Source organism: Kitasatospora sp. NPDC018058 (assembly GCF_044327205.1).
Lineage (GTDB): Bacteria > Actinomycetota > Actinomycetes > Streptomycetales > Streptomycetaceae > Kitasatospora.
In genome coordinates this window covers 166,933-219,327 of sequence record NZ_JBIRFA010000016.1, presented here as the reverse complement: position 1 = coordinate 219,327, position 52,395 = coordinate 166,933, and the positions used below count along the sequence as shown (strand labels likewise).

Genomic DNA, 52,395 nt, shown 5'->3' with positions numbered 1-52,395 from the left:
ACCTGGTCGGGGCAGAAGGCGGCGTGCTCGGCAGCCAGCGGGAGCGCCTCGGCAAGGGTCGCGGGCGGCACTGCCACGCTCAACTGCAGGGTGTCGAAGCCGACTTCGACCACCTGGGCGCCGAATCGGCACTCCCAGTCGGCGAGCACAGCGGCGATCTTGGCGATGTCGTTCTCGTGGTTGAGCGGGCCGCTCCACCCGCACGCCACCAGCGCCTCGGCCCCGCTGCCCGCCCGCACCAGGCCGAGTCGCACGTCCTTGACGGACTGCAGCACCCCGGCCAGCCCCCGCGCCTCGGCGTCGGCCGCCCCGTCGGGGACGGTGGCGGCGGGCGCCAGCCCGGGCCAGGCGGCACCGTAGGGGGCGAGGGCCTCGGCCTCCTCCTCGAAGTCCTCGGGGTCGAAGTCCTCAGGGTCGAAGTCCTCGCCCGGCTCCCACCACTCGCGCAGCACCGCCGCCGGGTCGTGCTCGGCGGGGTCGGAGGCGTGCTCCGGGTAGAGCTCGCCGGACAGCCAGGGGCGGAAGTCGGGGCCGTCGTCCAACGGGCTGAGCAGCAACGGCCACAGCCCGCTCTGCGGGTGGGCGCGGTGCAGCTGCTCCCAGAGCCCGTCGGGGGCGGGGGCGTCGCTGATCCACAGCGGGAGCCGCTGCCCGTCGCCCTCGCCTGCGACGACGGAACGGCCGGGCGGCAGCGGAACGGGCGGGGCGACATCGAAAGGCCAGGTCATGCGCCCACTGTAAGGATGGGGACCGACAGGGCCGTCAGGCGGCGCGCTGTCCGTGGAGGAGGATGGGCAGGGTGCGGTTGGCGAGGGCCTCGGTGATGCGGGCGGCCTGGGAGGGGGCCGTGACGTCGGGGAGTTCGCGGACGCGGACGAAGCGGGCGCCGAGCAGATCGCTGCGGTGTTGGGGCGGGACGGCGAGGGGGGTGTCGTCGCAGACGGTGCCGCCGTCGAAGACGAGGTTGAGGCGTTCCAGGTAGCGGTCGGCGGGGGTGAAGTCGACCGCGAGGAGGTCGGTCAGGCGCAGGCGCAGGCCGGTCTCGGTGTGCAGGTGGCGGGCGGCGGCCAGGTGCCGGAGCTCGTTGGGCTTGGCGGCGCCACCGGGCAGGATCATCCCGTCCATGTAGTCGGGGTCGACCAACAGGACGTCGCCACGCCGGTTGCGCACGAGGACGAGGCAACCGAGCCGGGCCACGGGCGGCTTGGCGAGCAGGCGGGGGTCACACACGGGGAAGTTCACTTTCTCAAAGCGAAGAAGAGCACGAGGGGGAAGCCCGCCCACCACAGCAGGCGGGCCAGGAGGTCAGTCGTCATGGGCGAGGCGCTCGTAGCGCAGCCCCTTGCGCAGCAGGTCGACGATCCGCGGGAGGTCGACCGGGCGGGCGGTGATGTGGAGGAGGTACTCGCACGTCAGGCGCCCGTTGGCCCAGTCGACTTCCAGGGTGGGGAGCCGGACCCTGCCGAGGGCGAGGACGGTGGTCAGGTCGTCCAGACGGCGGCGGCCTGCCGACGCTGCTCGGCGGTCGCACGGGAGAGGGTCGAACCCATCACTGCTCCCCCGGACGCTTGTGCACCTCGAAGACCTTCCAGGCGCCCCAGGCGGCGTCGAAGGAGCTGAAGGCGGCCAACTCGCCGGTGGCGGCGGTGCGCAGCCACTCCCTGGTCATCTCGTTGCGCACCCGGTAGCACTGGGCTCCGGTGTCCCAGAGAACCCCGTACCCGTGGAGCTTGGCAGGCTCCGGCGACTTCATGATCACGACTAATCGCCTTCCATGTGAATCTGCAGTCACGCGAGTCGATCCACGATCGACTTCACTTTCCGTGCTTCAAGCGTTGCTCACTGCAGCTAGGCTGACCAGTGTGGACGTGTGCCACATCGCGGTTGGACACACTGGAGGGGTGCCATGGCCTTCAAGCCCAACAAGTTGGACCCGGGGCGTTCGGCCCGCGACCTCTTCGGCTGGGAGATGCGCAATCACCGAGAGCTCGCCGACTCCATGTCGCTTGATCAACTGACCGAGATCCTCGGCTGCTTCTCGAAGGGGCACCTGGCCAGGATCGAGCGCGCCGAGTCGATGCCGCCGCCGGAACTTCCGGCCAAGCTCGATGCCGCGTTCGGCACCGACGGACGCTTCGGCCGCATCTACCGGCTCGCCAAGAAGGAAAAGTTCCCCGGCAAATATCGCCAATGGTCCGAGATCGAGGCCAAGGCGGAGGCCATCGAGGAGTTCTCGGCTGCCACCATTCCGGGGCTCCTCCAGACGCCCGAGGTCGCGCGCTGCTCACTCCTCGCGGGTCATCCACATGCAACCCCGCAAGAGCTCGAAGCGCTGGTATCAACGCGTCTCGACCGCCAGAAGCGGTTGGTTTCGTCGACCCCTCCACATTGCTGGTTCATTCTTGACGAGTCGACTCTCCGAAGGCCGGTCGGGAACACCACGGTGATGAGGCAACAACTCGACGCCATCGTGTCGGACCGGAGATCGCACATCACCGTGCAGGTCTTGCCATTCGTCGCAGGAGTTCACGCCGAGATGGGAGGGTCACTCTTTCTCTATTCGGTGCCGGGCCGTCCGATGGTGGCCTGGGAAGAAGGTGCTCGCAGTGGCGAACTCATCGAAGATGCCGGGGGCGTAGCCGCCCGCCGGAGGTCATACGATCTGCTCAGGGCCATGGCCCTATCGCCCAGAGACTCTCTGGCGATGATCAGGCGCATCTCGAAGGAGTACGGCCGTGCGAGTGAACCAGCACGAGAGCTGGCGAAAGAGCAGCCATAGCAACAACGACGGCGGCGCCTGTATCGAAGTGGATGACGCGCACCCAGGCCGCGTGAGGGATAGCAAGGACCCCGATGGTCCCCGTCTCAGCTTCTCCCTGACTGCCTGGCAGTCCTTCGTCACCGCCGTCCGGGCAGGCGAGTTCGGCACCAACTGACGTCTCATGTGGCGCCGTCGCCCTCCGCGAGGGCGACGGCGCACAACACGCTCAGAGGCCTTGGAGGCACCTCATGGCCGATGAGAACCTCTCCGGGGTGTTGCTGAGCCGCTGGCTGTGACCAGCACCTTCACAACAGATCCTGGGCGAGGTTGTCGGTGACGCGCTGGAGCACGGAGACCGCAGTCGCGTACTCCTCCTCGGTGATGTCGCCGAGGAGGTCCGCGCGCACCCGGTCCATCTGTTCCTTCGCCGTCGCCAAGCCCCCGCGGCCCTGTTCCGTGAGGGTCAGCCGGCCGTCCGCGCCGATGCCGAGCCAGCCCCGGTGTACGAGCGCGTCGACGGCGTGGACCATCACCTGGGTGCCCATGCCGTAGGGTACGGCCACGGCGCGGATCTGCTCCCTGGTGAGGCCCTGCTCGGCCCGGACGATGTTGTTGAGCGCCCACCACTGGGGCTGGGTCACGTCGATGCGTGCCAGGGCGGCCTGCGAGTGCCGCAGGATCGCCTCGGTGGCGCCCCAGGCGACCAGGGCGATGGGCCGCTGGCCGAGCGTGGCGGTGTCGTTCTGCGGGGTGCTTACGGTCGTCATGATCGCCAAGCTAGGACCTCAAGTGCGGTTGAGGTCAAGGCCGTGGCGCTGCCGCCGCGAGATTCGAGGAACTTGCCGTGCACCAAGTGGCAACCATGCTGGTCGCAGTCCTCAACGAGCGGCTTTGACGTCCTCCCGGCCCCACTCCGATCGACTGCCCGTCAGGCCCAGGGCAGGGCCGAGCGGGTGCGCCAGTAGGTCTCGGCGGGCTCGGCCATGGCGGCGAGGGCGGCGAGGTCCTCGGGGGTGAGGGACACCTCGGCCGCCGTGAGGTTGGAGGTGAGCTGGTCGGGGGTGGCGGCGCCGGACAGGACGATGTCGGCCCAGGGTTGGGCGGCGGCCGCGGCCAGCGCGAGGGCGTCGGGGGTGGTGGCGGTGCGGGCGGCGAGGGTGCGCAGCGGGGCGGTGTCGGGGCCGGTGGCGTTGCGGCCGGCCAGGCGGCCGTTGGCCATGGCCTCCTTGACCACGACCAGCCAGCCGGCCCGGTGGGCGTCGGCGAGGGCGGGGGCGGCGGAGGTCTCCAGCGGGTTCCAGGTGGCCTGGACGGCGGTGAACAGCGGGTGGCCGGCCACGGTGACGTCGAGGGCGCGGCGGACGGTGTCGGCCTGGGCGGGGCCGCTGGTGGACAGGCCCACCCGCACGCCTTCGGCGGCGAGGGCGGCCAGGCGCTCGTGCAGGGCGGGGTCGGTGAGGGCGGGGCTGTCGGTGGTGACGGAGTGGATGAGGTAGACGTCCAGGTGGGAGCCGAGCAGGGCGCGGGTCTCGCGGATCTGGCGGTCGAACACCTCCGTGGAGTGCTCCTTGACCTCGTGGGCCGCGACGCCGCTGGTGCGCCAGTCGGCGGTGTAGGTGTAGCCCCACTTGCTGCCGACGGTCACCTCGGCCGCCGCCTCGGGGTGTTCGGTGAGCCACTGGGCGAGGAACTCCTCGGCGCGGCCGTAGGAGCGGGCGGTGTCGAGGTAGCGCACGCCGGCCGCGTAGGCGGCGTCGAGCAGGGCGTGGGTGCGCCCGCGCAGCGCCTCGACGGTGCGCTCGGCGGGCAGGTCGGCCTCGCGCCCGAGGTTGATGTAGCCGGGCCGGCCGACGGCTGCGGTGCCCAGGCCCAGGCGCGCGGTGTGCGGGCGGGCGGCGGGGGCGGTGGTGGGCTCGGTCGGCACGGCGGGGTCTCCTCGGGCGGGCTCGGGGGCTGTCCACCTTATGTTCTTCCGGGGTGCCCCGGCCTTCGGGCCGGGGGGTCGGGGCCCCGGTCCTGAGCTCGGGTTCGAGCGGGCAGGGCATCGCTGTCACCGGGGGTGCGGGTGATGCGTGCGAGGGATAGCCTCGAAATCAGACCATATTCAGGAAATTTTGCAGAGGTCAGTCATCCGATTCGCGGTGATCGATTATTTCTGCGGAGACCCGGCGAACGCGGTGCGCCCCTCGCGCTTGGCAGGGTGCGCAGGGGGCTCGTTCCCTCTGTAGGTCCATCCCCCGTGAGGCCTCTTGCGTTGTGCGCGCCGGAGCTGCATCGGCTTCAGGGTCCGTAGCTTGCAGTCCCTGTGGGAGGTCGGGATGAGAGTTGTCGTTGATCTTTCCCGGTGTCAGGGGTATGCGCAGTGCGCGTTCCTGGCTCCGGACGCGTTCCGGATGCACGGCGAGGAAGCGCTGATGTACGACCCGAAGCCCGACGACGCCCAGCGCGACCGGGTGCTGCGCGCCGCGGCGGCATGCCCGGTCCAGGCGATTCTGGTCGACCAGTTGGAGGGACGGGACGTACCGGTTGAGGCGTCGACATGATGACCAGCGCTGACACCCTGCAAGCGTTCAAACGCGCCGGACGCGTCGTGGTCGTCGGGGCGTCCCTGGCGGGACTGCGGGCCGCCGAGGCTTTGCGTGGCGAGGGTTTCACCGGCTCATTGACCATGATCGGTGACGAGTCGGCCGAGCCCTACGACCGGCCTCCGCTGTCCAAGCAGGTACTGACCGGCTGGGTCCCGGCGGGGAACACCACTCTGCCGCGCCGTCGTGACATCGACGCGGAGTGGCTGCTGGGCGTGCCCGCGAGCGGGCTGGACCTGGCGGCCAACCGTGTACGGCTGGCCGACGGGCGCGAGGTCCCCTTCGACCGGGTGTTGATCTCCACTGGGGTGCGGGCCCGGCCTTGGTTCGTCGAGTCCGAGGCGGCCCTGGACGGCGTGTTCGTCGTGCGTACCCGCGAGCATGCCGAGAGCCTGCAGCGCGCCCTCGCCGCCGGACCCTCCCGCGTCCTGGTGATCGGGGCGGGATTCACCGGCTCCGAGATCGCCTCCATCTGCCGGGAACGGGACATCCCGGTGACCGTGGCCGAACTCGCGCCGGCCCCGCTGGTCGGAGCGCTCGGTGCCATGATCGGCGAGGTCGCGGCGGACATGCAGCGCGCTCACGGCGTCGACCTGCGCTGCGGAGTCAAGGTCACCCGGCTCGAGGGCGACGCACAGGGGCACTTCCGCCGCGCGCACTTCGACGACGGCAGCACGATCGACGCCGACGTGGCGGTGGTGGCACTCGGGGGCATCCGCAACACCGAGTGGCTCCAGGGCTCGGGACTGGCGGCAGGCCCGTGGGGAATCGCCTGCGACACGGGCTGTCGTGCCCTCACCCTCGACGGCCTGATCACCGACGACATCTTCGCCGCCGGAGACGTGGCCCGCTGCCCGAATCCGGTCTACGAGTACCGGCTCATCTCGCTGGAGCACTGGGCCAACGCCGTGGAGCAGGCCGAGGTCGCGGCGCACAACATGGTCAGTGGTCAGGCCGAGCGCTGGCCCCACCTGTCCCTCCCGGTGTTCTGGTCGATCCAGTTCGGCGTCAACATCAAGTCGGTCGGCGTGCCGACCTTCGCCGACGAGGTGGTCGTCGTCCAGGGGTCGGTGTCCGACCGCCGTTTCGTCGCCGCCTACGGCTACCGGGGCCGTGTCACCGCGGCCGTGAGCTTCGACAACGCGAAGTGGCTGGACCACTACCGGCAGCTGATCGAGACGGCCGCCCCCTTCCCGCCGCCCAGCCCCACGCCCGACCGGCCCGTCGACGCGAAACCGGTGCCCGTCGACTTCCCCGGCCCCGACCTGCTCGCCCAGGGGGCCACCGTGGTCGTCACCGGCAACGACCCGGGCGAGCGGCGGGTCACGGCCGCGCAGCAGCACCACCGGTAGGAGGGAGAACGCGATGACCACGACCGAGACACCCGACACCCTGCGCCGGATCCTCGACTATTCCTCCCGGGCCGACCCGTACCCGCTGTACGCCGAACTGCGTGAGACACCGGTGGCCCGGCAGGAGGACGGCACCTATGTCGTCAGCACCTATCGCGAGATCACGGACCTCCTGCACAATCCGCACCTGAGTTCGGACGTCCGCAATCTGTCGCATCCGATGGAGGTGACCGAGGGACAGACCACGCCGGCGTTCATCAACCTCGACCCGCCCGAGCACGACCGCCTGCGGCGCATGGCGATGCGCCACTTCGGCCCCCCGCACACCCCGGGGCTGGTGACGGGCGTGGAAGGCGACCTGACCGCCACGGTCAGCGCCCTGATCGACGGCTTCGCGGGCAAGGAGCAGATCGACATCGTCGACGACTTCGCCTATCCGTTCCCCGTCACGGTGATCTGCCACCTGCTCGGCGTGCCGCGCGAGGACGAACCGAGGTTCCACGTGTGGGTGGACGCCATCGTCAACTCGATCGACTACAACCCCAAGACCGACCCGAAGGAGAAACTGGAGAGCGGCGTGCAGGCCCGCAAGGACCTGCAGCAGTACCTCGGCGGGCTGCTGGAACAACGTCACGGCCGGCCGGGCGAAGACCTGTTGACACGGATGGCCAACGATGACGGGCCCGACGGGCGCATGACCGACGACGAGATCGTCGCCACCGCCCACCTGCTGCTGATCGCCGGCCACGAGACCACTGTCAACCTCATCACCAACGGCATGCTGACACTGCTCCGCCACCCACAGGTGCTGCACCGACTGCGCGACGAACCGGACCTCGTCGTCCCGCTGGTCGAGGAACTCCTGCGCTACGAGCCTCCCGTGCACCTCATTCCCTGGCGGGCGGCGTACAGCGACATCACCGTCGCCGACACCGTCATCCCCAAGGGCTCGCGGATCATCCTCATGCTGGCCTCGGGCAGCCGCGACCCGAAGCGCTTCCACGATCCGGACCGTTTCGATCCCGATCGGCGCGACATCCAGCATCTGGGGTTCGGCAGCGGCATCCACCTGTGCTTCGGCGGCCCCCTGGCACGACGGGAAACCCAGATCGCCCTGACCGAGCTGGTACGCCGCCTCGACCGCCCCAGGCTGGTCGCCGACCCGCCACCGTACCGGCGAAGCCCCGTTCTCCGCGGTCCGATCCATCTGCACATCGAGCAGGGTGACGGCGGAGGGGACAACCGAGGGCATTAGCAAGGATGCCGGGGCCAGGAGCGGCGCGATCGGATCGGGGAGATCCGGCGGAAACGTCAAGTGCCTTCGAAGCGAGCCGATGTGAATGAATGTCAGCTCACCCGGGCCGCGCCTGTCGGCGTGCCCGTCCAGGAGGTCGGCCGACGCCACGCGGGCCAACCGGCGTTGATCGCGGGTATCTTTCGATCCACGCCAGCTGATGCCGTTCGGCTATCGTGACCTGGCCGGCCCTGCCCCGTCCGTCGGGATCGCGACGCGGAGGGCCCGGGGTGAGGAAGGTGGGGCATGGCGGAGTCGACGGGGGACGTCGTTCAGGTACGGCCGGAGGATCCGGAGGACGTGTCCGGGGAGCCGGGCAGACCCGGGGAGTCGAACGGACCCGGGGAGTCGAACGGACCCGGGGAGTCGAGCGGGCTCGCGACACGGATCGAGGCGCTGTTCCACACCGTCCGCCGCCCCGACCGCGACCAGTACACCAACGAGGAAGTGGCCCGGGCCTGCCGCGAGGCGACCGGGGAGTCCTTCTCCACCACCTACCTGTGGCAGCTGCGCACCGGACGCCGGGACAACCCGACCAAGCGCCACCTGGAGGCGCTGGCCCAGTTCTTCCAGGTCCCGCCCGCCTACTTCTTCGACGAGCGGCAGGGCGCCGAGATCGCCAGGGAGCTCGCGCTGCTGGGCGCGCTGCGCGACGCGGGCGTGCGCAGCCTGGCGCTGCGGGCGGTGGGCCTGTCGCCGGAGGGCCTGGACACCGTCAGCGAGCTGGTCGACGTCATCGCCCGCCGGGACGCGGCGCGCAAACGCCCCTGAGGCCGGACGGGCCCTGGCCCGGGAAGGGTGCGGGCGGAAGCTGGGAGAGGGGCTCGGCTTGTGGGGTTGCTCGCCGATCCGGACGTTTCCGTGATCGTGGTCGAGCACCGTGACCGGCTGGCCCGGTTCGGCGTGGAGTACATCGAGGCCGCACTGTCGGCGCAGGGCCGTACCGTGCGGGTCGTGGATGACGGTGAGATCGAGGACGATCTGGTGCGCGACATGACCGATGTCCTCACCTCGTTCTGCGCGCGCCTGTACGGCCGGCGTGCCGCCCGCAACCGGGCGAAGAAGGCCCTCGCCGCAGCGGCGGAGGACGCCGGGTGAGCCACAAGCAGGGCCTGCGGTACGAACTCGCGCCCGATGCCGGGCAGGCCGTCCTGATGGGTCGGCACTGCGGGCTGTCACGGGTGGTGGAGAACTTCTGCCTGGAGACCGTCCGCAAGAAGTGGGCGCAGCGCAAAGCGGAGGAGACCTACGGCATCACCGGCGACGACCTGACCAAGGTTCCCTGGTCGGCCCCGGCGCTGGAGAAGGAGTGGCGTGCCAAGCACCCGGATCTGTTCCCGTGGTTCGGCGAGGGCAAGCTGTCCTCCCGGATACCGAAGGAAGCGTGTCGGGTGCGGGCGGCCGGATTCTCCAACTATCTGAAGTCCAGGCAGGGCAAGCGCAAAGGGCAGCGGATGGGCTTCCCGACGTGGCGCAGACGCAAGGACGGCTCCCGGTTCCGCTACGACGCCGACCGGGCCAGGCCGCTCGACGCCCGCACGGTCCGGCTACCGGCGATCGGCGACGTGGCGGTCCGTGAGGACATGTCCTGGCTCACCGGCCGCATGACCACCGGGCAGGCCCGCATCCTTGGCGCGACCATCCGCGAGCAGGCCGGGCGGTGGTGGGTCTCCTTCCAGGTCGAGGTGGACCGCGACGAGATCAACGAACGCCACCGGGTTGCGGCCGATGCCCCGAAGTGCGGCATCGACCTGGGCCTGAAGACGTTCGCCGTCATCCGCAACTGCGACGGCACCCGGGAGGAGATCCACGCACCCAAGCCGCTCAAGGCCGCGCTGCGCGCCCTGAAGCGGGCCAACCGGAAGCTGTCCGGGTCCAAGGAGGGCTCGAAGAACCGGGACAAGGCCGTGCGTCGTGTCGGCCGGCTCCACCTGCGCGTCGCCGACCGGCGCAAGGACTTCCTACACAAGACCACCACGAGGCTGACGAGAACCAAGTCCGCCATCGCCGTGGAAACCCTGCACGTCAAGGGCATGGTCAAGAATCGCAGGCTGTCCCGCGCCGTCTCCGACGCCGGATTCGGCGAGTTCGTCCGGCAGTTGGAGTACAAGGCTCGCTGGTACGGCTCCCGTATCTGGAAAGCCGACCGCTGGTTCCCTTCCTCCAAACGGTGCGGGCACTGCCACCGGGTCAACCGGTCCCTGGCCCTCGCCGACCGCACATGGGTGTGCGCCGGGTGCGGCACCGTCCATGACCGGGACGACAATGCGGCCGGGAACCTGCTTGAGGCGATGCTCGCCGATCCGACTGCTTGACATCGAAACCCTCGCCGGGAAGTTCCCCGGAGAGGAGAAACGCCTCGTGGAGACCACGTAAGACCTCACTCCCCGGAGTTGGCTGCGGTCGATGAAGCAGGAAGAGACTCAGCGAGAGAACCGCTGAGAATCACGCAACGGTGACTTGTGGGGTGGCCGTGGCTACCGGTCCACGCTGCGGCGCTGCCGGCGGATGGCCGAACAGCTGGAGCTGCCGCGCCCGTTCGACCCGGCGGTGCTGCTGGAGCGGCTGGCCGCGCGGCGCGGGCGGCCGATCGAGCTGCTGCCGGTGCCGGCCCGCCCGCACGCCCCGTGCGGGCTGCTGGTCTCCACCCTGGAGGCGGACTACATCGTCTACGCGGCGGACGACGGGCTGCGCGGGCCGCAGTGGTAGCCGGTCAGTCCCACCAGAAGCTCCAGGCGTGCCGGCCGACGAGCTCCTCGGCGTAGTCGGCCAGACTCCCTGGGCCCTGGAAGACGTTGTCGGGGCACAGCGCCACGTGCTCGGCCGCCACCGGCAGGGCCTCCGCCACGTCGGCCGGCGGCGCCGCGACACTCAGGTACAGCGAGCTGGCCCCGGCCTGGACGACGCGAGCACCGAAGCGCTCCTGCCAACTGCGCAGGACGGCGGCGACCGCGCCGGTGTCGTCGTGGCCGTTCGTGCCGTACCACCCGCAGGCTGCCAACGCCTCGGCGCCGCCGTCCGCGCGGACCAGCCCGATCCGCAGCCGGCGCTGACCGCGCAGCAGCGAGCGGGCCAGGGCGTCCGCGCAGTCCTCCGGGTCCCGCTGCGGCCGCCCGGCCGGGGCCGCGCCCGGCCAGGCGGTGCCGAAGGGCTCCAGCACCCCCAGGAGGTCCGCCACGTCCTGCGGGTCGCCCGACGGGCACCAGAGCACCGAGTGCTCCCACCACTCGCGCAGCAGGACGGCGGGGTCGTACCGGTCGAGCGCGCACTCCCCGGGTTCTCCCGGCACCACGGGGATCAGGCCGAGGTCCTGGGGGCCGAGGTCCGGGACGTCGTTGCCCGGCGACAGCAGCAGCGGCCACAGCCCCGAGTCCGCGTGCTCCCGGCGCAGCCGCTGCCACAGCCCCGCCGGCGCCGGCCCGTCGCTCACCCACAGCTGCGGCAGGACCTGACGGCCCGGCGGCAGGGACGCCGGGGAGGCGAGGTGCTCGGCGCTGCGGTCGGGGAAGCGTCGGCGCAGGTCGCGGAGCAGCTGAGGATCGATCATGCGCCCACGGTAGGGGCCGACACCGACAGGGCCGGTCCCCGTCGTCGTCGGTGCGACGCCGGGGTGGCGGTGCTCGGTGCCGCCGTAGGTGTCCGTGCCCACGGCCGGTCGCGGTACGGCCGTCAGCTGATCAGGAGGCAGGCGTCCCAGGCCGCATCGGACTGCGGGTGGGTGGCCGTCCGGCGCGCGGGGGTGGAGGCGGCGGATCTAGGCTGGTGGAAGGAGTGCGGCGCGGACGCCGCCTCCCCGGGGGCCCTGGCCACTTTCCCGGAGGTGCACCATGCGTAGCGCATCCCGTCGCAGCCGGGCCGGGATCCTGACCGCGGCGGCCCTGCTCACCGCAGGCGGGCCGCTCGCCGCCGGGACCGTACCCGCGACGGCAGCAGCCACCGCCGTGACGGTGCCCGTGCAGGCCTGCCCGGCGGAGCAGACCGGCCCCGGTCAGCCGCCGCTGGCCGCCGCACCGGCCTCGGTGGCACTGCCGGACGGCGTCACCCCGCCCCCGACGGCGGCGGTGTACGCCGCACGCTACCCGGGCGAGGTGCACTACCTGGTCGCACCGGGCGGCTGGACCTGCGACGTGGCCTTCTTCGGCGCCGACGGTGGCGAACAGGCCTACGTCCACCCCGGCGCCCCGGTCGCCGACCCGGCCAGCGCCCGCTTCACCTCGGTCGTCCGGGCCGTCTTCGTCAGCGGCGGCGTCCAGACCGACATCGACCTGGCCTGCGGCTTCATTCCCCAGGCCGGGGCCGCCCCCAACACCTGCCTCGCCCCGGCCCACCTGCCCGCCGACCAGCTGCACCCGGTCGCCACCCACGCCCCGGGCCTGCTGCTCACCGCCGTCGGCGTCCCGTCCAACACCCGCGAGCCGAACCTGCCCACCACGGGAGGGCCGGACCGCACGGTCGCCCTGGTGGTCTTCCCGCCCCCGGGCGGCCCCGCCCAGGAGATCACCTGCACGATCCCGGCGGCCTCCGCCCCCATCCCCACCTGCCAGGCCGCGCTCGGCCACTTCCTGGCCACCGGCGCCGCCGCCGAGCAGCTCACCCCGGCCGACCTGTCCGCCGCGCTCCACGACCTGAACGCCTTCGTCGCCGCCTACCTCGCCCAGCCCTGACGCCCGGCCCCCGAAACAGGATGGCCGGGCCGGGCCGGTGGCCTGTCGGTTCCTCAGCCGGACTGTGCGACGAGGGCCTTGACCAGCGCGACCGCCTCCTTGAGACCGAGGCCGGGGCGCGCGGAGCGCAGCTCCTTGACCGCCCTGACCTCCGCCGTACGGGGGTCGACACCGGCGAGCTCCAGGACCTTTCGCGCCCATTCCACGCCGATCGGACCGGCGCCGGCGACGAAGCCCTCCACGATGTCGACCGCCCGGCGCAGCCCCGGGCGTTCCTCCTCGTCAGCGGTTTCCAGTGCGGCCCGCAGAGCCGCCCTGAGCGCTTCCAGGTTGGCCGGCTTCTGGCGGCCGGACAGCGGTTGGAACATCTCCGCCCCCTTTCGAATCACATCTCGAATCACAGGGGGCATCGTCACGATCACGCCCCCGGCCTCCATTGAACACGCTGATGGAGCCCCGATACGCGCCGCCCCGCACCTGGCCGGGCAGCGCGTTCGCCGGTACGGCGGCGGCCGGGCGTCGGCACAACGCGCTGGGCCTGACCGGGCCGGTGGAGCCCACCCGGGCCCCGGGCCGTGGGAGGGGAGTGAGCGCTGCGCAGGAAGTCGGTGGGACCGACTTCCTGCGCTTACGGGCGGGTCGCGTGGGCGGCGCGGGTGCGGCAGTGGCTGAGGGCGGGCTTGATGCGGGGGTCGGGCGTGGGGGTTGAGGAGAGGAGTTCGCCGGCGGTGACGAGGGCGGTCCAGTAGTGAGCCGGGTCGCCGGTGCGCGGCAGGGGCTGGGCGGCGGCGTGAACCAGCGGGCCAGGCCGTGCTGGTGGCCGGCCCGGATGCCGCCCATGGCGTCGATCGCGGCGAGGAACAGTTCGACGACGGCGAGGTCGCGGGCGTCGAGGGTCTTGGGGACGTCGAACACCCCGAGGGCTTCGAGGAGTTCGCCGGTGTCGGCCTCGGAACCCGGGCTCGGATTGGCGAGCAGGGCGTCGTAGCAGTCGTTGAGGCGGCGGGTGGCGTCGGCGAGGGGGACGTCGAGGGCGAGGCACACCGCGCGGGCGGCCGGGAGGGGCTTTCCGGTGCGGCGGGCCAGGAGGGTGTAGGCCTCGGCGGGGGTGGATCCCCGGGAGAGGGCGTGCCGGGCGAGGGTGAGGAGCGGGGGCTGCATCGGCGGCACGCTTTCAGACGGTGACGAGGGAGCGGGCGGGGGCGGGCGCGACCAGGGCCCAGACGAACTTGCCGATCCCGCCGGCCCGGGGGCAGCAACCCCAGCGCTCGGCCAGTTCGTTGATGAGGAAGAGGCCTCGGCCGTGCTCGTCGTCGGGGGTGGTCGAGCGGAGGGCGGGGCGGCCGCTGCCCGCGTCGTGGACTTCGAGCCGGAGACGGTCGTTGATGAGGGTGAAGCGGATCTCGATGAGGCGGTCAGCCGGCGCGTCGGAGTGCTGGACGGCGTTGGCGAACAGCTCGCCGAGGAGGAGTTCGGCGATGTCGCAGTAGCGGTCGCCGGTGGGGAGAGCGGCAAGGTAGGCGCGGAGGAGGTGCCGGGCGAGCGGGGTCGAGTCCGCGCGGGAGTTGAGGTGCGCGGCGAACGTGCGGGGCCGGTGGGTTTTGAGCATGGCGAAGTTCCTCAGGGGCGGATGAGGTAGCGCGAAGGTAGTGCGCAATCACGCTATGCATGCAGATGATTGCGTTCCGGTCTCAATGGTCCGGGATGCGGAGGTACGGTGATGGCCGAAATCAGGTGCCAGGGGCACGTGGTGCGTGAGGGGGCCAGCTGTGGCACATCGGCGGTTCAAGCGGGAGTTGACGGCCAGTTCGGCCGAGTTGTTCGGCGAGGAGCTGCGGTTCTACCGGGAGCTGGCCAGCTACACCCAGGAGGAACTGGGCAAGCTGCTGCACTGCAGCCGGACGAACATCACCCGGTACGAGACGGGTCAGCGACGCATGCCGCCGGAACTGGTAGAGAAAGCCGATGAACTGCTCACCACGGGCGGCGCGCTGAAGCGCCTCTGGGACCGGGTGGACTGGAACGCGGGGGTTGAGCACCCCGATTGGTTTCAGACCCATGCGGACATGGAGTCCGAGGCGGTTGGGCTCCAGGCGTTCCAGGCCGACTACATGCATGGGTTGCTGCAGTGCAGGGACTACGCGAGAGCGATGTTCGAGGCGGGCGGGACTGATGAGCGCCCTGAAGTGGTCGAGGAGCGGGTCGCGGCAAGGCTTGCGAGGCAGGAGCGGTTCCTCGCCGAGGGCGGACCGCAGTTGGTCGTTCTCCTGGACGAAAGCGCCCTTCGGTCGGTGGTCGGCGGACCGAGGGTGATGGTGCGGCAGATGCAGCACCTGCTGCGCGTTGCTCAGCGCGGGAACATCGTCATTCAGGTGGTGCCGTTCACGGCTCGGGCGACGATTATCAAGACCTCAATGGTCCTTCTGGAGATGCCGGATGGGCAGCACGTGGTGTACTCGGAGAGCCTTGACAGGGGCAGTCCCAGCGACGATCCGACCATCGTTTCCGGGCATCGGCGGCGCTATGATCGGCTGCGTGGCGATGCGCTCACGGCGGGCGAGTCGCTCGCGCTGATCGCCGAGGCGCTGGAAGGGTTCAGAGATGATGAGCAACGAGCTCGATGCGGCCAGCTGGCGCAAGAGCAGCTACAGCGGCCCGGACGGCGGCGACTGCATCGAGGTGGCCCCCGGATTCCCCGGCCTCGTCCCCGTACGTGACTCCAAGGACCCCCACGGCCCGAGTCTCGTCTTCCCGACCGCTGCGTGGAGCTCCTTCATCGACGCCGTCCGGGCGGGCGACTTCCCTATCGAGGGCTGACCCGGATCTCAACAGCATCGCGGCGGGGCACCGGGTGGTGCCCCGCCGCGATGTTTCTCCGGATTGTCGGCGAGCCGCACGGGCACCTGCCGTTCTGTCCTTCCTGCCTCACCTCAGCGGGAGTTGAGTACGGGAGGCGCGGTGGGGATAACCCCCCGGGGGATCCACCGGTCAGCGGGAGGGCCCCGTCCGAGCCGTGCCCGGAGGATCGGGAGCGTCGAAACGACGAACGCTCCTGACCCCACCTCACGATTCGAGGCCGCGATGTCCCACTCCACCCGGCAGAGTCCGTCCATCAGCCGCCCCTCCCCCTCCGGTACCGCCGGGCCGCTGCCGCCCGCTCCGGTGCGTACGGCATTCGCGTTGTGGGTCACAGCCGTTGCCGCCGGTGCGTTCGAAACGGTCCTGGCGGTCGGCAGGATGCTCGCCGGCGGCTCGGGCTCCGCAGGGGAGGTCGCCGTGGGCCTCGCGGTACGACTGCCCGTCTTCACCGCCGCGCTCCTGGTCGCGCGGCAGATGCGTCGTGGCCGCGGCTGGGCCCGGATCGCTCTCGCGCTCGGCCTCGGCGTCCTGGGGACGGCGTCGATGGTGATCCAGCCGATTCAGGCCCTGGCCCAGGGCCGCTCCCTCAGCTGGGAACTGGCGCAGGCCGGGCCGATGGATCTCGCCTTCGCAGCCAGCCGGATACTGCACGTGTGCTCGGTGCTCACCGCTGTGGTGCTGATGTTCCTCCCCGCTGCCAACGCCTACTTCCGAACCGGCCGTGCCCGCCGAGCGCTCGTCCGGGACACCGCTGATGTGCCGAGTGCGACGGGGAGTTGAGTACGGGAGCGGATTGCGGGCCGGGGCGCGGGCGGGTCAGGGTGTCGGGAGGACACCCGTACTCCCGAGAGGATCCTCGGCCGGTGAACAGCTTCGAGTACGTCCTCGGCGCCCTGCTGGACCTGCCCGCGCGGGGCCTGGAGGCGCTGCGCCGACGGTGGCCGACCGACCGGCGGCCGCGGGCGCTGGCCGGCTCGGCGCAGGCGAAGGCGGAGGCACTGCGGGCGGGCGCGGGCGCGCCTGACCGTACGGCCGCCGACGGCCGTACGGTCAGGCGTTCAGCGGCTCAGCACTGGGGGCGGCGGCCGTGGTTGGCCCCGCGCCTGGCCCGGGCCTTCTTCTTGCGGCGGCGCTTCGACGACATGGCGACTCCTCTCGCGACCGGCCCCCCGGGTCTTCCACCGTTCCACACCCGGCCCGCCCCGGCCCGTCGAGCGGCCCCCGGGCCCCGGGGGCGCCCCCGCTCAGGCGGTGCCGGCCAGGGCGGCGCGCCAGGCGGGACTGTCGACGTAGTGGTTGTCGAAGCGCTCGGCGGAGGCGGCGATCTCCCCCGGGTCACTCTCACCGCGCATGACGCCGCCCAGCAGGCGCAGGTAGTCGAAGCGGTCCATGCCGGAGGTGAACATGCACAGCACGTCGGCCCCCGTGCCGGGGGCGGCGGCGAAGGCGTGCGGGGTGTGCGGAGGTACGGCCAGGAAGTCGCCCGCTTCCAGGACGGTGACCTCCTCGCCGACCAGCACCCGCAGCGAGCCGCTGATCACGAAGAACAGCTCCCACGCCCGGGTGTGGAAGTGCGCGGGTGCCCCGGCTGCGCCCTCGGCGAAGACGGAGCGGTAGACGGTGAAGCCGCCCTCGCCGGGGGCCGATTCGGCGAGCAGGGTCATGGTGGCGCTCGGGTCGGCGCAGGTCTCGGCCTCGGCGCGGCGGGCCAGGACGGGGGCGGCAGCGGGGGCGGTGTTCTTCGTCGTCGTCATGAGACCAGGCTAGGCGCCGAAAGACCCACGATCATGGGGCAATCGATCACCGCTTCGGCGGGTCAATCTGCTTCGCCGGGCCCCTGGCAGACTGGCCCGGTAACGAGCGCCCCACGACGGACGGCGACCTCCTGCGCCGTGAGGCCGAACTGCGGGCCGAGGCCGACGCGGTCCACGCCGACCTGGGCCTGGACGCCCTGCTCGGCGCCCTCGGCACGCCCGTACGGGTGGGCGGTTCGGCGCTGGGACTGATGGTGCGCCGGGACCCGGACCTCACTGGTGTGCCCGCGCCTGGACGCCTCCGTCCACGAGCAGGTCGCCACCCTGGGGGCGCGGCGGGAGGTCCGTTTCCTCCCCCGGCCGAGACCGGGGGTATCCACGGAGGTATCAGATGATCAGCCGGACAACTCCTAATTCGGATGCGGCCGTTCCGACGGGCCGCTAGCCTGGCCCGCATGTCTACGCCCCGAATTTCCTAGCTGACGGACCCGCCTCCACGCCACCCGTGTGTCCGTTCGCTGTTTCGGAGCGTTATCCCATGATCACCACCCGTGGTGTCGACGTGCGCGTCGGCGCCCGTCTGCTGCTGTCCGACGTCACCCTGCACATCGCCCCCGGCGACCGGATCGGCCTGGTCGGCCGCAACGGCGCCGGCAAGACCACCCTGCTCGCCACCCTCGCCGGGCAACTGCCGCCCGCCGCCGGGGCGGTCACCCGCACCGGGCCGGTCGGCTACCTCCCCCAGGACTCCCGCGCCGCCGACCCGGCCGTCACCGTCACCGACCGCATCCTGTCCGCCCGCGCTCTGGACACCGCCGTCCACGCGCTGCGGGCCGCCGAGGAGGCGATGGCCCGGGCCGACTCCCCGACGGAGGAGCGCCGGGCGATGGACGCCTACACCCGGGCCGAGGCCCGGTTCCAGTCCCGGGGCGGCTACGCCGCCGAGGCCGAGGCCGCCCGGGTCGCGGCGGGACTCGGACTGGCCACCCGGGTCATGGACTCCCCCGTCGGCACGCTCTCCGGCGGCCAGCGGCGCCGCGTCGAGCTGGCCCGCATCCTGTTCGCCGAAACCGGCACCCTGCTGCTGGACGAGCCCACCAACCACCTGGACGCCGACTCGGTCGGCTGGCTGCGCGGTTTCCTCGCCACCCACCAGAGCGGGCTGGTACTGATCAGCCACGACCTGGAGCTGGTGGAGGAGACCGTCAACCGGGTCTTCCACCTGGACCCGACCCGCGCCACCATCGACATCCACAACACCGGCTGGCAGGCCTATCTCACTCAGCGCGCGACCGACGAACGCCGCCGCGCCCGCGAGCGGGCCAACGCCGAACGCAAGGCCGCCGCCCTGCACGCCCAGGCCGACCGGATGCGCGCCAACGTCGCCACCGCGACGACGGCCCGCAGCATGGCCCGCCGCGCCGACCGGATGCTGGCCGAGCTCGAACCCGTCCGGCAGGCCGAGCGCACCGCCTGGATCCGGCTGCCCGAACCCGCGCCCTGCGGCCGGATGCCGCTCGGCGCGATCAGCCTCGCCAAGGCCTACGGCGACCGGCCGGTGCTGACCGGGCTGGACCTCGCCGTCGACCGCGGCAGCCGGCTGGTCGTCCTCGGGCTCAACGGTGCGGGCAAGACCACGCTGCTGCGGATCCTGGCCGGCCAGGAGGCCCCGGACTCCGGCCGCGTCGTCCCCGGGACGGGGCTACGCCTCGGCTACTTCGCCCAGGAGCACGACACCCTGGACCCGGCGCTCAGCGTCCGCGACAACCTCGCCAAGGCCGCGCCCGACCTGACCGACGGCGAACTGCGGCACGTGCTCGGCGCGTTCCTCTTCCGCGGCGACGACGCCGACAAGCCGGCCAGGGTCCTGTCCGGCGGCGAGAAGACCCGCCTCGCCCTGGCCGCCCTGGTCCACTCCGGCGCCAACGTGCTCCTCCTGGACGAGCCGACCAACAACCTGGACCCCGCCTCCCGCGCGGAGGTCCTGGCGGCGCTCGGCACCTACCCGGGCGCGATCGTGATGGTCACCCACGACCCCGGCGCCATCGAGGCGCTCCGGCCCGACCGCGTCCTGCTGCTGCCGGAGGGGGACGAGGACCTGTGGCACGACTCGTACCTGGAGCTGGTCACGCAGGCCTGAGTGCCGTTGCCGGGCCCGGTCCCTGACGCCCGCTCCTGTCACGCGGCCATGTCCCGCACCACCGCGCGCAGCAGCCGGTTGAACGCGGCGGGCTGCTCCTCGTGGATCATGTGCCCGGAGCCCTCGACGACGTGCAGGCTGCCGTGCGGGGCGAGGTCGGCGAGGGTGCGGGAGACCTCCAGCGGGATCTGGGTCTCCTGGTCGCCGTGGAGGAAGGCGACGGGCAGGTCGAGGGTGGGCAGCAGGCCGCGCGGGTCGTAGGCGGCGGCCTCGGTGAAGAGGTTGTCGATGGCGGGGCTGGAGTCGAGGATCTGCGCGATGGTGCGCTGGTGCATTTCGGGGCCGGCGGCCGTCCCGTGCCAGGTGGGGATCCACTCCCGCACCAGCGCGGCGCGGTCGGCGGCGAGGCGGGCGCTGAGTTCGCGCAGTTCGGCGGCCATGCCGGTGCCGGGCCAGTGGCCGGGGCCGTCGACGGAGACGACCCCGCCGACGAGCTCGGGTGCGGCCGCGGCGGCCGCCAGGGCGAAGGTGGCGCCGATCGAGCTGCCGACCAGGACGGGCTCGGCCAGGTCCAGGATGTCGATCAGGCAGAGCAGGTCGGCAACGTTGGCGGCCAGGGTGTGGCCGTCCGCGGGGCGGCCGGAGCGGCCGCAGCCCCTGCAGTCGAGCGCGATGAGCCGGTGGTCGGCGGCGAGGTCGGCGAACTGGGCCTCCCACACCCGGCCGCTGGTGGCCCAGCCGTGGACGAACACCAGCGGGCGGCCGGCGCCGTGGTCGCGGTAGAAGAGTCGGGTGCCCTGGACGGTCGCGTACGGCATGGTCGGTGCTCCTTCGATCGGTCGCGGTCCGGGTGCCGGGCCGGTGTGCCTGGTTCTTTCCGACGGGGTCCAGTCGACCGCTTGAGGGGCACGCGTCCAAGGCGCATCCGGCTCGTACACTCATCAGGGATCGTGATCAATCGGGGGCGGGTATGGAGCTGCGGCAGGTCCGGTACTTCCTGGCAGTCGCCGAGGAGCTGCACTTCGGGCGGGCGGCCGAGCGGCTGCGCATCGTCCAGCCGACGGTGAGCCAGCAAGTGCGACGCCTGGAGCGCGAGTTGGGCGTGGAGCTGTTCGACCGCACGACCCGTGCGGTAGCGCTGACGACGGCGGGCGGCGCGTTCCTGCCGCACGCCCGGGCGATCCTGGCAGCCGAGCGGGCGGCCGTCGAGGCGATGGCCGGGCAGCGCGACGACCAGGCGCGGGTGCTGCGCATCGGCACCAACATCGGGCTGGGCACGCGGCTGGAGCGCCTGCTGGCGGCACTGTCCGAGCGGGCCCCGCAGCTGGCGGTGGAGCTGTGCAGCGCGCGGACGTCGGTGCGTCTGCAGCAGGTGCGCGACGGGGAGTTGGACGCCGCCTTCGTGTGGGCAGCATGAAGACCGCGCCGGCGTTAGCCGCAGCCCTCGTCCTGTCCGTCTCCGCCGCCCCCTCGGTCTCGGCCTCGGCCTCGGCCACCGCCGCCGCCGACCCGCTGGACCGCCTCCGCCACCAGGCGCTCGCCTGGGGTCCCTGCCAGGAGCCGCAGTTGGCCGCCGCCGGGGCCGAGTGCGCGAGGCTGACCGTCCCGCTCGACTACCGCGAGCCCACCGGCCGCACCCTCGCCGTCTCCCGGATCCGGGCCGCCGACCCCGCCAAGCGGCGCGGCATCCTGCAGGCCAATCCCGGCGGGCCCGGCAACCGGGGGCTCGACATGCCCACCGCGCTTCAGGCCCAGATGGCGCCCCAGACGGCGGCGGCCTACGACCTGATCGGCATGGACACCCGCGGCGTCGGCGCCAGCGGAGGCCTCGACTGCGGCCTGAACCGGGGCAGTTGGCTGCGCTCGGTCGGCAGCGACCGGGCCGGCTTCCGGCAGGCCTGGCGCCTCGCCGAGGCCGACGCCGACGCCTGCCGGAACAAGTACCCCGAGCTGCTCCCCCACCTGACCACCCGCAACGCCGCCCGCGACATCGACCTGCTGCGCGCGGCCCTCGGCGAGCAGCGCACCTCCTTCTTCGGCCAGTCCTACGGGGCGCTGCTGGGCGCGGTGTACGCGCAGCTGTTCCCGCAGCACGTCGACCGGCTGGTCCTGGACAGCGCGCTGGACCCGGCCCGGTACGGCATCGGCGCGTTCCAGGACATGAGCGCGGCCAACGAACGGGCGCTGGACGACTTCGCCGCCTGGGCCGCGCCGCGCGACGCCCAGTACGGCCTGGGCGCCACCCCGGCGGCGGTGCGGGCCGGTGTCGAGGGCCTGGTCCGCCGCGCGCAGGCGGCGCCGATCGCGGTCGACGGCTTCCGGCTCGACGGCTACCTGTTGCCGTTCCTGCTCACCGTCTGCCAGAGCGACGACCGCGACAGCGCCGACTACGCGGACATCCTGCGCCAGCTGCTGGACGCGGCCGACGGCAAGCCCGTCCAGGCGAGCCCGGCCCTGCACGAGCTGCTGACCGCCGTCCTCACCCCGGGCCCCGACGCCGGCGCCGACCTCGCCGCCGCGATCGGCATCCTGTGCGACGACGTCGCGATGCCGCGCTCGCAGCGGTGGTACCGCGAAGCCGTCGAACGCTCCCGGCCCGCCCAGCCGGTCTTCGGCCCGGTGTTCAACGGCCCAACCCCGTACGCCAGTTGGCGCCCGGCCCCGCGCGAGCCGTTCGTCGAGGTGCGCAACGCGGTGCCCGCCCTGCAGATCCAGTCCACCGGCGACACCCACGCCCCCTACCAGGGCGCCCTCGCCCTGCACGGCAGGTTGAGCGCCTCCCGCCTGCTCACCGTCCCCGGCCGCATCCACGCCGTCTACCTCAACGGCTACCGCAACTGCGCCCAACAGGCCGTCGACACCTACCTGTTGACCGGCGCGCTGCCGCCGGCCGACACCACCTGCTGAGCGCCGGACCGGCATGGCGCTCGCCGACGTCGGCGAGCGCCGCCGTCACTGCCCCACCCGGCCGTCCACGCACTCGCGCAGCAGGTCGGCGTGCCCGCAGTGCCGGGCGTACTCCTCGACGCGGTGCACCAGCAGCTCCCGCACCGAGACCCCGTGCTTGCCCAACCGCTCCCCCAGGTCCGGGTGTTCGGCCAGCGCGGCGTCGGTGGCGGCCTGCTCCCGCTCCAGGTCCCGCCACGCGGCCTCCACCACGGCCGGATCGGCCACCGCCTCGTCGAAGTCCGCGTCCCGCGCGCCGTAGAGCTTCGGCAGCGGTTCGCCGTCGGTGGTCCAGTTGCGCCAGTCCCGTTCCACCTCGGCCAGGTGCCGCACCAGCCCGAGCAGCGACATCGTCGACGGTGGGACCGAGCGCCGGGCCAGCTGCTCGGCGTCCAGGCCCTCGCACTTCATCCGCACGGTGAGGCGGTAGTTCGTCAGGTAGTCCTCCAGTGTGGCGAGTTCGCCGTCCGGCGAGGGGCCCTCACTGTTGCGCGGGTCGTCGGCCGGATCGGCCCACATGTCGGGGTAGACGCTCGCCTGGGTCCATCGCGCGGGTTGCTCAGTCATCCTCGCATGATCCCCCGCAACGGCCCCTTGCCGCCAACGAGTTACCGCCCGCGGGGACACCCGCCCCTCGGCCGTGCCGGCCCGGCTGCTTGAATCGGCCGCATGAACGTCTTCGAGGAGCGTCTGGCCGAGGGGGATCTCCCCGAGCAGTGGCGCCTTGTGGTCGAACGACTGGCCGTGCGTGCCCGGAGCTGGCCGGCGGCCGCCCCGGCGCTGGAGGACTTCTGGGTCTGGGAGCCGATCTCATGCCCGGAGAGCCGGGACGGCGGCGGGCTTCTGGTCTGGGCCGACCTCGTCCACGGGGACGGCCGATTCGTCAGGCGGACGTTGGGCGCCCAGCTCGATCGGGCGGGGCTGCGCTGCGGAGAGCTCAACTCCCATAGCCCTGGCAGCGCCCGCGAACTCGACGACTTCGCCCTGGTCGTACCGGCCGCCCAGGGCCGCTCGCCCCATGAACTGGCCGACGCGCTGCTCGATTGGTTCGTCCACCGGGCGCGGAAACAGCCGGAGGTCCGCCGGCGCCTCGACTAAGGTGGGCGCCGGGCCGTGACTGGCGCTGGGGTGGATTACCACCGGGAAACGGCCTGACATCCTGTCGATGCCGCGCGCCTGGGCGACCCGTACCGGAGCTCAGGAGTGGCACATGACCGACCTCCAGCAGGCGCGCCTCATGGACGGCACCGCCCTCGCGCGCCGCATCACCGAGGCCACAGCCGCCTCCGCCGCGGACATCCTGCGCCGCACCGGGACGGCGCCGTGTCTGGCGACCGTGCTGGTGGGCGAGGACCCGGCCTCGGTGACCTACGTGCGAATGAAGCGCGCCGCCTGCGCGAAGGCGGGCATCGTGTCGCGGCAGGTGGCGCTGCCCGCCTCGGTGGGCACCGCCGAACTCGTCGAAACGATCAGCGCCCTGTCCGCGGACCCGCAGGTGCACGGCATCCTGCTGCAGCACCCCGTGGGCGGGCACATCGACGAGCGGGCCTCGTTCGAGGCGATCGCGCCGGAGAAGGACGTCGACGGCGTCACGATGCACTCCTTCGCCGCGATGGGCTTCGGCCTGCCCGGCTTCGTCTCGTGCACACCCGGCGGGATCATGCGGCTGCTGGACGAGTACGGGGTCGACCTGGCCGGTAAGCACGCCATGGTGGTCGGGCGCAGCGCCATCCTGGGCAAGCCGGTGGGCATGCTGCTGCTGGGGCGGGACGCGACGGTGACGTACTGCCATTCGCGGACCGCCGATCTGTCCTCGCTGGTGCGCACGGCGGACGTGCTGGTGGCGGCGGTGGGGCGGCCGCGGTTCATCGCGGGGGCGGACGTCAAGCCGGGTGCCGTGGTGGTCGACGCGGGCTACAACCCGGGCAATGTCGGGGACGTCGACTTCGAGGCGGCCCGGCTGCGGGCGGGTCTGATCACCCCTGTTCCGGGCGGTGTCGGGCCGGTGACGATCGCCGTGTTGCTCGCCCAGACGGTCGAGGCGGCGGTGCGCCTGCTCGGTTAAGCCTCCGCCCCGGCTCCCGCCCCCGCCCCGGCCTTCAGGAACCGCAGGAACCCGGCGACGGCCGGCGCCACCCGCTGGCCCCGCCGTGTGGCGGTGTAGACGTGGCGTACCGGGGTGTCGTCCGGGTGCAGGGGCACCAGGGCGATGTCGGGGCGGGCGGCGCGGGCGGCCAGGGAGGGGATGAGGGTGGGGCCCATGCCGGCGGCGACCAGGCCGAGTTTGGCGGTCCAGGCGCCGACGGCGTACTCGATCCGGGGCTGGAAGCCGCTGCGCACGCAGGCCGCGAGCAGGGTGGATCCAAGCTCACGGCGGGCGGCGATCCACGGTTCGTCGGCGAGTTCGAGCAGCCGGACGCGGGGTCGGCGGGCGAGGCGGTGGCCGCGTGGCAGGGCGACCAGCACCGGGTCGTCGAGCAGTGGCCGCAGGTCGAACTGCTCGGTGTCGTAGGCGTCTTCGGCGGCCGAGGCGTAGGTGGCGACCACGGCGAGGTCGATCGCGCCGTCCGCGAGCTGGTCCAGCAGGTGCGCGGAGAGGCCTTCGGTGAGGCCGATCTCGACCTGCGGGTGCGCGGCGCGGAAGGCCGCGAGGGCGCTGGGGACGAGTTCGGCGTTGGCGCTGTCGAAGGCGCCCACCCGCAGTCGTCCGGCGTTCAGTTCGGTGAGGGCGGCGAGGTCGCGGCGGGTGGTGTCGAGGCGTTCCAGCAGGGCTTCGGCGTGCGGGAGCAGGGCGCGGCCGTGTTCGGTCAGCCGCACGCCGCGGGCCAGGCGGTCGAACAGGGGGGTGCCCAACTCGGCTTCCAGGGTGGCGATCTGGCGGGAGATCGCGGACTGGGTGAAGCCGAGGCGCTCCCCGGCGGCGGTGAAGGAGCCGAGGTGGGCGACGGTGCGGAAGACGTCCAGCCAAGCCATGTCCATTGCGCATGGCTATCATGCGAGACATTCGTTTGTCGCCTGGCTTGCGGGTGCCTAGCGTGGTGGGCATGGAGAAGATCGCTTTTCTGGGCCTGGGCCGGATGGGGCAGCCGATGGCCCGCCGTCTCGCCGCCGCCGGCTACCCGTTGACCGTCTGGAACCGCTCCCCCGGCCGTGCCGAGGGCCTCGCCGAGGCCGGTAGTGCGGCCGAGGCGGTGGCCGGGGCGGACGTCGTGGTCACCATGCTGTCCGATCCGGCGGCGGTGGCCGAGGTGGCCGGGCAGTTCACGGCCGAACTGGCCCCGGGCGCGCTGTGGATCGACATGTCCTCGGTCGGTCCGCGCGCGGTCGCCGAGCTGCGCGCCCAACTGCCGGACGGTGTGGGCATGGTGGACGCCCCGGTGATGGGCAGTGTGGGCCCGGCGGCCAGCGGGGACCTGGTCGTGTACGCGGGCGGCGAGGACGCCGACGTTGAGCGCGCCCGGCCCGTGCTGGAGCACCTCGGCCGGGTGCGGCACTGCGGCGGCCCGGGTGCGGGGGCGGCGCTGAAGGTGGTGGTGATCAGCGCGATCGTCGCCTCGGTCACGGCGGTGGGCGAAGTGCTGGCGGCGGCCGATGAGTTGGGCGTGCCGCAGGACGTCGCGGCGGAGGTGCTGGCGTCGGGGCCGCTCGCGGGGGTGGTGGCCCGGGCGCACAGCACGGTGTCGGACTTCCCCGTCCGTCTGGCCGCCAAGGACCTCGCCCTGGCGGGCGGCGGCCGGGTGCTGTCGGCGGCGCGGGAGGTGCTGCTGGCGGACCCGTCGATCGCGGAGCAGGACCTGTCGGCGGTGGTGACGGCACTGCGGCGGGGCTGAGCGGGGCTGAGCGGGGCCGGGCGGGGCCAGGGCCCGCCCCTGGGGCCCTGGCCGGCCGGACTCACCGTGGCCGGCTACCGGTCCGCGGTGAGCTTGCCGGCCGCGCCCCAGTTCTCCGCCGGGTACTCCTGGATCCACACGTACACGCTCTCGGCGGGGACCTCCAGCGTCTCCGTGAAGGCCTCGGTGATCCGCTTGACCAGCTCGCGCTTCTGCTCGACCTCGCGCGGGCCCTGCTGAATGGTGACGATCGGCATCTTCGGCTCCTAACCGGGGGTTCCTGCCGGGCTTCCTGCCGGCCTGTGCGGCCGGGTTCTCCGGCTGGGACCAGTCCAGCCGGTCAAGCCGCCCGCGCCCAGACCCGATTCGCTCTGGCAGCGATCACGAATCGTGATCGTCCCAGGTCGGGGCCGTTTGGCGGCAGGCTTCCAGGAGCAGCCCGGGGAGCGGGGCGGAGCGCCGTACGGCGATCGAGGTCGGCAGGGCCAGTGGGGTCCGGCAGGGGCGGAAGGCTATCCGGTGGGCGTTGACCATCCGGGCGTTGGCGGCGTACACCACCGTCCACGTGGGGGTTCCGGAGCCGATCGAGGCCAGGGTGTCCTGCAGGGAGCTGTGGGCCGGGCCGAGGATCGGTTGGAAGCCGGCCCGCGCGCAGGCGTCCGTCACCAGGTCCACCAGCGCCGGGTGGTTGCGGCGTTCGGTCAGCCGCAGCGGGAGGGTGGCGAGGTCCGCGAGATCGACCTCGGGCCGGTCGGCGAGGGCGTGCCGGGCGGGCAACGCGAGCACCAACTCGTCCTGCCAGACGGGCAGGAAGCGGAGTTCGGGGCTGTTCCCGGCGACGGCACCGCGGACGAAGGCGGCGTCGAGGCGGCCGTCCGCCAGCCGGGCGAGCCGTTCCCGTACCGGGATGGAGTGGAGTTCGACGCGTACGTCGGGGGCCCGGCGCCGGTAGGTGTCCAGGATCAGGTCGAGCCGCTCGCCGAGCCCGGTGATGGTGCCGAGGCGCAGCGCGGCGGGTGCGGCCAGATCGGCGGCGAGGGCGCGGGCGGTGTCCTCGGCGGTCAGGACGTCCCGGGCGGCGGGCAGGAAGCGCTCGCCGGCCGGGGTCAGCCGGACGTACCGGGGCGAGCGGTCGAACAACTCGACCTTCAACTCCCGTTCCAGCCGCCGGATCTGTTGGCTCACGGCGGGCTGGCCGAGCAGCAGTTTCTCGGCGGCCCGGCCGAAGTGCAGTTCCTCGGCGACGGCGACGAAGCAGCGCAGTTGCCGTAGCTCCATGGGGTCCCCCTGCTCGATGTGCGAACGGCCTATGGTCGCAGGCCTGGGCACGGCTCCTCCCCTGCCCCCCAGCCCGCCTCCGGTGTCAAGCGCCGAATCGGTATTCACCCGATCGTGGGGGCCGATGTGCGCCACGACGCCGTTGGGACGTAGCGTCGTGGCGGCGTACGGCGAAAGGCCTGGGGAGGGCGGCGGGAGTGCTGGTCATGTGGGCTGGGCTGCGGCGCGGTGCGGCGGCGCTGGCGGTGGCGGCGGTAGTGGTGGCGTCGGCCTGCGGTGCGCCCCCGTCCGGCGGCGGCGGGGGCGACGACGGCGACAGCTACAGCGCCCTGAAGGGCACGCCCGCGCCGGCGGCCCCGGACGGCCGTCCGCTCGCCCTGGTCTACCGCGGCCCGGCGGCCTGTGACGGCTGCCCGGAGGCGGCGCACGACATGCTGGAGCACGACGGCTTCACGGTGCGTTACATCGGCCCCGACGAGGAGACGGGCTTCGGCCCGGACGCGCTGGCCGGAGTCGCCCTGTACGTGCAGCCGGGCGGCACCAGCGGCCAGGAGGTGAGCACCGCCTGGGGCCTGCTGAAGCGCGACCCGAGCTTCTCCCCGGAGCTGGTGCGCGCCTACGTGCGCGGCGGCGGGCGCTACCTGGGCCTGTGCATGGGCGGCTACCTGGCCGGCGAGGAGCCGGGCTACGGCCTCCTGCCGGGTGACTCCGGCCAGTACATCGGCTCCAGGGACGCCACCGTCACCGACGACCGGGACCACCTGGTGGAGGTCGCCTGGCGCGGGCACCCGCAGCGGATGTACTTCCAGGACGGCCCGTACTTCGACGTGGACGGCCCGGACGTGGACGTGGTGGCCCGCTACACCAACGACCGCGCGGCCGCCGTGGTCGCCTCCTACGGTGCGGGCCGGGTGGCGGTCAGCGGCCCGCACCCGGAGGCGCCCGCGGACTGGTACCGCGACTACGGCCTGCCGGACGAGTCGCACACCGGCCTGGGCCTGGGCGAGGACCTGCTGCACACCCTGATGGGCGCGCCGGCGCGCCCGACGTCCTGACGGGAGGTCACTGCTCGGCCCGCAGCTGCGCGCGGGTGCGCATCAGGATGCGGCCGAGCGTGTTGCGGCCGGTGCCGGTGCGGCCCCGGCCCCAGTAGTGGTCGGTGCCGGTGTCCTCGACGAGCTCCTCCTCGCCGGTGGCCAGCAGCACGGCCCGGATGTCCGCGTGGGTGCGGAACTTGGCGGCCACGGCACGGCGCATCACGTCGTCCTTGACCCGCTCCCAGTCGCGGCGCAGCGGCCGGGAGCGGTCGCGGCCGAGCTCGGCGGCGCGCAGCGGGGTGCGGGCGCGGCGCACCAGGTCGGTGTGGCGGGTGCCGGCGAACTTCTGGGCCTGGAAGTAGTGCTCGGCGGTGGGCCACAGGTGTCCGTCGAGCTCCAGGGGGTGCGGTGAGAAGTTGGAGAAGCAGCCGTAGGGAGCTTCGTCGGCGCCGTAGAAGTAGATGGTCATCAGCGGGTCGTGGTCCGATCCTCTTGAGCGGGCGGAGCCGTACGGTCCCAGGCGCGCGCCCGCGCCCGCAACCGGTTTGCGCCCCTGTTCCGGCCCCGCCGCCGCGCACCCCTCACGCGCACTAGTGCACCCGGCCGGGCCGTCGGCCTGCGCAAAGCCCGCACGACCGCCGGGAAACCGCTCCCGTCGCGCTCCCGAGCACCCTCGAAGCGCCCCCGAGCACCCTAGTGCACTAGTGCATCAGTCCCAAATAACTGCAGTACAAGGCTTGTTGAGCATCATGCGTACGGCGTACGGTTGCGGGCATGGAGAACACCGACATCCTGGTCTCCGGTGCCGGCATCGCCGGCCCCGCCCTCGCCTACTGGCTGCGCCGTCACGGCTTCAACCCCGTCGTCGTCGAGCGCGCCCCCGGCCCGCGTCCCGGCGGGCAGGCCGTCGACCTGCGCGGCGCCGGACGCACCGTCATCGAGCGGATGGGCCTGATGGAGCGCACCCGCGCGCTGTGCGTGGAGCAGAAGGGCATCGCCCTGGTCGACCGCCGCGGGAAGCACATCGCCCGGATGCCCGTCGAGCTGTTCGAGGGCGAGGGCATCGTCTCCGAGATCGAGATCCTGCGCGGCGACCTCGCCGACCTGCTCCACCAGGCCACCGACGGCGTCGAGTACCTCTACGACGACACGATCACCGCCCTCGCCGAGGACGCCGACGGCGTCACCGTCCACTTCGAGAACGCCCCCGCCCGCCGCTTCCACCTCGTCGTCGGCGCCGACGGCCTGCACTCCGTCGTCCGGCGCCTGGCCTTCGGCCCCGAGGAGGACCACTACCGCCCGGTCGGCGGCTACCACTGCTGGTTCACCGTCCACGACCCCGCGCTCGCCCGCGACCTCGACAGCTGGTTCCTGATGTACAACGCGCCCGGCGGCCTGGTCGCCGCCGCCCGCCCGGGCCGGCTGCCCGGCGAGGTCAAGGCCTCCCTGGGCTTCCGCTCCGAACCGCTCACCCTCGACCGCCGCGACGGCGCCGCACAGCGCCGGCTGCTCGCCGAGCGCTTCGCCGGCGCCGGCTGGGAGGTGGAGCGCCTGCTCGCCGGGATGGCCACCGCCGAGGACTTCGCCTTCGACTCCTACGGCCAGATCCACCTCGACCACTACGCCCGCGGCCGCGTCGTCCTGCTCGGCGACGCCGGCTACAGCCCCAGCCCGCTCACCGGCCTGGGCACCAGCCTGGCCCTGGTCGGCGGCTACCTGCTGGCCGGTGAACTCGCCGCCGCCGCAGGCGACTTCGCCGCCGCCTTCGCCCGCTACGAGGAGCGGATGCGCCCCTACGTCGCCCGCGCCCAGGAGCTGCCGCCCGGCGGCATGAACGGCTACGCCCCCGACACCGCCCTGATGATCCGCCTGCGCGCCGCCTCCATGCGCTGGATGGACCGCTGGCCGCTGCGCACCATCATCGCCGCCCAGTTCGCCAAGGCCGGCGACATCGCCCTGCCCGACTACCCACTGCCCGCCCGCGCCTGAGCCGGTGTCGGAACTCCCGCCCGAACCCGGGCTTGCACCTCACGCGGCTTGACGTCCTCCCGGCCCTGATGGACCGGAATTCCTGCCACCCGCAGGTGCGGGTCTCGGTGGGTTCCTGCTTCAACGCGCTGCGCCGGAACGGGCCCGGTCTTACCTGCGCTCTGCGAGGCGTTTAGGCTGTCCGCCCGTCCGGCGGCCAGGATGTTGCGGGCGGCGTTCACATCGCGGTCGTGCACGCTCCCGCAGGCGCTGCACCTCCACTCCCGAACGCTCAACGGCTTGGGGCCGTCCTTGACACCGCAGGCCGAGCAGACTTGCGAGGTCGGCTCGAAGCGGCCAATCTTGCCGAAGCAGCGCCCATGCTTCGCCGCCTTGTACTCCAGCATGGCAACGAATTCGTCGGATAGGCGCGGAAGCTATAACGAAGCTGCACGATGGCCAACCTAGCGGAGGGAACTGACAACCCTCCGGGCCGCGGACCGGATCGGCCGCCAGCGAGCCGGACCTGCCCCTGTCACTACTTCGCGCGCGGCTGGTTGAAACGCAGCATGTTGCCCGCCGGGTCGCGGAACGCGCAGTCGCGCACCCCGTAGGGCTGGTCCATCGGCTCCTGCAGCACCTCGGCGCCGGCGGCGCGGATCCGCTCGAAGGTGGCGTCGCAGTCGTCGGTGCGGAAGATGACCCCGCGCAGCAGGCCCTTGGCCAGCAGCTCGGCGGCGGCCTGACGGTCGTCCTCGGAGGCGTGCGGGTCGGCCAGCGGGGGCTCCAGGACGATCTCCACGCCGGGCTGGTCGGGGGATCCGACCGTCACCCAGCGCATCCCCTCGAAGCCGACGTCGTTGCGCACCTCGAAGCCGAGCACGTCACGGTAGAAGGCGAGCGCCTTGTCGTGGTCGTCGACGGCGATGAAGCACTGGGCGAGTTCGATGCTCATGCCCGTCACGCTACGGGAGCGGACCCGCCCTTGGCCTCCGTACGCCGCACCGGGCGGGTGCGGATCTTGGCGATGCACGCCGGGATCGGCTCGCCGTCGGCGTGGTCGCGGGAGCGGTAGGCGCTCGGGCTCTCGCCCACCAGCTCGGTGAAGCGGGTGCTGAACGAGCCCAGCGAGGTGCAGCCCACCGCCATGCACACCTCGGTCACGCTCAGGTCCCCGCGCCGCAGCAGCGCCTTGGCCCGCTCGATCCGGCGGGTCATGAGGTAGTTGTACGGGGTCTCCCCGTACGCGGCGCGGAAGCTGCGCGAGAAGTGCCCCGGCGACATCAGCGCGGTACGGGCCAGCGCCGGCACGTCCAGCGGCTGGTCGTACTCGCGGTCCATCCGGTCCCGGGCCCGGCGCAGCCGCACCAGATCGGCCAGGGGGACACGGGAGACGCGGGGCGCACGGGAGGACACACCAGCCACCGTACCGAGTCCCTCCGACAGCCGTCCCCTCCCCCGCACGGCGCAGCCCGCTGGCGCCCGCCCCGCCGCTGCGCCGACCCTGGAGGGACGGTCGGGCGGCGGAGAGGGAGACGGGGTGGACACCAGCGACCAGCAGGACGCCGCCCCGCGCGCCCCCGGCAACCGGGCGGTGGTGCTGGGCGTGCTGGCCGCCACCGCCGCCGTGCTGCTCGTCCAGGCGGCCAGCGGCACCCGCTCCCGCCTGGTGCTGCTGCTGGTGTTCCTGCCGGCGCTGCTGGCGGGTTTGGGCACCGTCGCGCAGACGGTGGCCGTCTCGGTGTGGGTGACCGCCGTGGTCGTGGTCCACTCGGCGCTGTACCCGCCCTCGGACCTGTCGGCCCGGCTGGGCACCCTGGTGGGCGTGGTCGCCGCCGAGGCCGTCGTGGTCGCCCTGTGCGCGCGGCGGGTACGGCGCGAGCGCGAGCTGTTCCGGATACGCCAGAGCGCGGTCGCCCTGCAGCGCCAGCTGCTGCGCCCGCTGCCGGCCCGCACCCCGGAGGTGGACCTGTACGGGCTGTACCGGCCGGTGGAGGAGGACGCCATGGTCGGCGGCGACCTGTACGACGTCGCCGACACCCCGCACGGCACCCGGGTGCTGGTCGGCGACGTGCAGGGCAAGGGCCTGCCCGCGATCGGCACGGGCTTCGCGGTGCTGAGCGCCTTCAGGGAGGCGGCCTTCCGCGAGGCGGAGCTGACCGCCGTCGCCGAGGCCCTGGACGCGGCGGTCGAGCGGCACAACGCCTACGCGGTGCAGAGCGGCGACATGGAGCGCTTCGTCACCGCCATCGTGCTGTGCGTGCGGCGCGGCGCCGACGTGCGGGCCGTCAACTGCGGCCACCTCGCCCCCTACCTGCGACGCGCCGACGGCCGCGTCGAGGCCGTGCCCCTGCCCGCCGGCCTCCCGCTGGGCCTGGCCGCCCTGACCGACGAACCCCGGACGGTGGAGCGCTTCGCGCTGCCCGGGGACGGCGTGCTGGTGCTGCTCACCGACGGCATCACCGAGGCCCAGGACGCCTCCGGCGCCTTCTACCCCGCCGACCGGGGCCTGGCCGACCTCGCCGCCACCCCGGCCGCCGCCCTGCCCGAGGCCCTCGACCGCCGCGCCCGCCTGTGGAGCGGCGGGCGCAGCCGCGACGACGTCACCGTCCTGGCGCTGCACCGCGCGGCCGACCCCCTGCCGCCCCCCGGCAGGCAGCCCCTACCAGCGGCGTTCTAGGGTGCAGGCATGATCTCCTCTCCGATATCCGGCCCGGTGTCCGACCCCGCCGAGGCGCTGCGGGTGCTGCTGGAGGGCAACGCCCGTTTCGTCGCCGGCAGCCCCGAGCACCCCAACCAGGACGCCGGGCGCCGGGCGGCGCTCGCCCCGGTGCAGAAGCCCTTCGCGGTGCTGTTCGGCTGTTCGGACTCCCGGCTGGCCGCCGAGATCATCTTCGACCGGGGCCTGGGCGACCTGTTCGTGGTGCGCACCGCGGGCCATGTGACCGGCGCGGAGGCGCTGGGCAGCATCGAGTACGGGGTGGCCGTGCTGGACTGCCCGCTGGTGGTGGTGCTCGGGCACGACTCCTGCGGCGCGGTGGCGGCGGCGCTGGAGTCCCTGGAGCAGGGACGGCTGCCGGGCGGCTTCGTGCGGGACGTGGTGGAGCGGGTGACCCCGAGCGTGCTGTCGGCGCGGGCGGCGGGCATCGAGGACCCGGACGCGATCGTGGACGAGCACATCCGCCAGACCGTGGACCTGCTGCTGGAGCGCTCCCAGCTGCTGGCCGCCCGGGTGGCCGAGGGGCGGGCGGCCGTGGTGGGCCTGTCCTACCGGCTGCGCGACGGCCAGGCCCGTACGGTCGCCGTCCGCGGCGTCGGGTAGCGCGCGGGAACTGGATGTCCGATCCTCGCCGGCGGCCGGCCGCCGGCGGAGGCAGAGTCGGTGGCCGACAGCGGATCAATCGACGCAAGGACGGCCGGATTCCCGTGCACAAGGTCACCGACCTCAAGGTTCTCTACTTCGGCACCCCGGTGGTGCTGATCGGCTCGCGCAACGAGGACGGCAGCGCCAATCTGGCGCCGATGTCCTCGGCCTGGTGGCTGGGGCAGTCCTGCGTGCTGGGCCTGGGCGACAGCGCCCAGACCGCCGTCAACCTGCGGCGCGAGGGCGAGTGCGTGCTCAACCTGCCCTCCTCCGCGCAGGTCGACGCCGTCGACGCCCTCGCGCTCCTGACCGCCAACCCGCACATCACCGAGGGCAGGCGCGAGCAGGGCTACCGCCACGAGCGGGGCAAGTTCGCCGCGGCGGGGATGACCGAGCTGGCCGGTGAGCTGGTGCGGGCGCCGCGCGCGGCCGAGTGCCCGGTGCAGTTGGAGTGCCGGCTGGAGGCGGCGGTGCCGCTGGCGGGCAACGAGCGGTGCACCGCCTTCGAGGTCACCGTGGTACGCGCCCACGTGGACGAGCGCCTGATCCTGCCGGGCACCGACCACTATGTGGACCCGGTCGGCTGGGACCCGCTGATCATGAAGTTCTGCGAGTTCTTCGGCGACGGCCGCCGCCTGTCCCCCTCCCGCCTCGCCGAGGGCTGGCGGATGCCCGGCCGCCTGCCCGCCGCCGTCTGACGACGGCACAGGCGTGGCGACGGGGCGGCTGTTCGACGGCGGGACGGCGGGTCCGCAGGTCGGCGGGTCGGCGGGTCGGCCGGTTACGGGATCTTCTCGCCGCAGGAGTCGCACACCCGGGTCGCCGGCAGCTCGAGGAAACAGCTCGGGCAGATCGCCGGCGGGCGCGGCGCGGCGGCGGTGGCGGCGGCCTTGCGGGTGACCGTGGTCTTCAGCCGCGGGGCGAGCGCCGGGATGCCGCCGTCGGCGGGCAGCTCGGCGCCGAAGTGCCGGTAGCAGGCCAGACGGGCGGCGGCCGCGTGCTGCTCGCGGTCCATCTCGTCGACGATCGGCGGCTGCCCGGCCACCGCCAGCACGTCCTGGTAGCCGATGCCGACCATGCCGTCGGCGGCGTGCACCACCAGCGCCGTCAGCGGCGGGTCCCCGCGCCGGTGCGCCTCGCGCACCACCAGGGCCAGCACCTTGCCGATCCAGTGCCGCTGGTTGACGCTGGTGCGCACCCCGGAGGCCCGCTGCACCGCCTCGGCCAGCTCGGCGTAGGTGATCACCGCGTGGTAGCGGCGCGCCACGTCCACCAGGGCCGGGTAGGCCGCCCTGGTCCACACGATGTGCGCCTGGCTGACGGCGACGGCCGAGCCGTCCGACTCCCGCCAGTAGCCGCGCTGCTGCCCTGTCATCCGCCCGCCCCTGTTCGCTCTCGATCTGTCCGGCCCCGCCAGGGCGAGGCTACCTCGCGGCGGTGGCCGCCCGCCGCTCGGGGGCACCGGCGGGGCGGGGCGTCGACGGGCCCGGGCTTGACTTCAAGTGCTGTTGAAGTCGTCCCATGGGTGCCGACCGCAGCCGTACGGGCAGTCCGCGGTCGATGCCCCCGCCCGTACGGGAACGTGCCGGGGCCGGGTCCGCCTTCTTTCCGGTCGTGCCGCCGGCGGACCCGGCCCCCGGTCACCCCTGTCCCGGTCACCGCCGTGCCCCCGTGCGCGGCCGTCCTCGCCTCCCGGCCGCCGCTGGCGCCCCTGCCCCGTCCGCCTGCTCGGCCTTCGCGAAGTCATTGAGCGCCTGCCGCTGAACGTCCGCGCTGCCTACGCCGAGCCACTCGTTCGCGTGCTGGGACGCCGGATCGCCTTGACGGCGATTCGGCTATCCCTGAGCCTCCCCCAGCCTCCGGCCGGGGGCGCCCCCATCGCGGCAAGCCGGATTCCCCTACCGGCTAAAGCCGATGGCGCCCTCCGGTCCCACTGGTGGGTCGGGCGTGTTCGGGCGTCAGAGGAGTTCCTTGAGCGCGGCGGTGGCGAAGGAGTGGTCCTGCTCGGGGGCGCCGCCGCCGATGCCCAGCGCGCCGATCAGGCGGCCGTCGCGGTGGACGGGGATGCCGCCGGCGATGAACAGCAGCGGGCGGTCCAGAGCGGTGGGCAGGGTGTGGAACGGGCCATCGGGCTTGACCAGGTCGACCAGGTCGGCGGTGGGGGCGCCCAGCTGGAGGGCGGTGTAGGCCTTGCGGGTGCTGGTCTCGCCGGAGATCAGCACGGCGCGGTCGTCGCGGCGGAAGGCCAGCAGGTGCCCGCCGGCGTCCAGGACGGTGACGCTGACCGCGACGTCGGCCGCCTCGGCGGCGGTGCGGGCGGCGTCGATGAGGGTCTCGGCGTCGGCGGTGGTGAGCGGGGTGACGGCGGTGGTGCTCATGGTGGCGCTTCTCCTGGGGGTGGTGCGGGGGGAAAGGGGCGTGGTCAGTGGTGGGCGGGGTCAGTGGTGGGCGGGGACGGCGGCCGCGGCGGGGACGGCGGCCGGGGTGCGGCGCTCCAGGGCGGCGGACCAGAGGGCCAGGACCAGGGCCGCGGCGGCGAGCAGGGCGCCGACCCAGTTCGGGGCGGTGTAGCCGAGGCCGGCGGTGATGACGGTCCCGCCGAGCCAGGCCGCCAGCGCGTTGCCGAGGTTGAAGGCGCCGATGTTGACGGCCGAGGCCAGGGTGGGTGCGCCGTGGGCCTGGTCGAGGACGCGCTTCTGCAGCGGCGGGACGGTGGCGAAGCCGAGCGCCCCGACCAGCAGGATGGTGACGGCGGCGGCGGTCTTGTCGTGCGCGGTCAGGGTGAACAGCGCCAGCACGACGGCGAGTCCGCCGAGGGTGGTGTAGAGCATCGGCATCAGCTTGCGGTCGGCGAACGCGCCGCCGAGCAGGTTGCCGAGGAACATCCCGACGCCGAACAGCACCAGCAGCCAGGTGACCGAGCCGTCGGAGTAGCCGGCGACGTGGGTCATCATCGGCGCGATGTAGGTGATCGCGGCGAACACCCCGCCGAAGCCGAGCACGGTCATCGCCATGGCGAGCAGGACCTGCGGGTTGCGGAAGGCGGTCAGTTCGCGGCGCAGGTGGGCGCCTTCGGGCCGGGGCGTGGCGGGCACCAGCTTGGCGATGCCGAGCAGTCCGACCACGCCGAGGACGGCGACGGCGGCGAAGGTGGCGCGCCAGCCGACGGCCTGGCCGATGAAGGTGCCGAGCGGGACGCCGACGATGTTGGCGACGGTCAGTCCGGTGAACATGGTGGCGATGGCGCCGGCCTTCTTCTCCGGGGCGACCAGTTCGGCGGCGACGACGGAGCCGATGCCGAAGAAGGCGCCGTGGGCGAGCGAGGCGACGATGCGCCCGGCGAGCATGACGCCGAAGCCCGGTGCCGTGGCGGAGACCAGGTTGCCGACGGTGAACAGGCCCATCAGCAGCATCAGCATCGTCTTGCGGCTGATCCTGGTGCCGAGCACCGTCATCAGCGGGGCGCCGATGACGACGCCGATCGCGTAGCCGGTGACGAGCAGTCCGGCGGTGGGGATGGACACGCCGTAGTCGCCGGCGATCTCGGGCAGCAGGCCCATGATCACGAACTCGGTGGTCCCGATCCCGAAGGCCCCGATGGCCAGGGCGAGGAGTGCGAGAGGCATTGGCGCGACCTCCATGCGATTGCTAATGCGCCTTACGTGTCTCGACAATAGTTGCACGCGCGGCATAAGTGCAAGTGCGGGCAATCCGCCTTCGCCGAGTGGCCCGGATGAGGGCGGGCGGATGCTTGCATAAGCCTTATGCATGCCTTGGCCGATATTTCACGAGATGGCTTATCCTGGAGCGCGTAGCACCTGGAAAGGAGACCGGGCCGATGACCGCCACGGACCCCGCGCTGACCGCCCTCGCCAACGGCTGGGCCGCCCTCTACCTCCTGTACGGCCGGATCGAGGCGCACATCGAGCGCGCCCTGCAGTCCGAGCACGACCTGAGCGTGCGGGAGTACTCGCTGCTGGACGTGCTCAGCCGCCAGCACGACGACGAGGGCGGGCACCTGCAGATGAAGCAGGTCGCCGACGCGGTCGTGCTCAGCCAGAGCGCCACCACCCGCCTGGTCACCCGACTGGAGGACCGCGGCCTGCTCTCCCGCTACCTGTGCCCCACCGACCGGCGCGGCATCTACACCAACGTCACCGAGGACGGCCTGAAGCTCCTGGAGCGGGCTCGGCCGACCAACGACGCCGCCCTGCGCGAGGCCCTCGACGAGGCCGCCAGGAACCCCGAGCTGGCCCCGCTGGTCAAGGCCGTCGAGGCGGTCGACCCCCCGTCGGCGCTCCCGCGCCCCTGAGCCCCGTCACACCGATGCCCCGGGTCCGGACCGCGGTCCGGACCCGGGGTATCGGCGCACTCCCCCGCGCGGGGCGTTCAGGCCGCCCCGGCGAGGGTGTGGGCGACCAGGGCGTTGGCGTGGCCGAGGCCGTGAGGCCGTGCTCGGCCTTGAGCCGGGCGACGAGTTCCATGTGCCTGTTGAGCGGGGAGGTGCGGATCAGGTTCTTCCACTCCTCGATCGGCCGGCCGTACTTCTTCTCGATGGAGGGGAAGTAGGAGGCGGGGCTCTTCCCCCGGCAGCCTTCGCGGCGGTCTTCACAGTTGCCGTGATCATGTCCGGCGTCCCCTCAAGTGCGGGCAAAGGAGAAACGGTGCGGTCACGGGGTAGGACCGCGACCGCACCGATAACTCATCACCCACCGAAAGTGACCTAGGTCACACCGCCGCTGCGCGCCTGCGGCCCCGGCCGGCGCGGCGGCCGGCCGGCGGGGTGGGGTCGGCGTTCCACGCGGCGACGGGGTTGCCGAGCCAGCGGGTGGCGCCGGGGACGTTCTCGCCGCGCATGACCAGCGAGGCCGGGCCGACCGTGGTGTTGTCGCCGAGCGCGGAGTTCAGCAGCACGATCGAGTGCGGCCCGGTGGTGGAGCCGGCGCCCAGGTGGACGGGGCCCAGGCGCATCACGCGGTCGTGGAACAGGTGGGTCTGCAGCACGGTGCCGCGGTTGACGCTGGCGCCCGCCTCGACGGTGACCAGGTCGCTCTCGGGTAGCCAGTGGGTCTCGCACCACACGCCGCGCCCGATCTTGGCGCCGAGGCTGCGCAGCCACAGGTTCAGGTACGGGGTGCCGGTGATGGCGCCGCCGCCGAAGGGCATGGCGAGTTCCTCGACGAAGGTGTCGTAGAGCTCGTTGCGCCACACGAAGGAGGACCACAGCGGGTGCTCGGCGACGCGGAAGCGGCCGACCAGCAGCCACTTGGCGGCGGTGGCGATGGCGCAGGCGACGACGGCGGCGGCGATCAGCACCAGTCCGGCGCTGCCGAAGGCCATGCCCAGCCCGTAGTCGTTCCTTATCGACTGCAGGGCGGCGAGCACCAGGTCGGCCAGCAGGGCGGCGATGATGACCGGGAGGAGCCGGCAGACCTCGACGCCGGCGCGCGCCCACATCAGGCGCTTGGGCGGGTTGTAGGTGCGGCCCTCGCCGCCGGTGTCGGCCACCCGGGGCAGCGCGAAGGCGGGCCGGCCGAGCCAGGAGGAGCCCTCGGGGGCGTGGGCGGGGGTGTCGGAGAGCACGCCGACCAGGGAGTTGTCGGGCAGGTGGCGGTCCGGGCCGACGATGCCGGAGTTGCCGACGAAGGAGCGGCGTCCGACGTGCGAGCGGCCCAGGTGCAGCCAGCCGGCGCGCAGCTCGTAGGGGGCGACGAGGGTGTCGTCGGCGAGGAAGGCGCCGTCGTCGACCCGCATCAGGCTGGGCAGCGACAGGACCGTCGAGGCCTCGACCCGGCGGCCGATCTTCGCGCCGAGCAGGCGCAGCCACACCGGGGTGAAGAGGCTGGCGTAGAAGGGGAAGAGGGTGCGCCGGGCGGTGTCGCTGAGTCCGGAGACGGCCCAGGCGCAGAAGGCGACGCGGCCGGTGGCCGGGTGGAAGCCCGGGCGCAGCGAGAGTGAGAAGGCGCGGACCAGCAGGGCTATCAGCGCGGCGTGGCAGCAGATGGTCAGCACCGCGAGCGGGACGGTCAGCGGCAGCAGCTGGAGCAGGGCCTGGACCAGGGTGTGGTCGGTGTCGATCATCGAGTAGACGATGAACAGCGCGGGCAGCGCGGCGACGACCGGGACGAGGCCGAAGAGGGCGAAGCCGACGCCGTAGGCGAGGTTCCAGATCCGCGAGGGGCGGGCGGGGGTGGGCGGCCACGGGGTGCGGGCCTCGGTGGAGGGGCGGGCCGGGGAGCCGTTCCAGTGTTCGCCGGGTGGGACGGCGCCGGTGACGCAGGAGCCGGGGGCGATCTCGGCGCCGGCGCCGATGCGGGCGCCGGGCATCAGGGTGGCGCGGTGGGCGATGCTGGCGCCCTCGCCGATGTCCAGGTGGCCCAGGTGGAGGGTGTCGCCGTCGAGCCACCAGCCGGCGATGTCGACCTCGGGTTCGACGGAGGCGCCGGCGCCGATCCGGGCCAGGCCGGTGACCGGGGGCAGGGTGTGCAGTTGGACGTTCTTGCCGACGCGGCAGCCGAGCATGCGGGCGTAGCGCGGGGCCCAGGGGGTGCCGCTCAGGGCGCCGGTGCCGAACATGGCGGTGAAGCGTTCGGCGGCCCACAGTCTGAGGTGGACGTGGCCGCCGCGGGGGTGGCTGCCGGGGCAGATGCCGGCGGTGATGACGCGGGCGCCGGCGGCGGCGGCCAGGGTGCGGCCGGGGGCGCTGTAGAAGAGGAGCAGGCCGGCGACGACGGGCCACCAGGAGCTGTGCGGGGCCCAGGGGAGGTGGCTGCCGAGGAGGTTGTCGACGGCGATCAGGACGATGACCCAGCGCAGGCCGGCGAGGCCGAACAGGCCGAGCAGGATGAGGGTCTGCCACAGGCCCGCGCTGCGCGGGGTGCGGCGTACCGGCCGTACGGGTGCGGTGGTCGCGGCGGCTTCCGGCCCGGCCGCGGCCGCCGGCCGGGCCGGGGCGAGGGAGTCGAGGTAGTCGGCGAGGTCGCCGAGCGCCGGGTGGGCGTAGAGGTCGGCGACGGAGACGCCGCTGTGGCGGGTGCGCAGTTCGGAGACCAGGCGGGCGGCGGTGAGGCTGGAGCCGCCGAGGGCGAAGAAGTCGTCGTTTCTGCCCGGGGCCATGCCGAGCAGGCGCTCCCAGCGGCCGGCCAGCCAGCCGGCGGTGCCGTCGAGGGTCTCGGCGGCGGCGGCGCTGCCGGTGGTGGCCAGCGGCCAGGGCAGGGCGTTGCGGTCGACCTTGCCGGAGGTGCGGGTGGGTAGTGAGTCGACCAGGGCGAGGACCGGGACCAGCGGGGCGGGCAGGCGCTCCAGCAGGTGCTGGCGGGCGGTGGCGAGGTCGGGGTCGGTGCCGGGCTGGGCGACGAGGTAACCGACCAGCAGGTCGGCGCCGGCCGGGGTCTTGCGCACGGCGGCGGCCGCGGCGCGGATGCCCGGGAGGGCCTGGAGGGCGGCATCGATCTCGCCGAGTTCGATGCGGCGGCCGCCGAGTTTGATCTGGTCGTCGGCGCGGCCGAGGAAGATCAGGCCCTCGGGGTCGTTGCGGACGAGGTCGCCGCTGCGGTAGACGCGCGGGGAGGCGATCGCGGGGTGGGGGCTGAACTTCTCGGCGTCCTTGGCGGGGTCGAGGTAGCGGGCGGTGCCGATGCCGCTGATCAGCAGTTCGCCGGTCTCGTACCAGGGCACGGGGTTGCCGGCCTGGTCGACGACGGCGATCTCCCAGCCGTCCAGCGGGGCGCCGATGCGCACCGGTTGGCCGGGCAGCATCCGGGCGGCGGTGGCGACGACGGTGGTCTCGGTGGGGCCGTAGGTGTTCCAGAACTCGCGGCCGGGGACGGCCAGGCGCTCGACCAGTTCGGCGGGGCAGGCCTCGCCGCCGACGATGATCAGGCGGACCTGGTCCAGGCACTCCTGCGGCCACAGGGCGAGCAGGGTGGGGACGGTGGAGATGGCGGTGATGCGGCGGCTCACGAGCCAGGGGCCGAGGTCGGTGCCGGCCTTGACCAGGGAGCGGGGGGCCGGGACCAGGCAGGCGCCGTGGCGCCAGGCCAGCCACATCTCCTCGCAGGAGGCGTCGAAGGCGACGGAGAGGCCCGCGAGGACGCGGTCGCCGGGGCCGAGCGGCTGGGCGGGCAGGAAGATGCGGGCCTCGGCGTCGACGAAGGCGGCGGCGCTGCGGTGGGTGACGGCGACGCCTTTGGGGCGGCCGGTGGTGCCGGAGGTGAAGATGATCCAGGCGTCGTCGGCCGGGGAGGGCCAGGCCGGGCGGCCCGAGGGGCGGGCGGCGGGTCCGGCGAACAGCTGGCGCTCGGCGCCGAGGATCGCGCAGACCTGGGCGTCCTGCCAGATCATCTCGGCGCGTTCGTCGGGGTCGTCGGCGTCCACCGGCACGTAGGCGGCGCCGCAGCGCAGCACCGCGAGGATCGCGACGTAGAGGTCGGCGGTGCCGGAGGGGATGCGCACGCCCACCCGGTCGCCGCAGCCGATGCCGTGGCCGGCCAGCACGCCGGCGAGGGCGTCGACCTCCTGCGTCAGGGTGCGGTAGTCCAGGACCGCGTCGCCGGTGTCGAGTGCGGGCGCCTGCGGGTGGGCGTCGGCGGTCGCGGCGATGATGTCGAGCAGGCTGCGCGGGTGCGCGGGCTGGGCCACCGGCCAGCTGGCCGCCTGCCCCGGATGGGGGCGGTGCAGCGTGCCTGGGCCGGCCGTGTCGTGGCGTACGTCCATGGGGGTGGGTTCCTCGGCTCCGTTTTCCTTGGGGGCGCGTACGTCGTGCACGTGGCGCGTGCGCCGGGTGTGACGCGGACGTCACATGGTGTCACCTGATGCGGCGCGCCCACTCACCATGACTCCACTGGGAGTCCGCTGGATGCAGCGAAGGTGTGGTCAAAGGAAATTCTCATGATCTATGCCGTGTGTGGCGGCAGCGATGCGAATCGAATGTCATTTCGGTGGTTTTCAAGCATTTTCGCTGGTGAAGGGTAGTCGGCGAAAACCAGGGGTGCGACGGGGAGGGGAGAGTGACGAACACCATGGCGTCCGGAACGGTACCGGTAGTGAGGGGGTGGTTACCGAATCGGGAGGCATTGATCGAATCATCGACCCGTTCACCCGATTCGCACATTTGTGTGAGGGTCTGCCGTCGTCGTTCTCCGTGGGGACGTTTCCTGTGAATACCGTGTGGGCCGGAACAAGTGATTCCGGCCAAGGCGGCGAAGACCCACTCGTCTGGTACACGGCGTACGGTTCGAACCTGCACGCCGACCGCTTCGGCTGCTACCTGTACGGCGGCCGGCCCGAGGGCGCGGCGCGCGCCTGCCCCGGCTGCCGCGACCGGCGCACGCCCCGGCGCGAGGCGGCGCTGACGCTGCCGGGCGGGCTGTACTTCGCCGGACGGTCCCCGACCTGGGGCGGCGGGATGGCCTTCTACGACCCCGCCCTTTCCGGTGAAGTACCGTGCCGCGCGTATCTGGTCACAGTGGGCCAATTCAGCGACGTCGCCGCGCAGGAGATGTACCGCTCCCCCGGCACCGACCTCGACCTCACCCGGGTCCTGGCGACGGGCCGCGACGAACCGGGCCCGGGCCGCTACGAGACGCTGCTGTGCGCGGGCGAGCTGGACGGGCACCCGCTGCTCACCTTCACCTCCCCCACGGGGCTCTCCGCCGCCGAACCGACCGCCCCCTCGGCCGCCTACCTGCGCACCCTGGGCGCCGGCCTCGCGCAGTCCCACGCCTGGGGCCCCTGGCGCACGGCCGGCTACCTCGCCACACGCCCGGGCGCATCCGGGCACTGGACGCCGACGACAGTGGCGGCACTACTCGGCTGAACGGGTGACGGAGGCGGGCCCGAACCCGTTCAGAAGGCTCGGAGCCCGGCGGCGTCCGGGGCGGCGAGGTCGCGGGCGTCGACGGCGGCGCGGAAGCGGTCGGCGGTGGCGTGTGCGGCGGTCATGGGACCACACTCCTCGGAGGAGTCGTGAATGCGACCAGTCATGTCATGAGCACCATGGCGGGCGGACCGGGCGACGGAAGGCAGGAGCGATCCGACGGCCCTCAGGCACGCCGTCCCGGCCGCGCCGCTCGACGGGGAGAGCGGCGGCCACGGGCCGGCCGGGACCTTCGACCCGGGGTGGCCGACTTCCGGTGCGCCCGGTCGACCCCGCCGTCCGGATCGACCGGCTCACCGAGTACACCGACTTCGCCGAGGCCGAGGCCGAGCTGTCCGAGCGGATGCCGCGCACCGTGCGCGGCGCCCGCGACGAGGCCGAGTCCCCGCGCGCGGGCGGGCGCATCGGCCCGCACCCGCCCCCCTGCGCGGCCCGGCCTTCGAGCGGGGCGACCGCGACCGGTGCCGCGAGGCGATCACCGCCCCGACGCAGCGCAAGGCCGCCCGTGCCGGGCATCGGGCGCCATGTCGCCCTCGGCTGACGGCACCCGGCCGTGCGACCGCTCCCCTGCGGCGGTCGCACGGCGAAGCGCCGTACCCGGCCAGCCGGTCGACCGTCAGCCGAGGAAGGACTCCGGCCCGAAGCGCCCCCACGCCACGAACGCGGCCAGCAGGATGTAGACCACGTCCACCGCGACGAGCCCGTACTCCTGCCGCCGGATCCGCACCGCTGCGGCCCCGATCATCAACAGCACCAGCCCGAGCGCGGCCAGCGGCACGAACACCCGCGCGACGCCGAGCACGGCGGGCAGGACCAGCCCCACCGCGGCCAGCACCTCGACGGCGCCGATCGCCTTCACCCCGCCCGCGCTGAAATCCTCGACCCAGCGCCCGCTCCGCCCGGCGGCGGCGATCCTCTCCTTCGGGGCGACCATCTTCAAGGCGCCGCCGAGCAGGTAGGCGGCGGCCAGCAGTCCGGCGACGATCCACAGTGCGAGGTTCACGGCGTTCTCCTTACGGGCCTGAGACGGGTATCAGAGGGTGTGAGGCTGCCCGGCCCGGTAGCTTCCGGCGGGCTGGCGGGTCATCACGTTGCCGCGGTTGAAGGCGTTGATCACCGCGATCAGGCTCACCAGGGCGGCGAGCTGCTCCTCGTCGTAGTGCCTGGCGGCGTTCTCCCACACCTCGTCGCCGACCCCGCCCGCCGCGTCCGCGAGCCGGGTGCCCTCCTCGGCCAGATCCAGGGCGGCCCGCTCGGCCTCGGTGAACACGGTGGCCTCCCGCCACACCGCCACCAGGTTCAGCCGGGTCGCCTCCTCACCGGCGTGCACGGCGTCCTTGAAGTGCATGTCGACGCAGTACCCGCAGCCGTTGATCTGGCTGGCGCGCAGCTTGACCAGCTCCTGGACGGCGACCGGCAGGGTCGACTCCAGCAGGATCCGGTTCGCGGCGACGAGGTGCTTGAAGACCTTGCCCATGACGGGGCTGGCGAAGGGGTTCAGGCGGGCTTCCATGATGTGCTCCTCGGTACGTTGTCCGCTGGTCGTCCTTAAGACAGGGCAGCCGGGCAGCCTGTGACAGGTGCCGGTGTGACGCGCGCCACCCCGGGGTCCGGGCGGCGCTGAAAGGGAGGGGTTCCATGGCGGGATCGGCGGATGCGGCGACGGCGGCGGACGCGGTCGGGTACCGGCCGCTGCTGTTCTCCATCGCCTACGGCATGACGGGCTCGGTGGGTGACGCCGAGGACCTCGTCCAGGACACCTTCCTCAACCTGACCCGCGTCGAGCGGGCGGGTACCCCCATCACCGACCTGAAGGCGTACCTGAGCACCTCGGTCACCCGGCTCGGCATCAACCACCTCGGCTCGGCGCGGGTGCGGCGCGAGACCTACGTCGGCGCGTGGCTGCCCGAGCCGGTCGTCGCCTTCGCCGACCGCCCCGGCGGCCCGGCCGAGCACGCCGAGCTGACCGACTCGCTGTCGATGGCCTTCCTGGTGATGCTGGAGGCCCTCTCCCCCGTGGAGCGCGCGGTGTTCATGCTGCGCGAGGCCTTCGGCTACGGCTACCCGGAGGTCGCGGAGCTGACCGGCAAGTCCGAGGCGAACTGCCGTCAGATCTTCGCCCGGGCGAAGAAGCGCCTGGCGGTGAGCGCGCACGCCCCGCTGCCGCCGACCCGGCGCGCGGAGGGCGACGAACTCGCCCGCCGCTTCTTCGAGGTGGCCGCCGGCGGGAACCCGGAGGAACTGCTCGGCATGCTCGCCCCCGACGTCGTCCTGCACGGCGACGGCGGCGGCAAGGCGCAGGCGATCGGCCGCTCGGTCTCCCACCCGCGCCAGGTCGCCCAGTTGCTCGTCAGCGGCGTGCGCCGGATCGCCCGGCTCGGCGCGAGCCTGGTGCCGGCCTGGATCAACGGCCGCCCCGGCGTGGTCGCTTACGACGCCCAGGGGCGGGTGCTCAACGTGGTCGCGCTCGACATCGTCGACGGCGCGGTGCGCGAGATCCACGCCGTCGCCAACCCGGACAAGCTCGGGCACCTGGGCGAGGTGTCGGACCTGGGGCTGCGGAAGGTGCGGCAGCCCCGGGAGCGGTAGGCATGCGAATCCCGTTCGGGGAACCGCCGGGCCCGCCCGCCCGCCCTTCGGCCCGGACACCAGCCGGCGGGCGGGCGGGCGGGCGGGGTACGTTCCCCTAGACTCCCCGCTTGATCAAGTGCACGTCACGAACGGGGAGATCAGTATGGGCATTCGTCAGTTCACCGCCGCCGCAGGCGTCATAGGCCGCCGCAACGCCCTGCGCTACCTGGCGCTGGGCGTGGGGTCCGCGCTGGTCGCCGCCTGCTCCAGCAGCAGCGGCAGTGACAGCGCGACGACGGCGGACAGCGGTTCGGCCGCACCCCCGAACAGCGACCCGACGGCAACCGGCCAAGCCCCCGCACCAGCCGCCCCCACCGCGAAGCCCACCGTCGCCGACCGCGCCTTCGACGCCTTCGTGCGCGGCAGCTGGACCGTCCAGTCCACCAGCTCCCGGGGCAAGCCCCTCCACAGCAAGGTCACCGTCCAGACCGACGGCGGCGGCAACGGCGGCTGGACGCTCACCTTCGACGGCCTGAGCGGCAAGGACGGCACCTGGCGCGGCAGCTTCCTGCTGCGCGGCGGCCACCTGTCGCTCGACATCGTCGACGGCCCCGCCAAACTGGCCGGCGAACACCGCTCCCCCGAGGCCCTCAACGTCCCCGCCACCGTGGGCGACACGGTCCAGGTCACGCTGCCCTGGCAGCCGCCCGGCTCCAACGACAGCAGCAAGGAGAACCTGGCGGTGACGTATGACGGCACCACCCTGACCATCGTCCACACCTCGGGCAGCAGCCGGACCACCCACGCCTGCACCCGCGCCTGACACCCCGTGACCGCCCGGCCGAACGGCGGGGCGGTCACGGGGCCTGCGGTCAGGCGTCCTTGGGCGTGCGGTAGGCGGTGAGCCGCGCGGCGCCGGGCCCGACGCCCTGCCAGGGGCCCGGGAAGGTCAGCACCGCGATGGCCGCCGTCGGGAAACGCCCCCGCATCCGGGCCAGTTGGTCCTCGTCGGCGGCCTCACCCGCCAGGGCGTCGGCCGCCTCGTGGACGACGGGGTTGTGGCCGAGCACGAGCAGGGTGGCGACGTCGTCGGGGGTTTCGGCGAGGAGGGCGATGAGCTGCTCGCCGAGACCGATGTCGTAGAGCCGCCCGTCGTAGACGGTCTCGGGTGTGGTCGGGAGTTCGGCGACCATGAGCGCCCAGGTCTCGCGGGTGCGCACGGCGGTGGAGACCAGCGCGAGATCCGGGACGAGGCCGTGGTCGGCGAGCCAACGCCCGGCGAGCGGGGCGGCCTTGCGGCCCCGCGCGGCCAAGGGGCGGTCGTGGTCGTCCACGTCGGGCCAGTCGGACTTGGCATGGCGGACCAGGACGATCCGGCGCTGCTGCTCCTCGGGCACGGGCTGCTCCCTCTTCTCGACGCCCGCCCGGTCGATCTCCCATGCCCACCGGGCGGGCGAAAGCGGCGTCCACGCCGCTGTGTTGATCGGCTTCAGCGGCGCACTTCCCCTAGGGTCGCGCCATGTCGACTCCGGCTTCCCCCTCACGTGGCCTGGTGCTGACGGTATCGGCACTCGTGGTGTGTGGGGGATCGGACCTGCTGAGCAGGTCCTCGTTTTCTCCGGCCATGCCGATGCTCGCGCCCGTGGTGGAGTCCTCGGCGCTGTCGGCCCTCCCGTGGGCGACCGTTGTCCTGCGTGCGGCCTCGATCGCCGCGCGGCCGGCGAGCGGGTCGGGCAGCGGCTTCACGGCCGGTCACGCAGGCCTGTCCACGGCGGTCGCGCTCACCTGCGCGGCGATCGCCGTGTTCGTCGGGCATCTCGCGCGGTCACGGGCGGCGGGTGAGCGGGCGCCGGCGTCGATGGCGGGGGCGGCGCGACGGGGGGTGCTCCAGCCGCCCGGCCGGATGGGCGATCTGACGATCGCGGTGCGGTGCGCGTCGGCGGCCGGTGTCGGACAGGACCGGGATGTTCTGTACGAGGTGATGGAGACGCCGTTCGGAGCCCGGGTGGTGAGGGCGATGTGCGGGGCACCGGACGGCCCGCCGTGGTCAAGGTGATCGCCCGGGTGCTCGGGGAGATCCGGGAGGCCGCGCAGTACGAGCCGACCCTGGCCGGGGTGGCGGCGAGGGCGGAGGCGTGTGTCTCCCGGTCGGTGGCGACCGGTGTGCTGATGACGGCGCTGTTCGCGGAGTTCTCCGGGACGACGGAGATGGTGCTGTTGTCGTGCGGTCACGCGCCGGCACCGCTGGTCGCCTCCGACCGCGGCGTGCGGACGGCGGCGTGCGGGGCGGGCCCACCCGTGGGCCTGGCCGAACTGGCCGTGGGCGCACCGCTCTTGCGCCGGGAGCCGCTCGCCGCGGGGCAGACCCTGGTGCTGTGCTCCGACGGTGTCGCCGAGGCCCGGGGGTGCGGGGGTGCGCGCTACCCGCTGGAGGAGCGCTTGACGCGACTGGCCTCGACCGCCGGATGGCGGGCGGGCGGCGTGGAGGAACGTGCGGAGTTGCTGCGTTCGGATCTGCTCGCCTTCGCGGAGGGCGAGTTGGGCGATGACGCGGTGGTCCTCCTGGTGGAGCGGCTGCGCTCGCCCGACCGGTAGCCGGGCCAGGGGCAGGACAGGACGCCGCGCGGCACGTCCCGGCCGGCGGTGGCCGGTCGGGATGTACCGTGCCGTGCGGCGTCGCCCCGGACAGGAGGGTCGGGGCGCCGACGGATCCGCGGCTCGTCACCCCTGGAGACGGGCCGCCGTGCTGCGGATGGCGGGGAGCCTGGCGTAGAGGGCCTCACCGGGGCATTCGGTGGCGAAGCCGTCGCGGTGGCCGGAGATGGCGTTGAAGGCGACGACGGTGCCCTTGGGGTAGAGGCTGGCGTCGGAGCCGGAGGTGAGCTGGGCGGTCCCGCCGGCCGACCGGCCGGTGAGGCCGAGCTTCCACGCGGAGATCTTCGCGAGGCCGTCCTGCAGCTCCTGCGGCGGGGTGTCCGAGCTGAACGTGCCGATGGCGGCGATACCGGAGGAGTTGGTGTTGAAGCCGAGGGTGTGGGCACCGAAGACGGGCTGGTCGACACCGCCGGCGCGGCCCTCGTAGATGGTGCCGCAGCGGTCGACCAGGAAGTTGTAGCCGATGTCCCGCCAGCCGTTGCTCTGCACGTGGTACTGGTAGATCGACCTGATCACCCGGGGGGCGTCGGAGCAGGCGTAGTCGGTGGCGGTCGCGGTGTGGTGGACGAAGGCCACCCGGACCGCGCCGGTGTACACGAAGCCCGCTTCACGGATGGACTCGTCCGCGCCCCATCCGGCCCGGGTGACGATGCCGGGGCGCGGGGCGGCGGCGGTCGCGGGCCCGGCCGGGCGCTCGGGCAGGGTCTGGGCATCGGTGGAGGCCGCCCCCTGGCCGGGGTCGACCAGTTCGACCCGAAGTCCACGCGGCAGTCCGGCCGGACCGGGGTGCACGTCGACCGCGACACCGTCACTGCGTCCGGCCCACAGCGGCGCGGTGGCGCCGTGCGCGGCGGCGTCCGGGCCGTCCACGGCATCGGCCTCCAGGGTGTGCCAGTCGCTCCAGCGGCCGGTGGCGGCCTCGCGGGTGCGGACCCGGACGGAGCCTCCGGCGAGGGCCGTCGGGGATCCTTCCCAGACCACGCCGAGAAGTTCGAACGAACGGGTGGACCGGGGCGCGAGGGCTCCGCCGGAGGTGAGGGCCACCGAGGTGACAGAGCCGCCTCCGGCGGAGGTACGGGGTGCCGGGGCAGCGGCACCCGAGTCGCCCACGGCAACGGCCGTGGGCTGGAAGAGCAGGACGGTGAGGCAGCCCGCAAGGACCGCTGCCGGGATTGAGATCCTCATGGAACGGATGTTCGCCGGAAACCACCGCCGCTGCATGTCGCCGACGGTGGCCGCATCGTCACGGCGGGCCGTCAGGACCCGGGCGCAGCCGCGGCGTGGCTTGGGCGCGGCGGCGCGGATCGCGGGGCGGATCGCGCGGGCGGCGTTCGTCCACGCTCGGTAATGCATTGGGCCGGTGTGGTTAATCCGCGGCCACGCGCGCCGTGATTGGGCGGTAAATCAGCGTATTCAGAAGATCCGTTTTGCGGATCATCCAGGAGCGTCATGCGAACTCGAATCACCACCCTGGTCCTGTCGGGGTTGACATCGGCCGCCCTCGTGTGGGGCGCCGGCGGTACCGCCGCTGCCTCGCCCGCCGCCGACCACAGCACAGCCTCCGCCTCGGCGGAGGCCCAGGGCGAATGGGTCGACAGCCTCATGCGCGAGGCCAAGGAGGGCGGCACCCCTGCGGCCGGCGCCCGGACCTTCGCCAGCAGCAGCGCCTTCCAGTCGATGCAGGCCGCCCGCCCGACCCACCGGGCCGACGGTGACACCGAGCCCGAGCTCGAGCTCGAGGCCGCCCCGGCCGACGGCCAGGAGCAGGACTCCGCGGAGCCGGCCGGCGCCGCACTGCCGGATGACTCGCTCCAGTCCGGCGAGCCGGGCCTTGAGAGCGAGCGGCTGAAGGGGCAGGCGCCGTCGACGCTTCCCATGGACATGGGAGCGAACGGCGGCAAGAACTGCCTCCACGAGCCCGGGCACGAGCACCGCGGCTCCCTCGACGGCCACGGCCTCGGCGAACTCTTCTGCATGCCCGTCGTTCCCGGCATCCCCGGCGAGCACGGCGAGCACGGCAAGGCCGACGAGCATGGCGAGCACTGCAAGCATGAAAAAAAGTGCGAGCACGGCAAGGGCGAGGAGCACGGCGAGCACTGCAAGCCTTGCGAGCACGGCAAGCCCGAGGAGCACGCCAAGCCCGGCAAGCCCGAGGAGCACGCCAAGCCCGGCAAGCCCGAGGAGCACGCCAAGCCCGGCAAGCCCGAGGAGCACGCCAAGCCTGACGGCCAGGAGCAGCACCAGGGTCAAGGCCAAAACGTCGACGTGACCGTCATCGTGCAGAACAGCGTCGACAACAATGTCAACAACAGCGCCGCCAGCAACTCGAACAACTCCTCGGAGAACAGCTCCAAGAACACCGCCCTCAACCTGAACAAGATCAAGTTCGTTGCGGAGGAGGTCGAGGAGCACCACGGCGAGCACGGCAAGGGCGAGAAGCACCACGGCGAGCACGAGATGAAGCCCGGCCACCACGGCGAGCACGGCAAGGGCGAGGAGCACCACGGCGAGCACGAGATGAAGCCCGGCCACCACGGCGAGCACGGCAAGGGCGAGGAGCACCACGGCGGACACCACGGCGAGCTGGCCCAGACGGGCGCGCCGAAGACCCCCGTCCTGCTCGGCCTCTCGGCCGCGTTCCTCGCGGCCGGCGCGGCGGCCACGCGGATCAGCCGCCGACGCGCTTCGCAGCGGTAACCCACCCCGAGGCGGGTGCAGCGCAGGAAGTCGGCCCGGCCGACTTCCTGCGCTCTCGCATGTCCGCGCCCGACACTCCTCTTCCGCTCGACTCCCCTACTGGACAGGGCCCCTGGCAATGACCGCCGCCCCCGCAGACCGCACCGACCCCGATGTCGCCCTTGTGCTCGCCGCGTACGACGCGTACGCCCGGGGCGATATCGACGCCGCCGTCGCCGACCTCCACCCCGACGTGGACCGGGTCGAGCCCGAGGACTTCCCCAACGGCGGCCCGCACCGGGGCGCGGGCGCCGTCCACGAGTACCTGAGCGCCTCGTACGCGATGTGGAGCGAGCTGCACTCCGAGCCCGTCGCCTGCCGCAGCGGCGAGCATGTCGTCATCGTCCACCACGTCCACGGTGTCCTGGCCGACGGCAACCCGCTCTCCATCACCGCCGCCGACGTGTTCACCGTCCGCGACGGGCGGATCGTGGGCATGCACGCCTACGCCGACCCGTCCGAGGTGCCGAATCGCTGGCTTTCATCCGCGCGGTAAGGAGAGACCTGGAATGGACGTCGACCTGACCGACGCTTCCTGGCGGAAGAGTTCATACAGCGGCACAAACGGCGGTGCGTGCATCGAGGTCGCCGACGGCTTCGCCGGCGTCATGCCCGTCCGCGACTCCAAGGACCCCTCCGGCCCCGCGCTCGTCTTCTCCGCCATCGCCTGGCAGGCCTTCGCCACCGCCGTCCGCACCGGCGAATTCGACGCCCGCTGACCGCA

The 52,395-nt window shown here is 73.0% G+C and carries 60 protein-coding genes, 3 pseudogenes and 1 riboswitch (1 of these 64 only partly in view); of the genes and pseudogenes, 35 read left to right on the top strand and 28 right to left on the bottom strand.

The window, feature by feature from the left end; translation table 11 throughout:
• The 3 genes from ACH4E7_RS23930 to ACH4E7_RS23920 all read right to left on the bottom strand — a co-directional run.
• Positions 1-728, bottom strand: the 5' portion of a protein-coding gene (locus tag ACH4E7_RS23930; RefSeq protein WP_396251050.1) for a DUF4253 domain-containing protein. 79 nt of this gene lie to the left of the window's left edge; only the first 728 of its 807 coding nucleotides appear in the window; its start codon is at positions 726-728; its stop codon lies off the left edge, out of view.
• Between the two features lie 34 nt (positions 729-762).
• Positions 763-1,230, bottom strand: a complete 468-nt coding sequence (locus tag ACH4E7_RS23925) for an NUDIX domain-containing protein (RefSeq protein ID WP_396251049.1) — start codon at positions 1,228-1,230, stop codon at positions 763-765.
• A gap of 319 nt (positions 1,231-1,549) precedes the next feature.
• Positions 1,550-1,753 carry a hypothetical protein gene (locus ACH4E7_RS23920; RefSeq protein ID WP_396251048.1) on the bottom strand — a complete coding sequence of 68 codons (204 nt, stop codon included), beginning with the start codon at positions 1,751-1,753 and terminating at the stop codon, positions 1,550-1,552.
• 153 nt (positions 1,754-1,906) lie between these two features.
• Between ACH4E7_RS23920 and ACH4E7_RS23915 the strand changes: the two genes are divergently transcribed.
• Both ACH4E7_RS23915 and ACH4E7_RS23910 read left to right on the top strand, forming a co-directional pair.
• Entirely contained in the window at positions 1,907-2,779 is an 873-nt protein-coding gene (locus ACH4E7_RS23915) for a Scr1 family TA system antitoxin-like transcriptional regulator (RefSeq protein ID WP_396251047.1), read from the top strand.
• Positions 2,736-2,936, top strand: coding sequence for a DUF397 domain-containing protein (locus tag ACH4E7_RS23910; RefSeq protein WP_396251046.1), 201 nt, complete (start codon positions 2,736-2,738; stop codon positions 2,934-2,936). Before ACH4E7_RS23915 ends, ACH4E7_RS23910 begins: the two co-directional genes overlap by 44 nt.
• A 130-nt stretch (positions 2,937-3,066) precedes the next feature.
• Here the strand turns inward: ACH4E7_RS23910 and ACH4E7_RS23905 are convergent, their stop codons facing one another.
• On the bottom strand, positions 3,067-3,528 hold the full coding sequence (locus tag ACH4E7_RS23905) for a MarR family winged helix-turn-helix transcriptional regulator (protein ID WP_396251045.1): 462 nt from the start codon (positions 3,526-3,528) through the stop codon (positions 3,067-3,069).
• A 161-nt stretch (positions 3,529-3,689) separates the two neighbouring features.
• The gene (locus ACH4E7_RS23900; RefSeq protein WP_396251044.1) at positions 3,690-4,685 is read right to left on the bottom strand and encodes an aldo/keto reductase; all 996 of its coding nucleotides are present in this window, start codon (positions 4,683-4,685) and stop codon (positions 3,690-3,692) included.
• 394 nt (positions 4,686-5,079) lie between these two features.
• On the opposite strand from ACH4E7_RS23900, the gene ACH4E7_RS23895 reads away from it, so the two are divergent.
• The 7 genes and pseudogenes from ACH4E7_RS23895 (at position 5,080) to ACH4E7_RS23865 (ending at position 10,701) form a co-directional block, all read left to right on the top strand.
• Positions 5,080-5,304 carry a ferredoxin gene (locus ACH4E7_RS23895; protein WP_396251066.1) on the top strand — a complete coding sequence of 75 codons (225 nt, stop codon included), beginning with the start codon at positions 5,080-5,082 and terminating at the stop codon, positions 5,302-5,304.
• Entirely contained in the window at positions 5,304-6,698 is a 1,395-nt protein-coding gene (locus ACH4E7_RS23890; RefSeq protein WP_396251065.1) for an NAD(P)/FAD-dependent oxidoreductase, read from the top strand. Before ACH4E7_RS23895 ends, ACH4E7_RS23890 begins: the two co-directional genes overlap by 1 nt.
• A gap of 13 nt (positions 6,699-6,711) precedes the next feature.
• Entirely contained in the window at positions 6,712-7,953 is a 1,242-nt protein-coding gene (locus tag ACH4E7_RS23885; protein WP_396251043.1) for a cytochrome P450, read from the top strand.
• Between the two features lie 285 nt (positions 7,954-8,238).
• Positions 8,239-8,763 carry an XRE family transcriptional regulator gene (locus ACH4E7_RS23880; RefSeq protein WP_396251042.1) on the top strand — a complete coding sequence of 175 codons (525 nt, stop codon included), beginning with the start codon at positions 8,239-8,241 and terminating at the stop codon, positions 8,761-8,763.
• Between the two features lie 6 nt (positions 8,764-8,769).
• Positions 8,770-9,090 (top strand): annotated as a pseudogene (locus ACH4E7_RS23875) (recombinase family protein); the annotation flags it as partial.
• On the top strand, positions 9,087-10,307 hold the full coding sequence (locus ACH4E7_RS23870; RefSeq protein ID WP_396251041.1) for an RNA-guided endonuclease InsQ/TnpB family protein: 1,221 nt from the start codon (positions 9,087-9,089) through the stop codon (positions 10,305-10,307). The pseudogene ACH4E7_RS23875 and the gene ACH4E7_RS23870, both read left to right, overlap by 4 nt.
• Before the next feature lie 193 nt (positions 10,308-10,500).
• A complete protein-coding gene (locus ACH4E7_RS23865) occupies positions 10,501-10,701 on the top strand; it encodes a hypothetical protein (protein ID WP_396251040.1) in 201 nt (66 codons plus the stop codon).
• A gap of 4 nt (positions 10,702-10,705) precedes the next feature.
• Here the strand turns inward: ACH4E7_RS23865 and ACH4E7_RS23860 are convergent, their stop codons facing one another.
• Positions 10,706-11,539: a DUF4253 domain-containing protein gene (locus ACH4E7_RS23860; RefSeq protein ID WP_396251039.1), complete on the bottom strand. Its 834-nt coding sequence runs from the start codon at positions 11,537-11,539 to the stop codon at positions 10,706-10,708.
• 280 nt (positions 11,540-11,819) lie between these two features.
• On the opposite strand from ACH4E7_RS23860, the gene ACH4E7_RS23855 reads away from it, so the two are divergent.
• The gene (locus ACH4E7_RS23855) at positions 11,820-12,656 is read left to right on the top strand and encodes a hypothetical protein (RefSeq protein WP_396251038.1); all 837 of its coding nucleotides are present in this window, start codon (positions 11,820-11,822) and stop codon (positions 12,654-12,656) included.
• A gap of 53 nt (positions 12,657-12,709) precedes the next feature.
• Here the strand turns inward: ACH4E7_RS23855 and ACH4E7_RS23850 are convergent, their stop codons facing one another.
• Positions 12,710-13,024, bottom strand: a complete 315-nt coding sequence (locus ACH4E7_RS23850; RefSeq protein ID WP_396251037.1) for a hypothetical protein — start codon at positions 13,022-13,024, stop codon at positions 12,710-12,712.
• Between the two features lie 448 nt (positions 13,025-13,472).
• Here ACH4E7_RS23850 and ACH4E7_RS23845 point away from each other — a divergent pair, with 448 nt between their 5' ends.
• Positions 13,473-13,841, top strand: a complete 369-nt coding sequence (locus tag ACH4E7_RS23845; protein WP_396251036.1) for a hypothetical protein — start codon at positions 13,473-13,475, stop codon at positions 13,839-13,841.
• Here ACH4E7_RS23845 and ACH4E7_RS23840 read toward each other — a convergent pair.
• On the bottom strand, positions 13,831-14,265 hold the full coding sequence (locus tag ACH4E7_RS23840) for an ATP-binding protein (RefSeq protein WP_396251035.1): 435 nt from the start codon (positions 14,263-14,265) through the stop codon (positions 13,831-13,833). The genes ACH4E7_RS23845 and ACH4E7_RS23840 overlap by 11 nt on opposite strands.
• 160 nt (positions 14,266-14,425) lie before the next feature.
• On the opposite strand from ACH4E7_RS23840, the gene ACH4E7_RS23835 reads away from it, so the two are divergent.
• The 3 genes from ACH4E7_RS23835 to ACH4E7_RS23825 all read left to right on the top strand — a co-directional run bounded on the left by ACH4E7_RS23835 (position 14,426) and on the right by ACH4E7_RS23825 (position 16,295).
• Positions 14,426-15,373, top strand: coding sequence for a helix-turn-helix domain-containing protein (locus ACH4E7_RS23835; protein ID WP_396251034.1), 948 nt, complete (start codon positions 14,426-14,428; stop codon positions 15,371-15,373).
• Positions 15,336-15,473: a DUF397 domain-containing protein gene (locus ACH4E7_RS23830; protein ID WP_396251033.1), complete on the top strand. Its 138-nt coding sequence runs from the start codon at positions 15,336-15,338 to the stop codon at positions 15,471-15,473. The genes ACH4E7_RS23835 and ACH4E7_RS23830 overlap by 38 nt, the downstream gene beginning before the upstream one ends.
• A gap of 363 nt (positions 15,474-15,836) precedes the next feature.
• Positions 15,837-16,295: a hypothetical protein gene (locus tag ACH4E7_RS23825; RefSeq protein WP_396251032.1), complete on the top strand. Its 459-nt coding sequence runs from the start codon at positions 15,837-15,839 to the stop codon at positions 16,293-16,295.
• Positions 16,296-16,759: 464 nt separating this feature from the next.
• Here the strand turns inward: ACH4E7_RS23825 and ACH4E7_RS23820 are convergent, their stop codons facing one another.
• A complete protein-coding gene (locus tag ACH4E7_RS23820; RefSeq protein ID WP_396251031.1) occupies positions 16,760-17,269 on the bottom strand; it encodes a cupin domain-containing protein in 510 nt (169 codons plus the stop codon).
• Positions 17,270-17,331: 62 nt separating this feature from the next.
• Entirely contained in the window at positions 17,332-17,649 is a 318-nt protein-coding gene (locus tag ACH4E7_RS23815; RefSeq protein ID WP_396251030.1) for a hypothetical protein, read from the bottom strand.
• Between the two features lie 158 nt (positions 17,650-17,807).
• On the opposite strand from ACH4E7_RS23815, the gene ACH4E7_RS23810 reads away from it, so the two are divergent.
• Positions 17,808-19,409, top strand: a complete 1,602-nt coding sequence (locus ACH4E7_RS23810; protein ID WP_396251029.1) for an ABC-F family ATP-binding cassette domain-containing protein — start codon at positions 17,808-17,810, stop codon at positions 19,407-19,409.
• A gap of 38 nt (positions 19,410-19,447) precedes the next feature.
• On the opposite strand, the gene ACH4E7_RS23805 is transcribed toward ACH4E7_RS23810, so the two are convergent.
• Positions 19,448-20,227, bottom strand: a complete 780-nt coding sequence (locus ACH4E7_RS23805; RefSeq protein WP_396251028.1) for an alpha/beta fold hydrolase — start codon at positions 20,225-20,227, stop codon at positions 19,448-19,450.
• A 152-nt stretch (positions 20,228-20,379) separates the two neighbouring features.
• Here ACH4E7_RS23805 and ACH4E7_RS23800 point away from each other — a divergent pair, with 152 nt between their 5' ends.
• Together ACH4E7_RS23800 and ACH4E7_RS23795 are read left to right on the top strand one after the other, a co-directional pair.
• On the top strand, positions 20,380-20,826 hold the full coding sequence (locus ACH4E7_RS23800) for a LysR family transcriptional regulator (protein WP_396251027.1): 447 nt from the start codon (positions 20,380-20,382) through the stop codon (positions 20,824-20,826).
• Entirely contained in the window at positions 20,823-22,316 is a 1,494-nt protein-coding gene (locus tag ACH4E7_RS23795; protein WP_396251026.1) for an alpha/beta fold hydrolase, read from the top strand. Before ACH4E7_RS23800 ends, ACH4E7_RS23795 begins: the two co-directional genes overlap by 4 nt.
• 45 nt (positions 22,317-22,361) lie before the next feature.
• Here the strand turns inward: ACH4E7_RS23795 and ACH4E7_RS23790 are convergent, their stop codons facing one another.
• On the bottom strand, positions 22,362-22,922 hold the full coding sequence (locus ACH4E7_RS23790; RefSeq protein ID WP_396251025.1) for a DinB family protein: 561 nt from the start codon (positions 22,920-22,922) through the stop codon (positions 22,362-22,364).
• A gap of 102 nt (positions 22,923-23,024) precedes the next feature.
• Between ACH4E7_RS23790 and ACH4E7_RS23785 the strand changes: the two genes are divergently transcribed.
• Positions 23,025-23,453, top strand: coding sequence for a hypothetical protein (locus ACH4E7_RS23785; RefSeq protein WP_396251024.1), 429 nt, complete (start codon positions 23,025-23,027; stop codon positions 23,451-23,453).
• Positions 23,454-23,458: 5 nt separating this feature from the next.
• Positions 23,459-23,544, top strand: a riboswitch (ZMP/ZTP riboswitch).
• A 21-nt stretch (positions 23,545-23,565) separates the two neighbouring features.
• Positions 23,566-24,420, top strand: coding sequence for a bifunctional 5,10-methylenetetrahydrofolate dehydrogenase/5,10-methenyltetrahydrofolate cyclohydrolase (locus tag ACH4E7_RS23780; RefSeq protein ID WP_396251023.1), 855 nt, complete (start codon positions 23,566-23,568; stop codon positions 24,418-24,420).
• Here the strand turns inward: ACH4E7_RS23780 and ACH4E7_RS23775 are convergent.
• The gene (locus ACH4E7_RS23775) at positions 24,417-25,334 is read right to left on the bottom strand and encodes a LysR family transcriptional regulator (RefSeq protein WP_396251022.1); all 918 of its coding nucleotides are present in this window, start codon (positions 25,332-25,334) and stop codon (positions 24,417-24,419) included. The two genes, ACH4E7_RS23780 and ACH4E7_RS23775, sit on opposite strands and share 4 nt — an antisense overlap.
• A gap of 65 nt (positions 25,335-25,399) precedes the next feature.
• Here ACH4E7_RS23775 and ACH4E7_RS23770 point away from each other — a divergent pair, with 65 nt between their 5' ends.
• On the top strand, positions 25,400-26,185 hold the full coding sequence (locus ACH4E7_RS23770) for an NAD(P)-dependent oxidoreductase (protein WP_396251021.1): 786 nt from the start codon (positions 25,400-25,402) through the stop codon (positions 26,183-26,185).
• A 74-nt stretch (positions 26,186-26,259) separates the two neighbouring features.
• Here the strand turns inward: ACH4E7_RS23770 and dmpI are convergent, their stop codons facing one another.
• Together dmpI and ACH4E7_RS23760 are read right to left on the bottom strand one after the other, a co-directional pair.
• The gene (dmpI, locus tag ACH4E7_RS23765; protein ID WP_396251020.1) at positions 26,260-26,442 is read right to left on the bottom strand and encodes a 4-oxalocrotonate tautomerase DmpI; all 183 of its coding nucleotides are present in this window, start codon (positions 26,440-26,442) and stop codon (positions 26,260-26,262) included.
• A 124-nt stretch (positions 26,443-26,566) separates the two neighbouring features.
• Positions 26,567-27,463, bottom strand: coding sequence for a LysR substrate-binding domain-containing protein (locus tag ACH4E7_RS23760; RefSeq protein ID WP_396251019.1), 897 nt, complete (start codon positions 27,461-27,463; stop codon positions 26,567-26,569).
• 206 nt (positions 27,464-27,669) lie between these two features.
• Here ACH4E7_RS23760 and ACH4E7_RS23755 point away from each other — a divergent pair, with 206 nt between their 5' ends.
• The gene (locus ACH4E7_RS23755) at positions 27,670-28,518 is read left to right on the top strand and encodes a hypothetical protein (RefSeq protein ID WP_396251018.1); all 849 of its coding nucleotides are present in this window, start codon (positions 27,670-27,672) and stop codon (positions 28,516-28,518) included.
• A 7-nt stretch (positions 28,519-28,525) separates the two neighbouring features.
• Here the strand turns inward: ACH4E7_RS23755 and ACH4E7_RS23750 are convergent, their stop codons facing one another.
• Positions 28,526-28,969, bottom strand: coding sequence for an NADAR family protein (locus tag ACH4E7_RS23750; protein ID WP_396251017.1), 444 nt, complete (start codon positions 28,967-28,969; stop codon positions 28,526-28,528).
• Between the two features lie 305 nt (positions 28,970-29,274).
• Between ACH4E7_RS23750 and ACH4E7_RS23745 the strand changes: the two genes are divergently transcribed.
• Positions 29,275-30,489, top strand: coding sequence for an FAD-dependent monooxygenase (locus ACH4E7_RS23745; RefSeq protein ID WP_396251016.1), 1,215 nt, complete (start codon positions 29,275-29,277; stop codon positions 30,487-30,489).
• On the opposite strand, the pseudogene ACH4E7_RS23740 reads toward ACH4E7_RS23745, so the two are convergent.
• The 3 genes and pseudogenes from ACH4E7_RS23740 to ACH4E7_RS23730 all read right to left on the bottom strand — a co-directional run.
• Positions 30,465-30,884: pseudogene (locus tag ACH4E7_RS23740) on the bottom strand (zinc ribbon domain-containing protein); the annotation flags it as partial. The gene ACH4E7_RS23745 and the pseudogene ACH4E7_RS23740 overlap by 25 nt on opposite strands.
• A 122-nt stretch (positions 30,885-31,006) precedes the next feature.
• Entirely contained in the window at positions 31,007-31,423 is a 417-nt protein-coding gene (locus tag ACH4E7_RS23735; protein WP_380616913.1) for a VOC family protein, read from the bottom strand.
• Between the two features lie 5 nt (positions 31,424-31,428).
• The gene (locus ACH4E7_RS23730; RefSeq protein WP_396251064.1) at positions 31,429-31,809 is read right to left on the bottom strand and encodes a helix-turn-helix transcriptional regulator; all 381 of its coding nucleotides are present in this window, start codon (positions 31,807-31,809) and stop codon (positions 31,429-31,431) included.
• A gap of 199 nt (positions 31,810-32,008) precedes the next feature.
• Here ACH4E7_RS23730 and ACH4E7_RS23725 point away from each other — a divergent pair, with 199 nt between their 5' ends.
• The 3 genes from ACH4E7_RS23725 to ACH4E7_RS23715 all read left to right on the top strand — a co-directional run bounded on the left by ACH4E7_RS23725 (position 32,009) and on the right by ACH4E7_RS23715 (position 34,530).
• Positions 32,009-33,148: a PP2C family protein-serine/threonine phosphatase gene (locus ACH4E7_RS23725; protein WP_396251015.1), complete on the top strand. Its 1,140-nt coding sequence runs from the start codon at positions 32,009-32,011 to the stop codon at positions 33,146-33,148.
• Positions 33,149-33,157: 9 nt separating this feature from the next.
• Positions 33,158-33,790: a carbonic anhydrase gene (locus ACH4E7_RS23720; RefSeq protein WP_396251014.1), complete on the top strand. Its 633-nt coding sequence runs from the start codon at positions 33,158-33,160 to the stop codon at positions 33,788-33,790.
• 104 nt (positions 33,791-33,894) lie between these two features.
• Positions 33,895-34,530: a flavin reductase family protein gene (locus tag ACH4E7_RS23715; RefSeq protein ID WP_396251013.1), complete on the top strand. Its 636-nt coding sequence runs from the start codon at positions 33,895-33,897 to the stop codon at positions 34,528-34,530.
• An 83-nt stretch (positions 34,531-34,613) separates the two neighbouring features.
• Here the strand turns inward: ACH4E7_RS23715 and ACH4E7_RS23710 are convergent, their stop codons facing one another.
• From ACH4E7_RS23710 to ACH4E7_RS23700, 3 genes are all read right to left on the bottom strand, one after another.
• Positions 34,614-35,207, bottom strand: coding sequence for a hypothetical protein (locus tag ACH4E7_RS23710; RefSeq protein ID WP_396251012.1), 594 nt, complete (start codon positions 35,205-35,207; stop codon positions 34,614-34,616).
• A 583-nt stretch (positions 35,208-35,790) separates the two neighbouring features.
• Entirely contained in the window at positions 35,791-36,210 is a 420-nt protein-coding gene (locus ACH4E7_RS23705) for a heme-binding protein (protein WP_396251011.1), read from the bottom strand.
• Between the two features lie 60 nt (positions 36,211-36,270).
• Positions 36,271-37,458: an MFS transporter gene (locus ACH4E7_RS23700; RefSeq protein ID WP_396251010.1), complete on the bottom strand. Its 1,188-nt coding sequence runs from the start codon at positions 37,456-37,458 to the stop codon at positions 36,271-36,273.
• Positions 37,459-37,670: 212 nt separating this feature from the next.
• On the opposite strand from ACH4E7_RS23700, the gene ACH4E7_RS23695 reads away from it, so the two are divergent.
• On the top strand, positions 37,671-38,144 hold the full coding sequence (locus tag ACH4E7_RS23695) for a MarR family winged helix-turn-helix transcriptional regulator (protein WP_396251009.1): 474 nt from the start codon (positions 37,671-37,673) through the stop codon (positions 38,142-38,144).
• 77 nt (positions 38,145-38,221) lie between these two features.
• Here the strand turns inward: ACH4E7_RS23695 and ACH4E7_RS23690 are convergent.
• Together ACH4E7_RS23690 and ACH4E7_RS23685 are read right to left on the bottom strand one after the other, a co-directional pair.
• Positions 38,222-38,388, bottom strand: a pseudogene (locus ACH4E7_RS23690) (DUF4287 domain-containing protein).
• A gap of 172 nt (positions 38,389-38,560) precedes the next feature.
• Entirely contained in the window at positions 38,561-42,547 is a 3,987-nt protein-coding gene (locus tag ACH4E7_RS23685) for a Pls/PosA family non-ribosomal peptide synthetase (RefSeq protein ID WP_396251008.1), read from the bottom strand.
• A 442-nt stretch (positions 42,548-42,989) separates the two neighbouring features.
• Between ACH4E7_RS23685 and ACH4E7_RS23680 the strand changes: the two genes are divergently transcribed.
• On the top strand, positions 42,990-43,649 hold the full coding sequence (locus ACH4E7_RS23680; RefSeq protein WP_396251007.1) for a histone deacetylase: 660 nt from the start codon (positions 42,990-42,992) through the stop codon (positions 43,647-43,649).
• A gap of 316 nt (positions 43,650-43,965) precedes the next feature.
• Entirely contained in the window at positions 43,966-44,250 is a 285-nt protein-coding gene (locus tag ACH4E7_RS23675) for a hypothetical protein (RefSeq protein ID WP_396251006.1), read from the top strand.
• Between the two features lie 75 nt (positions 44,251-44,325).
• On the opposite strand, the gene ACH4E7_RS23670 is transcribed toward ACH4E7_RS23675, so the two are convergent.
• Both ACH4E7_RS23670 and ACH4E7_RS23665 read right to left on the bottom strand, forming a co-directional pair.
• Positions 44,326-44,712, bottom strand: coding sequence for a DoxX family protein (locus ACH4E7_RS23670; protein WP_396251005.1), 387 nt, complete (start codon positions 44,710-44,712; stop codon positions 44,326-44,328).
• A gap of 30 nt (positions 44,713-44,742) precedes the next feature.
• Entirely contained in the window at positions 44,743-45,222 is a 480-nt protein-coding gene (locus tag ACH4E7_RS23665; protein WP_396251004.1) for a carboxymuconolactone decarboxylase family protein, read from the bottom strand.
• Positions 45,223-45,347: 125 nt separating this feature from the next.
• Between ACH4E7_RS23665 and sigJ the strand changes: the two genes are divergently transcribed.
• Together sigJ and ACH4E7_RS23655 are read left to right on the top strand one after the other, a co-directional pair.
• Complete coding sequence (gene sigJ / locus ACH4E7_RS23660) at positions 45,348-46,298, top strand: RNA polymerase sigma factor SigJ (protein WP_396251003.1); 951 nt, start codon at positions 45,348-45,350, stop codon at positions 46,296-46,298.
• A gap of 145 nt (positions 46,299-46,443) precedes the next feature.
• Positions 46,444-47,103: a hypothetical protein gene (locus ACH4E7_RS23655; protein ID WP_396251002.1), complete on the top strand. Its 660-nt coding sequence runs from the start codon at positions 46,444-46,446 to the stop codon at positions 47,101-47,103.
• A gap of 49 nt (positions 47,104-47,152) precedes the next feature.
• On the opposite strand, the gene ACH4E7_RS23650 is transcribed toward ACH4E7_RS23655, so the two are convergent.
• Positions 47,153-47,677, bottom strand: coding sequence for a SixA phosphatase family protein (locus ACH4E7_RS23650; RefSeq protein ID WP_396251001.1), 525 nt, complete (start codon positions 47,675-47,677; stop codon positions 47,153-47,155).
• A 227-nt stretch (positions 47,678-47,904) separates the two neighbouring features.
• Between ACH4E7_RS23650 and ACH4E7_RS23645 the strand changes: the two genes are divergently transcribed.
• Both ACH4E7_RS23645 and ACH4E7_RS23640 read left to right on the top strand, forming a co-directional pair.
• Positions 47,905-48,336 (top strand): hypothetical protein, encoded by a 432-nt coding sequence (locus tag ACH4E7_RS23645; RefSeq protein WP_396251000.1) that lies wholly within the window; start codon positions 47,905-47,907, stop codon positions 48,334-48,336.
• Positions 48,300-48,875 (top strand): PP2C family protein-serine/threonine phosphatase, encoded by a 576-nt coding sequence (locus ACH4E7_RS23640; protein WP_396250999.1) that lies wholly within the window; start codon positions 48,300-48,302, stop codon positions 48,873-48,875. Before ACH4E7_RS23645 ends, ACH4E7_RS23640 begins: the two co-directional genes overlap by 37 nt.
• A 126-nt stretch (positions 48,876-49,001) precedes the next feature.
• Here ACH4E7_RS23640 and ACH4E7_RS23635 read toward each other — a convergent pair whose 3' ends face one another.
• Complete coding sequence (locus ACH4E7_RS23635; protein ID WP_396250998.1) at positions 49,002-50,120, bottom strand: peptidoglycan recognition protein; 1,119 nt, start codon at positions 50,118-50,120, stop codon at positions 49,002-49,004.
• A gap of 264 nt (positions 50,121-50,384) precedes the next feature.
• On the opposite strand from ACH4E7_RS23635, the gene ACH4E7_RS23630 reads away from it, so the two are divergent.
• From ACH4E7_RS23630 to ACH4E7_RS23620, 3 genes are all read left to right on the top strand, one after another.
• Positions 50,385-51,632 (top strand): hypothetical protein, encoded by a 1,248-nt coding sequence (locus ACH4E7_RS23630; protein ID WP_396250997.1) that lies wholly within the window; start codon positions 50,385-50,387, stop codon positions 51,630-51,632.
• A gap of 118 nt (positions 51,633-51,750) precedes the next feature.
• Positions 51,751-52,167 carry a nuclear transport factor 2 family protein gene (locus ACH4E7_RS23625; protein WP_396250996.1) on the top strand — a complete coding sequence of 139 codons (417 nt, stop codon included), beginning with the start codon at positions 51,751-51,753 and terminating at the stop codon, positions 52,165-52,167.
• A gap of 13 nt (positions 52,168-52,180) precedes the next feature.
• Entirely contained in the window at positions 52,181-52,390 is a 210-nt protein-coding gene (locus ACH4E7_RS23620; protein WP_396250995.1) for a DUF397 domain-containing protein, read from the top strand.
• Positions 52,391-52,395: the final 5 nt, after the last annotated feature.

Excerpts from the sequence above, each read along its gene's own strand:
- ACH4E7_RS23920 (WP_396251048.1), bottom strand. The coding sequence starts at position 1,753 with ATGAAGTCGCCGGAGCCTGCCAAGCTCCACGGGTACGGGGTTCTCTGG.
- ACH4E7_RS23915 (WP_396251047.1), top strand. The coding sequence starts at position 1,907 with ATGGCCTTCAAGCCCAACAAGTTGGACCCGGGGCGTTCGGCCCGCGAC.
- ACH4E7_RS23905 (WP_396251045.1), bottom strand. The coding sequence starts at position 3,528 with ATGACGACCGTAAGCACCCCGCAGAACGACACCGCCACGCTCGGCCAG.
- ACH4E7_RS23895 (WP_396251066.1), top strand. The coding sequence starts at position 5,080 with ATGAGAGTTGTCGTTGATCTTTCCCGGTGTCAGGGGTATGCGCAGTGC.
- ACH4E7_RS23890 (WP_396251065.1), top strand. The coding sequence starts at position 5,304 with ATGACCAGCGCTGACACCCTGCAAGCGTTCAAACGCGCCGGACGCGTC.
- ACH4E7_RS23885 (WP_396251043.1), top strand. The coding sequence starts at position 6,712 with ATGACCACGACCGAGACACCCGACACCCTGCGCCGGATCCTCGACTAT.
- ACH4E7_RS23880 (WP_396251042.1), top strand. The coding sequence starts at position 8,239 with ATGGCGGAGTCGACGGGGGACGTCGTTCAGGTACGGCCGGAGGATCCG.
- ACH4E7_RS23865 (WP_396251040.1), top strand. The coding sequence starts at position 10,501 with ATGGCCGAACAGCTGGAGCTGCCGCGCCCGTTCGACCCGGCGGTGCTG.
- ACH4E7_RS23860 (WP_396251039.1), bottom strand. The coding sequence starts at position 11,539 with ATGATCGATCCTCAGCTGCTCCGCGACCTGCGCCGACGCTTCCCCGAC.
- ACH4E7_RS23855 (WP_396251038.1), top strand. The coding sequence starts at position 11,820 with ATGCGTAGCGCATCCCGTCGCAGCCGGGCCGGGATCCTGACCGCGGCG.
- ACH4E7_RS23850 (WP_396251037.1), bottom strand. The coding sequence starts at position 13,024 with ATGTTCCAACCGCTGTCCGGCCGCCAGAAGCCGGCCAACCTGGAAGCG.
- ACH4E7_RS23840 (WP_396251035.1), bottom strand. The coding sequence starts at position 14,265 with ATGCTCAAAACCCACCGGCCCCGCACGTTCGCCGCGCACCTCAACTCC.
- ACH4E7_RS23820 (WP_396251031.1), bottom strand. The coding sequence starts at position 17,269 with ATGACGACGACGAAGAACACCGCCCCCGCTGCCGCCCCCGTCCTGGCC.
- ACH4E7_RS23810 (WP_396251029.1), top strand. The coding sequence starts at position 17,808 with ATGATCACCACCCGTGGTGTCGACGTGCGCGTCGGCGCCCGTCTGCTG.
- ACH4E7_RS23805 (WP_396251028.1), bottom strand. The coding sequence starts at position 20,227 with ATGCCGTACGCGACCGTCCAGGGCACCCGACTCTTCTACCGCGACCAC.
- ACH4E7_RS23800 (WP_396251027.1), top strand. The coding sequence starts at position 20,380 with ATGGAGCTGCGGCAGGTCCGGTACTTCCTGGCAGTCGCCGAGGAGCTG.
- ACH4E7_RS23795 (WP_396251026.1), top strand. The coding sequence starts at position 20,823 with ATGAAGACCGCGCCGGCGTTAGCCGCAGCCCTCGTCCTGTCCGTCTCC.
- ACH4E7_RS23790 (WP_396251025.1), bottom strand. The coding sequence starts at position 22,922 with ATGACTGAGCAACCCGCGCGATGGACCCAGGCGAGCGTCTACCCCGAC.
- ACH4E7_RS23785 (WP_396251024.1), top strand. The coding sequence starts at position 23,025 with ATGAACGTCTTCGAGGAGCGTCTGGCCGAGGGGGATCTCCCCGAGCAG.
- ACH4E7_RS23780 (WP_396251023.1), top strand. The coding sequence starts at position 23,566 with ATGACCGACCTCCAGCAGGCGCGCCTCATGGACGGCACCGCCCTCGCG.
- ACH4E7_RS23775 (WP_396251022.1), bottom strand. The coding sequence starts at position 25,334 with ATGGACATGGCTTGGCTGGACGTCTTCCGCACCGTCGCCCACCTCGGC.
- ACH4E7_RS23770 (WP_396251021.1), top strand. The coding sequence starts at position 25,400 with ATGGAGAAGATCGCTTTTCTGGGCCTGGGCCGGATGGGGCAGCCGATG.
- dmpI (WP_396251020.1), bottom strand. The coding sequence starts at position 26,442 with ATGCCGATCGTCACCATTCAGCAGGGCCCGCGCGAGGTCGAGCAGAAG.
- ACH4E7_RS23760 (WP_396251019.1), bottom strand. The coding sequence starts at position 27,463 with ATGGAGCTACGGCAACTGCGCTGCTTCGTCGCCGTCGCCGAGGAACTG.
- ACH4E7_RS23755 (WP_396251018.1), top strand. The coding sequence starts at position 27,670 with ATGTGGGCTGGGCTGCGGCGCGGTGCGGCGGCGCTGGCGGTGGCGGCG.
- ACH4E7_RS23750 (WP_396251017.1), bottom strand. The coding sequence starts at position 28,969 with ATGACCATCTACTTCTACGGCGCCGACGAAGCTCCCTACGGCTGCTTC.
- ACH4E7_RS23745 (WP_396251016.1), top strand. The coding sequence starts at position 29,275 with ATGGAGAACACCGACATCCTGGTCTCCGGTGCCGGCATCGCCGGCCCC.
- ACH4E7_RS23735 (WP_380616913.1), bottom strand. The coding sequence starts at position 31,423 with ATGAGCATCGAACTCGCCCAGTGCTTCATCGCCGTCGACGACCACGAC.
- ACH4E7_RS23730 (WP_396251064.1), bottom strand. The coding sequence starts at position 31,809 with ATGGACCGCGAGTACGACCAGCCGCTGGACGTGCCGGCGCTGGCCCGT.
- ACH4E7_RS23720 (WP_396251014.1), top strand. The coding sequence starts at position 33,158 with ATGATCTCCTCTCCGATATCCGGCCCGGTGTCCGACCCCGCCGAGGCG.
- ACH4E7_RS23710 (WP_396251012.1), bottom strand. The coding sequence starts at position 35,207 with ATGACAGGGCAGCAGCGCGGCTACTGGCGGGAGTCGGACGGCTCGGCC.
- ACH4E7_RS23705 (WP_396251011.1), bottom strand. The coding sequence starts at position 36,210 with ATGAGCACCACCGCCGTCACCCCGCTCACCACCGCCGACGCCGAGACC.
- ACH4E7_RS23700 (WP_396251010.1), bottom strand. The coding sequence starts at position 37,458 with ATGCCTCTCGCACTCCTCGCCCTGGCCATCGGGGCCTTCGGGATCGGG.
- ACH4E7_RS23695 (WP_396251009.1), top strand. The coding sequence starts at position 37,671 with ATGACCGCCACGGACCCCGCGCTGACCGCCCTCGCCAACGGCTGGGCC.
- ACH4E7_RS23685 (WP_396251008.1), bottom strand. The coding sequence starts at position 42,547 with ATGGACGTACGCCACGACACGGCCGGCCCAGGCACGCTGCACCGCCCC.
- ACH4E7_RS23665 (WP_396251004.1), bottom strand. The coding sequence starts at position 45,222 with ATGGAAGCCCGCCTGAACCCCTTCGCCAGCCCCGTCATGGGCAAGGTC.
- sigJ (WP_396251003.1), top strand. The coding sequence starts at position 45,348 with ATGGCGGGATCGGCGGATGCGGCGACGGCGGCGGACGCGGTCGGGTAC.
- ACH4E7_RS23655 (WP_396251002.1), top strand. The coding sequence starts at position 46,444 with ATGGGCATTCGTCAGTTCACCGCCGCCGCAGGCGTCATAGGCCGCCGC.
- ACH4E7_RS23645 (WP_396251000.1), top strand. The coding sequence starts at position 47,905 with ATGCCGATGCTCGCGCCCGTGGTGGAGTCCTCGGCGCTGTCGGCCCTC.
- ACH4E7_RS23635 (WP_396250998.1), bottom strand. The coding sequence starts at position 50,120 with ATGAGGATCTCAATCCCGGCAGCGGTCCTTGCGGGCTGCCTCACCGTC.
- ACH4E7_RS23630 (WP_396250997.1), top strand. The coding sequence starts at position 50,385 with ATGCGAACTCGAATCACCACCCTGGTCCTGTCGGGGTTGACATCGGCC.
- ACH4E7_RS23625 (WP_396250996.1), top strand. The coding sequence starts at position 51,751 with ATGACCGCCGCCCCCGCAGACCGCACCGACCCCGATGTCGCCCTTGTG.
- ACH4E7_RS23620 (WP_396250995.1), top strand. The coding sequence starts at position 52,181 with ATGGACGTCGACCTGACCGACGCTTCCTGGCGGAAGAGTTCATACAGC.